General features: G+C 45.1%; 36 protein-coding genes (1 of these 36 running past the window's edge). 2 read left to right on the forward strand and 34 right to left on the reverse strand.

Features of this window, described 5'->3' with window-relative positions; all coding sequences use genetic code 11:
* From EGI32_RS04620 to EGI32_RS04640, 5 genes are all read right to left on the reverse strand, one after another.
* Positions 1–896: the 5' portion of an FAD-binding oxidoreductase gene (locus tag EGI32_RS04620; RefSeq protein ID WP_255154201.1), read on the reverse strand. The gene continues 526 nt to the left of window position 1, outside the view; only the first 896 of its 1,422 coding nucleotides appear in the window; the start codon lies at positions 894–896; its stop codon lies off the left edge, out of view.
* 95 nt (positions 897–991) lie between these two features.
* Positions 992–2,008, reverse strand: a complete 1,017-nt coding sequence (locus EGI32_RS04625; protein ID WP_255154202.1) for a PorP/SprF family type IX secretion system membrane protein — start codon at positions 2,006–2,008, stop codon at positions 992–994.
* A 22-nt stretch (positions 2,009–2,030) separates the two neighbouring features.
* Entirely contained in the window at positions 2,031–5,675 is a 3,645-nt protein-coding gene (locus tag EGI32_RS04630; RefSeq protein ID WP_255154203.1) for a PKD domain-containing protein, read from the reverse strand.
* 101 nt (positions 5,676–5,776) lie between these two features.
* Positions 5,777–7,888: an ATP-dependent DNA helicase RecG gene (recG, locus tag EGI32_RS04635; RefSeq protein WP_255154204.1), complete on the reverse strand. Its 2,112-nt coding sequence runs from the start codon at positions 7,886–7,888 to the stop codon at positions 5,777–5,779.
* Positions 7,889–7,974: 86 nt separating this feature from the next.
* A complete protein-coding gene (locus EGI32_RS04640; protein ID WP_255154205.1) occupies positions 7,975–9,195 on the reverse strand; it encodes a DEAD/DEAH box helicase in 1,221 nt (406 codons plus the stop codon).
* Between the two features lie 388 nt (positions 9,196–9,583).
* Between EGI32_RS04640 and EGI32_RS04645 the strand changes: the two genes are divergently transcribed.
* Entirely contained in the window at positions 9,584–10,414 is an 831-nt protein-coding gene (locus EGI32_RS04645) for a S1 RNA-binding domain-containing protein (RefSeq protein ID WP_255154206.1), read from the forward strand.
* Positions 10,415–10,564: 150 nt separating this feature from the next.
* Here EGI32_RS04645 and EGI32_RS04650 read toward each other — a convergent pair whose 3' ends face one another.
* Positions 10,565–12,256, reverse strand: a complete 1,692-nt coding sequence (locus EGI32_RS04650; protein ID WP_255154207.1) for a murein L,D-transpeptidase — start codon at positions 12,254–12,256, stop codon at positions 10,565–10,567.
* 318 nt (positions 12,257–12,574) lie between these two features.
* Here EGI32_RS04650 and EGI32_RS04655 point away from each other — a divergent pair, with 318 nt between their 5' ends.
* Positions 12,575–14,689 carry an Ig-like domain-containing protein gene (locus EGI32_RS04655; RefSeq protein ID WP_255154208.1) on the forward strand — a complete coding sequence of 705 codons (2,115 nt, stop codon included), beginning with the start codon at positions 12,575–12,577 and terminating at the stop codon, positions 14,687–14,689.
* Between the two features lie 117 nt (positions 14,690–14,806).
* On the opposite strand, the gene mnmE is transcribed toward EGI32_RS04655, so the two are convergent.
* From mnmE to EGI32_RS04795, 28 genes are all read right to left on the reverse strand, one after another.
* The gene (gene mnmE, locus EGI32_RS04660; protein WP_255154209.1) at positions 14,807–16,183 is read right to left on the reverse strand and encodes a tRNA uridine-5-carboxymethylaminomethyl(34) synthesis GTPase MnmE; all 1,377 of its coding nucleotides are present in this window, start codon (positions 16,181–16,183) and stop codon (positions 14,807–14,809) included.
* Between the two features lie 38 nt (positions 16,184–16,221).
* Positions 16,222–16,740, reverse strand: coding sequence for a biopolymer transporter ExbD (locus tag EGI32_RS04665; RefSeq protein WP_255154210.1), 519 nt, complete (start codon positions 16,738–16,740; stop codon positions 16,222–16,224).
* Between the two features lie 91 nt (positions 16,741–16,831).
* Positions 16,832–17,665, reverse strand: coding sequence for an energy transducer TonB (locus tag EGI32_RS04670; RefSeq protein ID WP_255154211.1), 834 nt, complete (start codon positions 17,663–17,665; stop codon positions 16,832–16,834).
* Between the two features lie 51 nt (positions 17,666–17,716).
* Positions 17,717–18,265 carry a biopolymer transporter ExbD gene (locus EGI32_RS04675; RefSeq protein WP_255154212.1) on the reverse strand — a complete coding sequence of 183 codons (549 nt, stop codon included), beginning with the start codon at positions 18,263–18,265 and terminating at the stop codon, positions 17,717–17,719.
* Positions 18,266–18,292: 27 nt separating this feature from the next.
* Positions 18,293–18,955: a biopolymer transporter ExbD gene (locus tag EGI32_RS04680; protein ID WP_255154213.1), complete on the reverse strand. Its 663-nt coding sequence runs from the start codon at positions 18,953–18,955 to the stop codon at positions 18,293–18,295.
* Between the two features lie 58 nt (positions 18,956–19,013).
* Positions 19,014–19,871, reverse strand: a complete 858-nt coding sequence (locus tag EGI32_RS04685) for a MotA/TolQ/ExbB proton channel family protein (RefSeq protein ID WP_255154214.1) — start codon at positions 19,869–19,871, stop codon at positions 19,014–19,016.
* A 231-nt stretch (positions 19,872–20,102) separates the two neighbouring features.
* The gene (locus EGI32_RS04690; RefSeq protein WP_255154215.1) at positions 20,103–21,383 is read right to left on the reverse strand and encodes an ABC transporter permease; all 1,281 of its coding nucleotides are present in this window, start codon (positions 21,381–21,383) and stop codon (positions 20,103–20,105) included.
* 70 nt (positions 21,384–21,453) lie between these two features.
* Positions 21,454–22,851, reverse strand: coding sequence for an NADH-quinone oxidoreductase subunit N (locus EGI32_RS04695; RefSeq protein WP_255154216.1), 1,398 nt, complete (start codon positions 22,849–22,851; stop codon positions 21,454–21,456).
* Between the two features lie 56 nt (positions 22,852–22,907).
* On the reverse strand, positions 22,908–24,401 hold the full coding sequence (locus EGI32_RS04700; RefSeq protein ID WP_255154217.1) for a NuoM family protein: 1,494 nt from the start codon (positions 24,399–24,401) through the stop codon (positions 22,908–22,910).
* The gene (gene nuoL / locus EGI32_RS04705) at positions 24,402–26,327 is read right to left on the reverse strand and encodes an NADH-quinone oxidoreductase subunit L (RefSeq protein ID WP_255154218.1); all 1,926 of its coding nucleotides are present in this window, start codon (positions 26,325–26,327) and stop codon (positions 24,402–24,404) included. It abuts the gene before it with no gap.
* 67 nt (positions 26,328–26,394) lie between these two features.
* Positions 26,395–26,727 (reverse strand): NADH-quinone oxidoreductase subunit NuoK, encoded by a 333-nt coding sequence (gene nuoK / locus EGI32_RS04710; RefSeq protein WP_255154219.1) that lies wholly within the window; start codon positions 26,725–26,727, stop codon positions 26,395–26,397.
* Between the two features lie 3 nt (positions 26,728–26,730).
* On the reverse strand, positions 26,731–27,324 hold the full coding sequence (locus EGI32_RS04715) for a hypothetical protein (RefSeq protein ID WP_255154220.1): 594 nt from the start codon (positions 27,322–27,324) through the stop codon (positions 26,731–26,733).
* 9 nt (positions 27,325–27,333) lie between these two features.
* Complete coding sequence (locus EGI32_RS04720) at positions 27,334–27,828, reverse strand: NADH-quinone oxidoreductase subunit J (RefSeq protein WP_255154221.1); 495 nt, start codon at positions 27,826–27,828, stop codon at positions 27,334–27,336.
* Between the two features lie 15 nt (positions 27,829–27,843).
* The gene (nuoI, locus tag EGI32_RS04725; protein ID WP_255154222.1) at positions 27,844–28,398 is read right to left on the reverse strand and encodes an NADH-quinone oxidoreductase subunit NuoI; all 555 of its coding nucleotides are present in this window, start codon (positions 28,396–28,398) and stop codon (positions 27,844–27,846) included.
* 35 nt (positions 28,399–28,433) lie between these two features.
* Entirely contained in the window at positions 28,434–29,492 is a 1,059-nt protein-coding gene (gene nuoH / locus EGI32_RS04730; protein ID WP_255154223.1) for an NADH-quinone oxidoreductase subunit NuoH, read from the reverse strand.
* 41 nt (positions 29,493–29,533) lie between these two features.
* A complete protein-coding gene (locus tag EGI32_RS04735; protein ID WP_255154224.1) occupies positions 29,534–30,685 on the reverse strand; it encodes a 2Fe-2S iron-sulfur cluster-binding protein in 1,152 nt (383 codons plus the stop codon).
* A gap of 84 nt (positions 30,686–30,769) precedes the next feature.
* Positions 30,770–32,125: an NADH-quinone oxidoreductase subunit NuoF gene (nuoF, locus tag EGI32_RS04740; protein WP_255154225.1), complete on the reverse strand. Its 1,356-nt coding sequence runs from the start codon at positions 32,123–32,125 to the stop codon at positions 30,770–30,772.
* 23 nt (positions 32,126–32,148) lie between these two features.
* The gene (locus EGI32_RS04745; RefSeq protein WP_255154226.1) at positions 32,149–32,604 is read right to left on the reverse strand and encodes a copper resistance protein NlpE N-terminal domain-containing protein; all 456 of its coding nucleotides are present in this window, start codon (positions 32,602–32,604) and stop codon (positions 32,149–32,151) included.
* Positions 32,605–32,615: 11 nt separating this feature from the next.
* Complete coding sequence (locus tag EGI32_RS04750; protein WP_255154227.1) at positions 32,616–33,056, reverse strand: nuclear transport factor 2 family protein; 441 nt, start codon at positions 33,054–33,056, stop codon at positions 32,616–32,618.
* A complete protein-coding gene (gene nuoE, locus EGI32_RS04755) occupies positions 33,056–33,550 on the reverse strand; it encodes an NAD(P)H-dependent oxidoreductase subunit E (RefSeq protein WP_255154228.1) in 495 nt (164 codons plus the stop codon). Before nuoE ends, EGI32_RS04750 begins: the two co-directional genes overlap by 1 nt.
* A 33-nt stretch (positions 33,551–33,583) precedes the next feature.
* Positions 33,584–34,822 (reverse strand): NADH-quinone oxidoreductase subunit D, encoded by a 1,239-nt coding sequence (locus EGI32_RS04760; protein WP_255154229.1) that lies wholly within the window; start codon positions 34,820–34,822, stop codon positions 33,584–33,586.
* Positions 34,823–34,968: 146 nt separating this feature from the next.
* Positions 34,969–35,565 (reverse strand): NADH-quinone oxidoreductase subunit C, encoded by a 597-nt coding sequence (locus tag EGI32_RS04765; protein ID WP_255154230.1) that lies wholly within the window; start codon positions 35,563–35,565, stop codon positions 34,969–34,971.
* 61 nt (positions 35,566–35,626) lie between these two features.
* Positions 35,627–36,190, reverse strand: a complete 564-nt coding sequence (locus EGI32_RS04770; protein WP_255154231.1) for an NADH-quinone oxidoreductase subunit B — start codon at positions 36,188–36,190, stop codon at positions 35,627–35,629.
* 82 nt (positions 36,191–36,272) lie between these two features.
* Positions 36,273–36,668, reverse strand: a complete 396-nt coding sequence (locus EGI32_RS04775; protein ID WP_255154232.1) for an NADH-quinone oxidoreductase subunit A — start codon at positions 36,666–36,668, stop codon at positions 36,273–36,275.
* 142 nt (positions 36,669–36,810) lie between these two features.
* Positions 36,811–38,511 carry a hypothetical protein gene (locus tag EGI32_RS04780; protein WP_255154233.1) on the reverse strand — a complete coding sequence of 567 codons (1,701 nt, stop codon included), beginning with the start codon at positions 38,509–38,511 and terminating at the stop codon, positions 36,811–36,813.
* A 63-nt stretch (positions 38,512–38,574) separates the two neighbouring features.
* Positions 38,575–39,519, reverse strand: a complete 945-nt coding sequence (locus tag EGI32_RS04785) for a PstS family phosphate ABC transporter substrate-binding protein (RefSeq protein ID WP_255154234.1) — start codon at positions 39,517–39,519, stop codon at positions 38,575–38,577.
* The gene (locus EGI32_RS04790) at positions 39,516–39,776 is read right to left on the reverse strand and encodes a hypothetical protein (RefSeq protein ID WP_255154235.1); all 261 of its coding nucleotides are present in this window, start codon (positions 39,774–39,776) and stop codon (positions 39,516–39,518) included. Before EGI32_RS04790 ends, EGI32_RS04785 begins: the two co-directional genes overlap by 4 nt.
* Before the next feature lie 44 nt (positions 39,777–39,820).
* On the reverse strand, positions 39,821–40,666 hold the full coding sequence (locus EGI32_RS04795) for an energy transducer TonB (protein WP_255154236.1): 846 nt from the start codon (positions 40,664–40,666) through the stop codon (positions 39,821–39,823).
* Positions 40,667–40,762 lie beyond the last annotated feature (96 nt).

Raw genomic sequence — 40,762 nt, forward strand, 5'->3', positions numbered from 1 at the left:
GTGTCCAGGTGATTGCCATCCACTTCAATGATCAGGTGAGCAGCCACGCCATCATCCACCGGTACCACGCTGCTGTCTACAAATTCGCTCACTATCTTCAAGGCATCAATTTCCACCAGTTCCAGCGCACTGGGCGTAAAGCCTGCACGGAAGATCGCACTCACGGCCGCACCCGCTTTTTCAAGATCATTGAAAGGTACGAGCATCAGCAGATCAAACTTAGGGTGCGGTAGTAATTTTAGCACTATTTTAGTAACTAACCCCAGCGTGCCTTCGCTGCCCACTACCAGTTGTGTGAGATTATACCCGGTTGAATTCTTCAATACATTGGCGCCTGTCCAGATGATATCGCCGGAAGGCAATACTACCTGCAGGTTGAGCACATAATCCTTTACCACGCCATATTTCACCGCTTTAGGGCCACCGCTGTTTTCGGCGATGTTGCCGCCGATAAAACAACTTCCCCTGCTGCTCGGATCGGGTGGGTAAAACAAGCCTTTTTCTTTCACGGCATTTTGCAGTACTTCAGTTATCACACCGGGCTCGGTAGTCACCTGCAGGTTGCGTTCATCGATCTCGATGATGGAATTCATTCTTTCGAAGGAAACCAATACACCACCAAGATGAGGCAATGCACCACCACTCAGGCCTGGACCGGCTCCACGCGGGGTAACAGGTATCCTGTGTTCATTACAGATCTTCATCACGCTGCTGAGTTCTTCGGCAGTACGTGGTTTGATTACGATGTCGGGGAGAAAATGAAGGTTCTCTGTTTCGTCATGCGCATAATTATTGAGGCTTTCTTCGTCGGTAAAAACGTATTGTTCGCCCAATATCTGCCTGAAAGAAGAGAGGTGTGCCAGGAAGTCCGCAGTATCTTTTGTAGTCAAAGCCATGAAAAATATTTGCGCAAAAATCGTAAAAAAAGCTGAACGCCGACCACTTTATTGTAAAGCAGTTTTTTTCAGGTCTTTCAATAAAGTGGCAGGCATTAAAATTTCGGACAAAGCGATTGCCTGTCTACGTTAGTTGGGTAAAACCCTTTTTTGATCAGGCTGAATTCGCTCGCGCCTCTCGAATTATTGTAATTTTTAAGGGAAGAGGTGGTTACATCATAACTGAATGTAAATTTCAGCGTGCCTAGTTCCAATCCTACCACCGGGATCACGGCATCCTGGTAGCGATAGTACAAACCTGCTATCAGTTGCTTTTCGCCGAATTCCGAAAGATTGTAATTGGCATTCATACCACCGGTAAGTTCCCGGGAGCCGGCCTGTGTAGTGAAATATACATTGGGGTTGATGATCACCCTCTCATGTACTTTGAGGATCGCGTTCACAAAGCCGATATGCCTCATCGGGATGATGCCATCGGATGTCTGGTCGTTGAAAAAAGTCTCCCTTGGTTTATTTACATGATGGATGGAATACCCGGCATTAATGTATACATTTTCCTGCGGGAAATAAGCATAGTTCATGCCCACCTGCATATCAAAATAACTGACGCTGGTATTTTGCAATATGACAGAACTAGGTATCTGAGCATCGAAGAATTTACCGTCGAACTGATCAGGAAATTTCAAGGCGCTCTGATCGATCCTTTTTTGCGCCCAGCCAAGATTGAAACCGGCGCTCAGCAGGCTGCTGTTTCCCAGCAACTGGTGATAAGCTACAGAACCGTATACTTTCGTTGAACGCAAGGCCCCGCTGCCGGCCACATCGCTCAATATCATTCCACCTACACCTACCCAGCCATTTTCGAGGCGTTCTTTAAAAAGTTGGGCATCGCCGAAGGCACTCATCGTTTTGTATGGTTCCGCCATGATATTGCTCCATTGATTGCGGTAATGCACACCTATCCTGTAGTCCGCATCCGGAATGAAACCGGTGTTGGCAGGATTGGTGGTGAGCGGCGAATTGAAGAACTGCGAAAAATGCAGATCCTGCGCAAACGCTCCCGCAACCAGCAACAATAAGGTATTTAATAATATGATCTTTTTTATCCTCATTAATTTTTACTCCCCTGTTTATTTATCTCAATAAAGTAATATCGCCTGTTTTTCTTGTCTTTTTCCCATCACTGAATTCGGCATCGAGTGTATAGGTATATACATCCAGCGGTTGGAGTTTGCCTTTGTAAGTGCCATCCCAGCCGTTGTCTTTGTTAGTGCTTTCAAATAATACCTGCCCCCATCGGTTGTATACCCTCCAGATCATTCTGGTGATGCCAAATCCACGGACCTTCACTATTCCGTTTTCGCCAAACCTTCCGGGGGTAAATGCGTTAGGCACATCCAGCAACGGCAACACGATCACGCGTACCCGCAACGGGAACGTATCCGTACAGCCCGCCTGGTTGTAAGCGATCAGTTCGGCATCATAAGTGCCGGTGGCATTGTACTCGTGTTTGGGTTCAAACACGGTAGAACTTTGTCCATCGCCGAAATTCCATAACCAGCGGATGGCGCCCTGCGAAGACTGGTTGCCGAATTGCACCGGCACGTTTTCCTGTGGCGGATTAGGCGACCAGGTAGCTTGCGCAATCGGTTTTGGTAAAACGTTGATGGTAAAATAGGCCGATGTATCCCTGAGGTTACAGGTATTGAGATCGGTAGCGATCAGCCTTACCCGGTAAGTGCCTGGTGTGGTAAAAGTGTAAGTAGGATTTTCTGCTGTAGAGAAGATCGTACCATTATCAAATTGCCATTGCCAGGTTACCCCCGCTTCAGAGTTGTTGTCGAAAGAAGCCGTGTACGGTGCACAACCAAGCGCGTCGGTAGCAAAAATGGCTTTTACAAATGCATCGATCCTGATCGTTCTCTCCACCGTATCGGGGGCGTTACAGAACGTTTCGTCTATCAGGAACAACTGTACTTTGTACTCCCCTGCTTGTGCGTAGGTATGCACCCGCGGAGGATTGTAACCGACCGTGTCCCTGGGCGAACCATCGCCATAATCCCATACGAATGTGCGTGGGCCAAATGCCGGGAACAGCGGAGTACTGGTATTGGTATACTGCATGGTCAGGCTTTGGCAGGGGGGAAGTTTTACACTGGCGAAACTCAGGTTCACCTCGTTGTTACCTGCTTTAATATTGATGTAAACTGTATCCCTCACGTTACACGTGCTGCTGTCTTCTGCTATCAACATTACCCGGTATGTACCTGCAACGGTGTATTGGTGCGAAGAAGTATTTTGTGGTTTATAAGTCGTATCCCTTTTTGATCCATCCCCATAATCCCAGATGTATTTTTTTGCGAGCAAAAGGCTATCCCTGAAATTTACCGTAAATGGTATACAGGCCACCGTATCATTGGCTACACCGTTGATGGAGGTTTTGATGCTGGCACTTACGCCCGCAAAGTTCATCGCGATTTTTACCGCCGCCTGGTTACAGGCCCTGCTTGAGTTTCGTGGGCCCCATACTCCTGCCGTGATGGGGAATACCCCTCCAGAACAATTGGCGCAGATAGCCTGGTAGATCACACCATTCTCATCAAACCGGCTGGTTCCTCCATCCACATGATCACCGGTTCCCCCGTTTTGTCCGAACACAGAAGCGAACAGGCAACTTTGCGCATTTTTTTCCAATACGAAAAAATAAAAATCGCTTCCGTCGGGGGCAAATCTTCCAGCGAGTGGATTTACTTCAGGAAGGTTGAATGTATTACCTGTGGAATAACGCTGGCTATTATTGATCCCCCCTCCCCAACCGGATACATATACATTTTCGCAACGGTCTACCAGGAAGGCAATAGGTGAAATGTTCGGATCATTGGAAGCTGTACCAAAAACAGTAGAATATACGTAGGCCGAAAAATCGGGTTGAAGTTTAGAGATGAACTGTTTGGAGCCTGCGTTGCTGTAATTCGCATTCAGCACCTGCCAGGTACCAGTGGTGGTTCCCATTACATAAGGGAAACCGCTCCGGTCGAATTTTAATCCATAAACAAGATCAATTTGTGGTGTGCCGAGATAAGTTGTTTTAAGCAAAGCCGAACCGTCGCTTCTTAACTGGGTTACAAACCCATCGGCTATACCCCCCTGAAAAGTGGATTGAATAACTCCTGCAGTATTACCCGGAAGATTGGAACTAGCCGTACCTCCTGCGATGTAGAGGTTGCCGGTAACCGGGCTGATACTTGCTACGAAGCAGGCATCATCTTCATTTCCGCCAAAATATGTACTGAAAAGCGGGGTAGACAAAGTAGGGTTGAATTTAAGGATCACCCCATCCTGCTTGCCCCCGAGGGATGTTTGTATGGTAGAATTCCTTACAGGAAAATCGGTCGATTGTGTAGAGGATGCGAGATAAATATTATTACTTCCGTCGATGATCACTTCGCTGCGGGCATCGTCGCCATAATTTCTGCGCAGGCTTTTTGCCCCATCGACATCATCGTATTTAGGATTGATATTTACCCCGTCATTGGCGGTACCGCCTACCCTTACTGAGCCAATCAAAGCAGTACCGGCCGCATTGAGCTTGGTGATGACGATATCCTGTTCGCCACAATCGCCTAAAAAATTATTGGCCGGAAAAACAGGATAGCTTGTACCACCTGTTTTTGGGGAATTGGTTCTTCCTGCAATGATGAGATTACCCTGGGCATCGCTGATCATGCTATGGGGTTGTTCATTTCCAGCTCCGCCGATGTAAGTAGCATATAACCGGTTGGTACCATTGGCCGACAACTTCATGATGGCCATATCGTACCCGCCTGAAAGCCTGTTTTCATCTACCCCGCCATTCCAGGTAATATCATATGCCCCTGCAGAAACGGGATAGCCAACACCAAATACAACGCCCCCTGCAAAAAAACTTCCATCGGGGCCCGGTGTTGCCGTATATCCCCAATTGTCGGCCGTGCTTCCCGTAAAAGTGGAGAACACGATCGTAGGATCGATGATCAGTGTTTTGGTAAGATCGTAATTTTTAACCTGGAAACTCACCACATTATCCCTTACCATGTATTTGCAATCCACTTCCTGCCGCTTGTCAGTAGAAGGCTGGTACGAATAGGGAAATAATTCCTTCACGTCGCCGAAAGGTGTGGTAATGATCAGTTCCTTGTCTTTGACGCTGATGCTTTTTGGCCCGTCGTACTGCATCGCGATGGCATTTACATTCCCCCCGGGATAAACGATGAAATCGTATTTCATTTTTCCGCCGCTGGTGTAATACCGTACGTCGATGTTGGGATAAATATTCTTGTAGGTCACTTCCTGGTAGATCTTGCAATCCGAAGCCCAATTGGACCTGTCGCCTATAAAATAATTATTGTAGGAATTCAATGCTTTTTCCGCCACTCGTGGCGCATTCTCCGAACCACCGAGGAATTTTACTTTGTAGGCGAAAGAATGAAGGATGAAAGGTTTGTTAACGGCAGGTTCTTTACTTTTTGCAGCCGCACCTGCAGTGGAATCATTGCCGTGGCTATGCCCATGCATCCGCCCGGATAAAGCATCAAGGTCCTCCGTCTTGTGGAGCAATACGGTAAAGCCTTTTTTCTCCAGGTAAAATGAACCGGCGTTGAAATCGCCGCGATAGTTCACGGCAGCGTTCCATTGTCCTTTATTTTGTACGAATTCGATTTGGGCTGATGCACACACAGGCAGTAGAAGCGGTGCTCCGGTCAGCATCAGGCAGGAAAATATTTTAGTAAAAAATCTCAAGTATTTTTATTTACAATTTAATTATAATAAACGTAATTTTCTAAGCTTTCGCCGGGTAAAAATGAATGTTTGTATTTGCTTTAACGTATTAGGTAATTTATTTACGCAATCTTGCTCCATTTAGTCTTGGCTTTATGCTGGTGGAGAAAGTTTTTTACCGGCAAATTTTCAGCCAAACTGATATCGGGGTCTTTTTCCAGCAATGCTTCTACGGTTTCCCTGGCTGCTTCCAGCATCTGTTTGTCGTTTACGAGGCTGGCCAGCCTGAAATTCAAGGCCCCGCTCTGCCGTGTACCTTCAATTTCGCCGGGGCCGCGGAGTTCAAGGTCTTTTTCGGCTATGTCGAAGCCGTCGTTGGTAGCCACCATTATCTTCAGCCTTTCCCGGGCATCGTTGGATACTTTACGCCCGGTAAGCAGGATGCAATAACTTTTATCGGCGCCACGCCCAACCCTGCCCCTTAGCTGGTGCAGCTGCGAAAGCCCGAATTTTTCCGCACTCTCGATCACCATCACCGAGGCATTGGGCACATTTACACCCACTTCTATCACTGTGGTACTAACCATAATCTGAGTATCACCCGTTACAAAACGCTGCATGTTAGTCTCTTTTTGTTCTATCGGTTGTTTGCCATGCACCATGCTGATCCAGTATTTCGGTTCGGGAAAAAATGATTTCACTTCTTCAAAGCCTTTCATCAGGTTTTCGTAATCCAGCTTGCTGCTTTCTTCTATGAGCGGGTATATGATGTAAGCCTGCCGGCCTTTCGCCACTTCTTCCTTAATAAAATCCATCACCTGCGGCCGTGCTGTTTCATTTCGGTGTATCGTATTGATAGGTTGCCTGCCGGGCGGCAATTCGTCCATCACACTGTAGTCAAGATCCCCGTAAGCAGTAAGCGCCAGTGTTCGCGGAATGGGGGTGGCCGTCATCACCAGCACATGCGGCGGGATGTCGTTCTTTTTCCATAATTGCGCCCGTTGTGCTACACCGAATTTATGTTGTTCATCCACCACCGCAAATCCAAGATTTTGAAACGCTACTTTATCTTCTATAACGGCATGGGTGCCAATAAGTATCTGTACCTCGCCATCGGCTACCTGCTGCAGGATGGCTTTGCGGGCTTTGCCTTTGGTGGAGCCCGTGAGTATCTTCACATTTACCGGAAGTTCCTGCAATGCGGAAGAGATACTTTGGTAATGCTGCTGCGCCAGTATCTCTGTTGGCGCCATCAGTACACTCTGGAAGCCATTATCGGCCGCTATCAGCATACTCAGCAGGGCTACCATCGTTTTGCCACTGCCTACATCGCCCTGCAACAGGCGGTTCATCTGCCGCCCGCTGCCCGCATCTTTCCTGATCTCCTTTAGCACCCTTTTTTGTGCATTGGTAAGTTCAAAAGAAAGATAGTCTTTGTAAAAACTGTTGAACAACGGCCCTACTTTATCGAATACCACTCCGCGACTGAAACGGTGCCGCTGGATGCGGACAAGGTTCATGCGGAGCTGCGCAAAAAAGAGTTCCTCAAATTTCAATCGCCGCAATGCGTGCTGGTAATGTTTTTCGGAAGCAGGAAGATGTATCTGGGAAAAAGCCTGGTAACGGGAAACCAGCTTATATTTTTCCAATATTTCTTTCGGAAGATTTTCAGGGAGGTCTTTTTCCTGTATCCGTTGAAAAAGTTCTTTTACCAATTTACCGAAAGCATTCCCCGAAAGGGATTTCGCTTTCAGTTTTTCTGTGGTGGGATATACGGGCTCCAGGTGTTGCTTGCCGGATGAATTTTCTTTGGTGTAATTTTCTATATCGGGATGCGCCACCTGTGGCGTTCCCATGAAAAAGCTGAGTTTGCCAAACACCAGATATTGCTGACCTGGCTGCAATATTTTTTGCACCCAATTGATTCCCTGGAACCATACTAGTTCTATCACCCCGCTCTGATCTTTCAGTTTTCCCACCAACCTTCTGCCGCGGTTCTCACCCATCAGTTCCAGGCTCAGAAGTTTTCCGCCAACATAGGCGTATTCCGCCGAAGGCGATAAGGAACCGATCTGGTCTACATTGGTGCGGTCGATATGCCTGAACGGATAATGTTCCAGCAGGTCTTTAAAAGTGTGGATGTTGAGTTCTTTGCGAAGCAGGTCGCCTTTTTGGGCTGAGATACCGGTGAGGTATTCGATGGGAGTTGATAGTATGGTGGCTTCGCTCGTCAATGTTTAAAAGGTTCAAAGGGTTCAAAATGTTCAAAATGTTGTTGAACCTCCTGAACATTTTGAACCGATTGAACCTATGCAACTCATTATTTGTTTCGGGTGCCTTTATGCTGGAAGCTGCGCTTCTTACCTCCCGATGATCTCTTTTCAAATACGGGGTTGTAAGCCGGCTGCTCGCCGAATATTTCGGGCAAAGGCATCTTGGGCACTTCTTTTTCCAGTAATTTTTCTATCGATAAAAATTTGCGTTGTTCTTTTACACTCACCAACGTGAAGGCAGTACCGTCGGCTTCGGCCCTCGCGGTACGCCCGATGCGGTGTACATAATCTTCACCATCGTGCGGCACATCAAAGTTGATCACCAGCTCGATGTTGTCGATATCTATGCCACGGCTGAGGATATCCGTAGCTACCAGCACCGGTAATCTTCCGCTGCGGTATTGCATGAGGATGTCTTCGCGGCTTTCCTGCTCCAGGTCGCTGTGTATCTCCCCGGCTTTGATGCCTGCTTTTTTGAGGTCGCGGGTAAGCTGTTTTACATTCAGCTTGCTGCTGCAGAATATCACCACTTTCTTCAGGTGGTTCTCTTTCAGCAGGTGAATGATGAGCGGATTTTTTTGTGCATCGTATACCATGTAAGCCTGCTGGATGATCTTTTCAGGCGGTTTGCTGATGGAGATGTTTATTTCCGCCGGATTGGTAAGGATGGTGCGTGCCAGCTGCCTGATCTTTGGCGGCATGGTGGCGGAGAAAAGCAGGTTCTGCCTTTTTTCCGGCAGGTGTTTTATGATGAACATGATGTCATCAAAAAAGCCCATGTCGAGCATCCTGTCGGCCTCATCCAGTACAAGGTATTTGAGCTGGTTAAGCTTTACATAGCCCATTTTGATATGCGCCATCATTTTACCGGGCGTACACACCACTATGTCGGCACCCATGCTCAACGCTTTTTTTTCCTGAACAAAAGCATTTCCATCGCCTCCGCCAAACACGGCAATCGAACTGATGGAAGTAAAATAGGATAACCCTTCCAGATGCTGTGCTATCTGTATAGCCAGCTCGCGGGTGGGCACTATCACCAGGGATGTGATGCCATCGCCGCTTTGCGGAGCCGTAATGATTTTGTTGATCAGTGGTAACAGGAAAGCGGCCGTTTTACCGGTTCCTGTCTGCGCCGAAGCGATAATATCCCTCCCTTCCAAAATGAGTGGAATTACCTGTGCCTGTACGGGGGTGGCTTCATCGTAATTGGAAGCATCGATGCCATCCAGTAATCTATCGTCAAATCCGAATTCTGTAAACTTCAAAATATATACTGTATTTAATTATGTTATAAAGATAACCAATATAGTTAGAATGCCGGTTAAAAGCAGGCATAGGGCCGGTATATACGAAAGAAATTAGCGTATTTCGTAAAAATTCGGGTACTTTGGCGAAATGGTCAGGCATCTTCCTGATAAGACGCTTTGGAAGTATTGCAGCAGACGTGTGACAATTTAAATTCAGCTTAATACGTCTGACACAAATCGTGTCGGATGGATTTTAATTTTCCTGGTTGACACAGATCGTGTCGGATCGATTTTATTTTTTTTGGTTGACACAAATTGTGTCAGCCTGAATTTTATCTTATCGGCTGACACAAAGGATAAAGAGCAGAAGATAGCTATACCTCCTGGTACAAATAAAAAAAAGATTATGATTAAAGTCGGAGAATATAATTTATTGAAAGTATTACGCGAAGTGGATTTCGGGGTATACCTCGACGATGGCGGGGAAGGCATATTGTTACCTAAGAGGTTTGTGCCTGCCAATACGAAACCCGGCGATGAAATAAAAGTATTCATCTACCACGACAGCGAGGGCAGGCTGATCGCCACTACACAACAACCTCTCGGCGTTTTGGGAGATATTGTAAAACTAAGGGCAGTTACCGTTACCCCGCAGGGGGCTTTTCTCGATTTCGGGTTGATGAAAGATCTTTTCGTTCCAAAATCCCAGCAACTGGTGGGCATGCGGCCAAATGGTGAATACCTGGTGAAGATCTATCTTGATGAGCAGACAGGAAGGATTGCCGCTACCGAGCGGATCGAGCAGGACCTGGGCAATGATCAGCTGACGGTAAAAGAACTGGATGTGGTAGACCTCATCGTTTTTCGCCGTACCGATATCGGCTACCTGATGATCATCAATAACCAACATACCGGGGTATTACATTTCAACGAGATCTACCGCACCATTGGCGAAGGCGATAAATTCAAAGGGTTCATCAAAAAGATCTACCCTGCAGATAACAAGATCGATGTTGCTGCCGGCAAGCCGGGATATGCACGCGTGGAAGACGAAACAGAAAAGATCATCCGGTTGTTAAAAGAAAATAATGGTTTTCTACCTTACCACGATAAATCCGATCCGGAAGCGATCTATGAATTTTTCGGCATGAGCAAAAAGACCTTCAAGATGACCACGGGAAATCTGTACAGGCAGAAGAAGATAACATTTGAAGACGGGGGCATAAGACTAAGCTGAGGGCAGACGACCGATGAACGACCACCGACCACAGACGATAGATCACAGACATTTCTTCAGGATTCCGCTCTGTAAATATTTTCAAACTTTATCCGGTTGGCCTCGTCAGACATAGGGCTCGTCGGTCGTCGCTCGTCAGTCGTCTGCTTTCTATTTCTTAAACATTTTTGCTGTGAGGTCTTTATCGTGCCCGTAAATATCATCTGCAAAATGCAGCAGCCCTTCATCATCTACCCAGGCGGTGTAATAGGTGATGAGTACCGGTACCGCAGGTTTTATCCTCACATACTTTTCCTTGTTGAGATGCATGGCTGAGTCGATCTTTCCGGCATTCCAGGAGGTATCGGATTGCAGCAGGTAATTCGCCATTTTCGCCGGTTCGCTCAGGCGGATGCAACCATGGCTATATGCACGTTTGTCGTTCTTGAACAATCCTTTTGAAGGGGTATCGTGAAAATAAATATCGTAGCTGTTAGGAAAAAGGAACTTCACCCTTCCCAATGAATTATTGCCGCCGGGTTTTTGCCTTACACGGGGGATACCATTGCCCCAGCTACCCACCACTTCCATATTTTGCCTGGCTAAATAAGCATTGCCGCTGCGGGCTATACCGGGCGCAATTTCTTTTTTAGAAATGCTGTAAGGCACATTCCAGTACGGACTGAATACAACAGTGTTGAGGTTGCCGGTAAACATGGTTGTTTTGCTCCCCTGCTTCCCTACCACCACTACCATGTCGAATACTTTTGTCTTGCCATCTTTTACATGCAGAATGAATTCGGGAATATTAACGGTGATGAGTTTCCCTTCGGGTTCGCTCACCAGCCATTGTGTACGACTCAGGTTGATGAGGATCTGCGATATCCTTTTTTCCACCGGCACGTTCAGGTCTTTGATCTGGTTGTCGGTAAGTTTACCGGTAGGCTTGTAACCATGCCGTACCTGGAATTTCCTGACAGCAGAATCAAGCTCTTCGTTGAAAAATTCCGTACTGTCGTTTACCGCGAGATCGCCGGTTATGAACAAATGCTCTTTCAGTATGGCTATCTGTTTTGACGTATCGGCCGAAGCAAATTCTTTGGCATTGACAGATAGTTTCGGCCAGCCGCCGTTCTTTTGTATTTCCACATATTTTACAAGTTGCTCTTTTAATTTTTTGTAGGAAGGGTTTACTCCTTCGTAATATTTTTTATCCTGGTTCTCTGCATCCAGCAGGTTGCTTACAAGCGAATCCGGATGTTGTTTTCTTACAGGAATGAAACTTTCGAGTTCTTTGCGTTCCACAAAACCTTTATCATAATTCAGTAGCGCGAACATGATATAATGATGCGTCATCTTCAATTCGGTATTTAGCAGTACCGGATCCCTGGAAGTCCATCTGGTAGCCGTATCATCATCTGCCACGTAATTATCCATCCGCTTTTGCAACACACTATCGATAAGGCTTTTGCCATTGGCATAAGTGGTGAGGTAACTGTGCATGTTCCAGAAGCCGCGTGCCTGCTCGGTTGGGCCATCCTTGGAAAACCAGGAAAACTGGTAGTTACGGGCATTGTAAAAACTGATCATCCTGGAGCCCACTGAAGCGTCGATCTTATTATCCACCAGGTACTTTACCAGCGAACTGCTGTCGAAAAATATACGGCTGTAAGAATTGGTGGTATCGATGCTGTAATCCCTTGGTGTGATATTGGCTTCAGCTTTAAATTCTTCAGGATGAAACTCCTCGAATTTTTCTTCTATAGCCACAACTTCAGGAACTTCCTTGTCCTTTTTTTTATTGGTACAGGAAAAGAATGTGATAGAAGTAAGAATAATAAGTGTAAAAATTTTCAATTTCATACCGGGGTGTTTCGGGTAAATTTTATGCAAATTACTTATTATGCAGAAGTATTGTAAGAAATGCTTCGTTAATATTACCGGCCACTAAAATAAACGGCCAGGCTATTTTGCGAAGATCATTCTGATCAGGAAAGTGAAAGCGCTATGCACAATCCCGTAAAATCTTTTAGTTGATAAATGATAAATTTTATTGACTACTAACATACTTCAGACCCAGAGCCGGAGATAAAAATCGAAGTTGACACTTTATTTACAGTATAATCAATATGAAATTTGTATTTTGCGCCCGCAAAATTTCCTTAAAACAAAAAATCATCCATGAAAAAAATTTATGCTTTACTCTTCCTCTCGTTAGGGTATCACCTGGCTTTTTCGCAATGTACGCCGGCCACGGTAAGAGGAACCTCCACCATCAATACCCCTAACTATCCTTTGAACACGGCCTTTAACACCAGCACAACGTCTACGGGTGTTATCAACAACCTTAGTAGCGGAATGTTCAGTTTTACAGGCGCTGTAGCCGGAACTGCTGTCTGGTCAGGGGGTGTTCAGGTCCAAAACGATGCTACAGTAGGTAACTACATCTATGTACAGCCTACCAGTACCGACAATGCCACTTCGGCAAATGCAGCTACTTACACTATACAGTTTGCGGAGCCTGTTACTAACTTCAGCCTTCGTTGTGCAGGCCTCAACAACCTCGATCAGGTGATCATCAACGCATTCAATGGCGCTACACCCGTTACCATTTCTGCCGCTAACTTCAGCGATAACGTAGCCGATCCCGGTAACACGGGAGTAATAGTTATCTCCAATGGAAATACACTTACCGGTAATAATACCGCAGGGGGCACTTCTGTAAACACCAACAGGATAACGCTTACTATCCCTGGCCAGATAACAAGGATCGTGATGACCAGTGGAAAGTCTGATAATTCTAACAGTACTGTGACCCTGGGCTTCACTTCTGTTTCGTACACAAGGTGCGTAAAAGTACCACCAGATCTGAATGCCACTTTTGTAAACACAGCAGTTACGGGCAATGTTGGAACAAACGATATCAAACCTACGGGCACTACATATGGAACAGCGACTGCAAAACCAGGTAATCCCGGCCCTGCAGTTCCTACCATCAATTCAGATGGCACTTACAGCTTTACTTCGGCAGTAGCCGGTGTCTTCAGGTTTACAGTGCCTATGTGCCCTGGCAGCGTAGTTGTACCAGATTGCGCTTTGGTAGACCTGATAATTACGGTAAGCGAGCCTGCTCTCATTACAAATAATCCTTTTGCCAACACCGATATGGCCACCACACCTATCAATACCGCTGTGACGTTGAACACACTGGCCAATGATAAAGCGGGCAACAACTCAACCGTTGTTTTAAATCCGGCTTCGGTAACGGTAACGGTGGCGCCATTGCATGGCACCACAAGTGTAAATACCACCACCGGGCAAATAACCTTTACACCTACTACAGGTTATACAGGTTATGATACTTTAACTTACCAGGTATGTGACCTGTCCACTCCAACGCCAAAATGCGCTACGGCCAGGCAGATCATCACCATCATCCCAGCAGGTACTGCTAACTCTACAGTGGCTGCGGATGATTACAACAGTACCCCATTAAATACGGCGGTGTCGGGCAATGTAAAAAACAATGATTCTGACCCTGAAAGCAATGTGCAGACTGTAACCGCACAAAACACGACCATTACAGGAAAAGGCACACTTTCTCTTGCTACAACTGGGGCTTATACCTTTACCCCTGTAACCGGCTTCAGCGGCCCGGTAAATTTCCCTTACCAGACGTGTGATAATGGCAGCCCATCAGTTTGTACAAATGCAACATTGTATATCCTGGTCTTCCCGTCAAATATATTACCGCTGAACCTCGTTTCTTTTACCGCGGTTCCTGAAGGTGGCAATACCAAACTTGCATGGATCAGCGAAAACCAGGTAAATGTCAACAGGTTTGAAATTCAGCGCTCTTCTGATAATTCCTCTTCTTTTTCGACCATCGGTAATGTTCCTGCAAATAACAGCCCATCGGGCCGATATGCTTATACCGATGTGAATGCAAGGAATTTTATGGAAAAGGGTTATTACCGTTTGAAAATAATTGACAATGACGGGGTGTTCAAATACAGCCCTGTAGTGTTTGTTAACTTCGGAAATACCACGGTAACCACCATTCGCCCCGCATTGGTAAGGGGTGGTGAAATAGTAACGGTCTACACAGGGTCTGCAAGAAGCCAGGGAACATATACTGGCGTGTTGTACAACCAGGCCGGGCAGTTATTGGAAAAATGGACTGCTCCATCCAATGGCTACAAACAGATTGAAACGGGCAAACTTTCAAAGGGTGTGTATATTGTCCGCATTATCCAGGACACGTTTACCAGCTCTGAGAAATTTGTAGTGCAATAAGACAAGCTTGTTTCCATAAACTAAAAGAGGTAAGATCGATGATCTTACCTCTTTTAGTTTATGGATGTAGTTACTTAAATGCAGCGAATAAAAAATTAAGATTATGCCGCAGGGTAATCATTTTCCGATACAAAACTTGCTGAAGATAAAATCGAGCTTATCCTCATTGGTGATCTCACCGGTTATTTCTCCCAGGTAGTAAAGGCAGCTTCTTATTTCCAGCGCCAGCAGATCGCCTGAAAGCTGCTGATCGAGCCCGTTGATGATATCGGTAAGCGTTATTTTTACTTTTTGCAATGCTTCATAATGCCTGATATTGGTCACCATACTACTGTCTTCTTCCAACGTACCCTGAACGGTGGTATCGTACAAAGCATTGGTCAGCTGATCGATGTTGATCTTGTTCTTTGCGGAAATGTGATAGATCGTTTCGCCGGACAATGTAAGTGGTGAAATGATATCAAGATCGGATTTATTAGCCACCAGCAGATAGTTAATACCGGCCTCTTTAAAAGCATTTACCTGCTGCTGAATCATTTCGCTGGTTTCTTCATTCACATCAAAAATGTACAGCACCACATCAGCGCTTTTCATTTTTTCCAGGCTTTTTTCTATACCAATATTTTCTATGACATCGTTGCTGTGCGAACGGATGCCAGCCGTATCGATCAGCCTGAAAAGGATGCCTCTGATATTCAGCACTTCTTCTATCGTATCGCGGGTAGTACCGGCGATCTCGCTTACGATGGCCCTGTTGTCATTGAGCAAAGTATTCAGCAGTGTCGATTTTCCGGCATTGGGTTTACCGATGATGGCTACGCTGATGCCATTCTTTATCACATTGCCCAATTGGAACGAATCGATCAAACGGGTTGTTGTTGTATCGATATGCCGGATCAATTCATAGAATTTTGTCCTGTCGGCAAACTCTACATCTTCTGTTGCGAAGTCGAGTTCGAGTTCTATCAATGCCGCAAACTGTATCAATTGGTCCCGCATTTCTTTCAGCTGCCCCGAGAATCCGCCACGGATATTGTTCAAGGCATTTTTTTGAGAAGCTTTCGTGTTCGATGCGATCAGGTCGGCTACGGCTTCCGCCTGTGTGAGATCCATTCTTCCGTTCAAAAAAGAACGCTGGGTAAATTCACCGGGTCGGGCAAGCCTTGCCCCTTCTTCGATGCAGGCGCTCAGGATCTGTTGCTGTATGAATATGCTTCCATGGCAGCTGATCTCGATGATATCTTCGCCGGTATAACTTTTGGGGCCTTTGAATACAGCCACCACCACTTCATCGATCGCTTTCCCTTTTAATGAAAGAATGCCCACATGGAGCGTATGTGTTTTTTGTCCTGATATTTTTTTTGAAGGAAATAAGCGGTCGATGATGGAGAAGCTATCCACACCGCTTAATCGTATGGTAGCAATGGCCCCTATTCCTGGCGCTGTCGCAATCGCTGCAATCGTATCGCCCCATCCCGAAAGTTTGTTGATCATGCTGCAAAGATACTAAGGCTCTGCCGCATCTGTATAAGCTACTGAAGCGCTTCTTTATCCTTAGGCTTAAGTTCAGCCATATAATATCGTTTTACGGAACTGATGGCAGATTCGTCGATCACATTCACGAGGTTCTTCATGGAAGCCCCGTCGGATGCTTTGATGATCAGCATCATCCTGTCCTGGCCAAGCGCTTTTTTTACGGCTGCTTTTTTTCGAACGATAATACTCCGGATACCTTCCGCAGTGTAATCGGTCTGTTTGTATACGGCATTCTCATCCAGTCCTTCATAGTAAAGTATCTTGTTGTTATCTCCCAGCACGACGGTGAGGGCGCAGGTCTCACATATCTTATCCACTCCACCCTCATGTTGGTCATTTGGCATTACGATCTTCATCGCTTTAGGTTCTGCCATAGTGGTGGTGAATACAAAAAATGTGACGAGTAAAAAACCGAGATCAACCATTGGGGTAAGATCGACGCGGGTACTTTTTTTGATCATCCTTTTCACGCCGCCTTTTTGTTTACTGCTGCTGTTAGTGGTAATTTCTGCCATAGTATATTTTTTTATAAAGATGTTTACGGCAGTTTATTCCATAAAAAAACCTCCCGTTAAATCGGGAGGTTTTATGATTGATTTTTATTTCTTATTCTTCCGCTACCACGAAAGTGATAGGCTGACGGCGGTAAGCGTTTACGTTACGGCCATTCTGTAAAGCGGGTGTCCATTTCGGCCCTTTCTTGATAATCTTCACAGCTTCTTCTTCCATTCCGTAACCGAATTTGGTTTCAGGTGTTACATCGCTGATGGTACCATCTCTACTTACGATGAAACGAACGATCACCTGGTAAGTTCCCGGAGGGGCGCCATTGTCTACGGGGGCGTTTGCATTCAGGTTGTTACGGATGTAACGTGTCCAGGCTGCAGATCCACCAGGGAATTCGGCTTCTACCTCTACTTTATTAAAGATCTTGTTTTCGTCGTCATTTGTTTTTGGCACTTCCACTACCTGTGTACCTTTATCTTCCACAGGAGCCTGAACGATCTGAACCTTGTTATCAGATTCCACAGTTTTTGTACTGATGGTCTGATCTTCTTTGATCTCTTCGATCTTTTCTTCAGGTTTCACTTCTTCATCCTTTACGATCTTAGGCGGTGTAAACTGTACCTGGTTAATCTCTGGTGGTGGCGGTGGTGTTGGTGGTGGTGGTGGCGGCGGTGGTGGTGGTGGTGCTTCGTCCTTAACCTGCGCCAACTCAGTATCTTTTACGTCGAAGACGTCTTTGTCTGAGGTTTTGGTAAGCTGGCTGTAAACGATAGACCCGATGAACACCAGTAGCAGGATTGCTCCTGTTACGATCAGCGATTTTACCATACGTTTATTGTATGTCTTCCGCAGATCGTAAGCGCCGTAGTCTTTGTTCTTACCCTCGAAGATGATATCGAGGATGTCAGCGTTTAAAATTTTATTTGCTTCCATTATTAAATGTCGTTTGTTATTAGATTCAAAATACTTCCGGAGTCCACAAACCTATTTTATACCATTTGCTTCCTCAGTCTTTTTGATTAATTCCTTTTCCGTCGGTGTCATTACAACTTCCGCGTAATGTCCTGCTTTCACACCCGAAATGGTCATTTCATCGAGGATGTTGATTGCATTTTTAAACGTAGAGGAATCATCCGATTTGATGATATACATCAGATCGTCCAATGGTGTTGATTTCTTCTTCTCAACGATCAGGTTACGGATGTTTTTGAAATCGGTACTTTTGAATTGATCGCTGATTGTAGCGGCTTCCAATTGCCCGTAATAGTAATAAACCTGGTCAGACTTTCCAAGAAGGATTGTCATAGCGCCGGAATTTTTTACTTTCTTTTCCTTTTCCTTATCATCTTTTGGCTCATTCATGTTCATTGCTGTACTCTGAGCCATTGTTGTTGTAAATACGAAGAAGGTAACCAACAGGAATCCGAGATCCACCATCGGGGTAAGATCTACCCTGGTGGATAGTTTCTTTCCTTTTTTCACGCCCGGCCCTTTCTTATGGCCGCCGCCGGACGAGGTATCTAATTCTGCCATGTCGCTTTCTTTTTAGTAATTTAAAAATTATTTTTCGCCTGAACCGCCGTTTTTGTTGTCATTGTACAGTTCGGAGCCTACAGGTACTGCCTGCCCGTTTGTTACAATCCTGAACTTATAGATCTCATTCTTTTTGAATGCTTCCTTGATGTTCCTGAAAGTCGGGTATTTGGCTTCGTTATCCCCTTTTACCAGCAACATTTTCTGAAGAACCGTCTGGTCCCCACCTGCATACACATTGGTGATGCTGCGGACCCAATCGATCATCTGGTTGTTGGCGGTATCGGTAGGGATACCAGGCAAAGCGCTGGCTGCCGGAGGCACTGCCGCATCCAGGTAAGATTTAACCTGGTTAAAAGGAACGCCGATGAATTGTTCTTTGTTCCATTTAGCTAATTCTGCCGGAGTAAGACCGAGGGCTTTCGTATCATTGATATTCTTTAAAATATCTGCTTTTTTAGTATCGTCACCCAGCATCAGGAAAGTTCTTCCATCTGCGGTAAGTGTGATCACTATTGATTTATCAGGTACCGCGGTAGCCGACACAGAGTTCGGTGGAGTAACCGCGAGCACTTCCGGTGGTTTTTGCTTTGTTGCCAAAATGAAGAACGACAACAACAGAAAGGCCACATCACACATCGCAGTCATATCTACGATGGTACTCTTTCGTGGTATTTTAACTTTTGGCATTTCTTTTTGTTTTAAAAATGATGTTACTTAGATACGATCTCTTGATATTTCCATACAATTATTTGTACAGGGAAGCAAAAGACTGTGTTAAAGTAAACCCACTTTCATCGATACCGTAAGTGATGCCATCGATCTTGGTTGTGAACATGTTGTAGAAAATGATCGCAAAGGCAGATGTACCGATACCCAATGCAGTATTATACAACGCTTCAGAGATACCCTGAGACAGTTTACCTGCTGCTGCGCCACCGCCGCTATCTTCACCCAATGCAGAGAACGAACGGATCATACCCAATACCGTTCCGAACAGACCTAACAGGGTTGCGATAGAAGCGATAGTTGATAAGAAAACCAGGTTCTTTTCCAGCATAGGAAGTTCGAGAGCTGTTGCTTCTTCCACTTCTTTCTGAATAGCCAGTACTTTCTGTTCTGTATTCAATTCGTTGTTGTTGATCATTTCTTTGTAGCGGTGCAGACCTGCTTTCATAACGTTACCAACAGAACCTTTTTGTTTGTCGCATTCTGCAAGGGCAGCATCAACATTTTTATTGGCAAGGTGATATTGTACTTTGCGAACGAAATCCGCATTGTTACCAGTACCGTTTGCTTTTGCGATTGTAAGGAACCTTTCAACGATGAAAGTGATAGCTGTTAAGAAAGTACCAATCAATACCGGTACCACAATACCTCCCAGGTACATATTGTAAATAGCATTTTTAGGCCCTTCACGTTCTGGCCAGAAACCTTCTCCGTGTGCCACTTTAAAATTAGATGCACTACCTAGTAAAAACCTCCAGATAACATACCCGATTAGAATACAAACTACAGGGGCTATCCATGAAATAGAATTACCTGATTTTTTCGCCTGAACTGAGGTCACTGGTTTAACTGTTGCAGTTGGTTTTGTCTCTGCCATAAAATTCGAATTTTTAGAAAGTGAAGATTTTAATTACTTTTTAAATAAATTAATTACACAATGCTATGAAAAAATAAAATACAAATACTGATTTTCTTAAGGTATTTCGGACGGAACGCACAAGTTAATAAAATAATCCAATTCAAAAAGCGCGCTGAAATTAAATTTTTATTTTTTAATATGATTGTGGAAAATGCCGGAGCGCTGCATCAGCCTTGCGGAGCCTGCATCTTACTCGTACCGGAGTGCGACTATCGGATCAAGGTTGGATGCTTTGTATGCAGGGTAAAGTCCTGCTGCTAAGCCTACTAATGAGCAAACAATTATCGCGATAGCCACCCATCCCCAGGGCACTACAAAACCGGTATGCAATAAGAGTGCCACCAGGTTACCGATGAGTATGCCGGCAATGATTCCCGCTATGGCTCCCATCAGGCTTATAAGGAGGGATTCAAACAGAAACTGGGAACGGATGTCCTTCTTCGTACCGCCCAGCGCTTTGGTAAGACCAATCTCTTTAGTACGTTCATTAACAGCTACGAGCATGATATTCATGAGCCCGATGGCTGCTCCGATGAGTGTGATAAATGCGATGCCCAATGTGCCACTTTCCAGGAACCCGAGGTTGGTTAAAAAAGCTTCGGCGATACTGTCACTTTTGTCGATGAAAAAGTTATCATCATCCGCAACAGACAACTTGCGGATGGGGCGGAAAATCCCCTTTGCTTCGCCGGTAGCCACATCCATCAACTTCAGGTCAGACACCATAACGGCGATATTATAGTTCGCATTCTGCGAAGATTGCATCCTTCGGATATTATTATAGGTAGTGATCACGACCCTGCTGGTATTAAAAAATGCACTGGAACTTTTTTCTTCCAGCACCGCTATCACCCGATAGGGAATATGGTTGACGTTTACAATGGCATCGATCGCTTTTGAAGGATTGACCGGAAATAATTTTTCGGCAACAGCGCTACCGAGCATACAAACATTCCTGCCGGTCTCTACTTCCGAAGCGGTAAAGTTGCGGCCGTATGCAAGCTTATAACCGTTTATCTCCAGGTAATTATCATCACCGCCGAACGTATTTACATCGGGGTTGGTCTTGGTTATATTGGTATTAACCACTATGGAAGCAGGGCCACGCAATGAGATACCAACCTTGGAAGAGGGAAAACTGAATCTTTCTTTGAACAACCTTGCTTCGTCGTAGCTGATAGGGATACCGGTATTGGAAGTTTTATTTTGCTGTGCAGATTTTTTGGTCTTCTGGCTGCTGCCACCGCCGCCGCCGAAACGGATATTACGATCGCGATAGCGGATACCAAACGAATTGGCCCCCATGGTGGAAAAGCTGGACGTAAGGCTATTACTCGCTGCCTTGATGGCGGTGATGATAAGAATAAGGGCGAATATGCCCAACGCCATGATGATGACCGTAATGGCAGTGCGAAGCCGGTTGCTTCTAACATTTTTCCACGAAAGTGCTAAGGAATTCTTGTATGTCATCGCTCGAATATTATATTAAAGATAATACCATACAGAAGAACGACACAATAGTTTTTATGAACGGCAGTAGTTAGTGGTGTGCCCAGCCTATCAATATCTCCGGATAGATACCAAGAATCAGGATCAGGATAGCAGTGATGGCCAGCAATATCTTAAATGAACCACTCACTCTTTCTGCATCTATTACCGGTTCCGCAGACGAAGGTTCTTTAAAATAGATCGCCTGTATCACCCTGAAATAATAATAAGCACTGATGGCAGCGAAAATTACCGCCACAATCACAACCCAGAATTTATGGCCGTTCTCAACAGCTGCCGTAAGCATGAAAAATTTACTGGTGAACCCTGCGGTAAGCGGGATACCTGTCAGAGACAACAGACAGATCGTTGCTACCAGTCCCAGCAATGGCTGCTGCTTTGCCAGGCCATTAAAACCTTCGATGGTGTAATCGTTCATTTTGATGAGTATGGCAAATATGCCGATGGTGGCAAGGCTATAGGCAGCTGAGTATAATATGATACCATCATCGGCTGTCTGGTTGAGGGCAAAAAGTGCGAGCAGCATGAAACCTGCCTGGGCGATGCTGGAATAAGCCAGCATACGTTTTACGCTTTGCTGGAATACTGCCGTAACATTACCGATGAGCATGGTAGCGACGGTGATGAATACGATCAGGTTTTGCCATTGCCCCTGTACAGGTCCAAATGATGTCTTGAACAAACGGATGAAAGCGAAAAAACCTGCAGCCTTCACGATAGTACTCATGAAAGATGTGAATACGGTGGGCGCGCCATCGTACACATCCGGCGTCCAGAAATGAAAAGGCGCTGCAGAAACTTTAAATGATAGTGCAATGATGAGCAGAACCACACCAACGGTGATCATCACGGGCATTTTACCTACACCCAGATGGATCTGATCGATGTAGAATGACGCATTGGTATTTCCTCCATAAATAAAAGCGATCCCCATCAGTAATATGCCTGTAGAAAAAGCGCCCATCAAAAAGTATTTCAAGGATGCTTCATTACTTTTCAAATTTCGTTTATCCGCTCCCGTTAGTACATATAATGGTATGGACATGATCTCAATACCAAGGAACAATAATAATAAGGTGTTGTAAGTAGAAGAAAGTGACACGCCGCAAAGCACGAAGAAGATCAACGCAAAATATTCAGACACGTGCTCTCCTACTCTTTCCACATCACGCCCGCTGAGCATAAAGAAAAGAAGGGTTGCTGCAAATATCACTTCCAGGAAAGTAAGGTTCATGCTTGTGATAGCAAGCATGTTCATTCCGTTGATGTTGAAGATAGGGGTGCCGTTGTAAAGTTCGATGCCGTTGAGCAGGAACAACAATGCAGCGCCGGTAATGGCAAGATATTTAGGCAGCGTTTTGCTTTGTACAAAAGCGCCGGTAAACATCATCAGTACCCCCCAGATTGCAGAAAATATAATTGCGTTCATAATTGACTTCTAAAAATTTTATTCACAAGGCAGTACCACATACCACCGTTACTATCTTATTGATTTATCGTAAGCAATACCTTTACAGCATGTTTTGTAAGATCGATCATCGGCTGAGGGTATACACCCATCATGAAAATACAAACCACTATTACTGAAAGGATCACTTTCTCATGTAAAGCGATGTCCTTGATCGATTCTGTAAGAGGTTTTGTTTCTCCATAAAAAACCTTTTGGATCATGTTGAGCGTGTACACCGCGGCAAGTATGATGCTTATACCGGCAATCGCAGCATACCAATGGTTGTACTGCCATACGCCTGCAAACATCATAAACTCTCCTACAAATGCATTGGTAAGCGGTAGTGCGATATTTGCCAGCGCGATGATCACCAGTAAAATGGTCAGTACCGGTGCTTTGTGCGCCACACCACCAAGTTTGGATATTTCTTTTACCCCTGTTTTTTTCTCCAGCTGATCTACAACGATCCACAAACCAATGATATTGATACCATGGTTGAACATCTGCAACAAAACCCCTTGAACACTTATTGCATTCATGGCGAAAATAGCCGCACACATGAGTCCGATGTGAGCGATGGAGGAATATGCCACCAGTTTTTTCAGGTTATCCTGCACGATGGCGATGCAACTTGCATAAATGATCCCGATGATGGAAAGTATCATGATCAGGTGTGCATATTCTTTGGTTGCAGCGGGGAAGATCGGTATCAACCAGCGCAACACGCCGAAAAGCCCCATCTTTACCATGATACCACTGAGCACCATTGTAACCGATGTTGGAGATTGATCGTATGCATCCGGCTGCCAGGTATGAAAAGGGAAGATAGGCATCTTAATAGCGAATGCTACAAAGAACAACCAGAATACCCAGGCCTGATCGGAGACCGCCAGCTTAGCCTGATAAAAAGCATTTATTGAGAAAGAATGTGCAGAAGTGGTTCCGTCTTCAAATACTCTTCCGGGAGTATGCAGGTAAACGTAAATGATTCCAATGAGCATCAGCAACGATCCCGCGAATGTGTATACGAAGAATTTAAAAGTAGCCTGAATCCTCTTTTCGCCCCCCCATTTGCTTGAGAGGAAATACACCGGGATCAAAGCAAGCTCCCAATAGAAGTAAAACACCAATGCATCCATAGCGCAGAACACGCCCATCAGGCCAGCCTGGGTGAGCAACATCAGTCCATAAAAAGATGCGCTGTTCTTATAATCATTTTTATAAGTAGCTACAAAGATCAAAGGGAAACCGATGGCTGTAAGCAGCGTGAGCATACGGCCGGTAGCATCGAGGCCAACCAGGTAGGTGCTGCCGATATATTTCAGCCAGATATAACTAACGGTATTGTATTTCGCGAATTTTTCATCCGCATAACAAAGGCTTGCCAGGGAAATACATAACGTAACAATGGATGCAAACAACGCAACATTTTTTGCAGCGTTATTCTTACCAAGAAAAAAACAGATCACTCCTGCCAGCATTGGCACCAGTATCAGTAATTCAGGAAAAGTAGTATAAGTACCCAGCATTTATATATTTTTTACAAAAAATTGTATGATAAATAAAACCAACATTCCAATGACCATCAGCAGTACGTAAGCCCCTACCTGTCCGCTCTGAATCCAGCGTAGCTGCCGGCCTCCGTAGTTAACGGCTTTGCCTACTCCGTTCACCAACCCGTCGATCCCTTTCTTCTCAATCACATTATTGAAGAAAGCGCTTAAAGATCTCAATGGCTTTACAATTACCGCATCGTATAATTCATCCACGTACCACTTATTTTCCAGCACTTTTGCAAGACCTGTTGAAGCGGTTTCCGTTTTCTGATATTTGCTGAACTTATTAATTGCATAAGATAATGCAACCAGCGCAAGTAATACCGATGTGCCCATCAGGATATATTCTGTATTATGGCTCAATGCTTCATGTGCATGATGAGAACTTACATAAGCGTTGGTCTGTGCAAATACCGGTGCGAGAAATTCTGCCAGTTTATGCCCACCATGTACGAATACTTCGGGGATACCAACAAAACCGCCGAACACAGCGAGTATCGCCAATACGATCAATGGGAATGTGATAGCAGCGGGGCTTTCGTGCAGATGATGCTCCTGCTCATGCGTACCGCGGAATTTTCCGAGGAATGTCATGCCGTATAAACGGAACATGTAGAACGCAGTCATCATTGCGCCCGCTACACCGATGACCCAAAATACCGGGCTCGCTTCAAAAGCGGCAGCCAGTATTTCATCCTTACTGAAGAAACCAGAGAATGGAGGAATACCTGCGATAGCGATACATCCCAACAGGAAAGTCAGGTGTGTAATGCGCATGTGTTTTTTCAAACCACCCATGTTGCGCATATCCTGTTCGCCACCCATAGCATGAATGACACTACCTGCACCGAGGAATAATAATGCTTTGAAGAAAGCATGTGTCATCACATGGAACACTGCGCCGGTGTAAGCTCCAACGCCCAGGCCGAGGAACATATAACCCAACTGGCTCACTGTTGAATAAGCGAGTACTTTTTTGATATCATTTTGTTTCAATGCGATAGTAGCAGCGAGAATAGCAGTTGACAACCCAACAATCGCAACCACACATTGTGTAACGGGCGCCATCGAATAAAGGATGCTGCTGCGGGCAATCATGTAGATACCTGCAGTAACCATGGTAGCGGCATGTATGAGTGCACTCACCGGCGTAGGACCGGCCATTGCATCGGGCAACCAGGTATATAAAGGTATCTGTGCACTTTTACCGGTTGCGCCTACAAAGAACAATAAAGTAATGCCGGTGATATCGGTTGTGGATAATTTAGCGAGGCTGGTTGCGGAAAATACTTCATCATAACTTACCGTACCTATTTTACTGATGAGCCAGAAAACGGCCAGCAGGAAACCAAGGTCACCGATACGGTTCATGATGAATGCTTTTTTTGCAGCATTGGTGTAATCATTATTCTTAAACCAGAAACCGATGAGCAGGTAAGAGCAAAGCCCTACGCCTTCCCAGCCGATGAACATGATGATATAGTTTCCACCCATCACCAGCAATAACATGGAGAATACGAACAGGTTGAGGTAAGCAAAATATTTTGCAAAATCCTTCGATGGTTCTTCGTGCATGTAGGAAGTGGAATATACATGAATGAGGAAACCAACACCCGTGATGATAAGGAGGAACAAAGAGGATAACTGATCGATCTTAAAATCGAAGCCGATGCGCAATGCATCAATATTGATCAGGTTGAAATAATGGGCCAGGTGTGTATTTCCACTTTTGACCTGGAGAAAAGCAAAAATACTTAATGCGAAAGATGCCAGGATCACAGCACTGCCCACAAAGCCGGCAACGGATTTGGAAAGGGAATTCCTGAAAAGTCCGTTGATAAGAAAACCGATCAGCGGCAAAATTGGTATCAACCAGACTATATGTAAAACGTTGTTCATAATTATGTGTTGACCACGGACAACTGACAACCGACCAACTGCCGGATCTTGTCATGTTGAAGCGTTGTTAGTTCTTTAAGCGATTTAAAAAATTGACATCAATCGAATGCGTATTGCGGTACATCATTACAATGATCGCCAGTCCCACACTTACTTCTGCGGCGGCCACTATCATGATGAAGAACACGAATATCTGTGCATCACTGGCGTAAGTCAATGACGCTTTCGCGGCAGGGCTTACAGCGTGCATCTTTGAGAATGCTACCAATAACAGGTTCACTGCATTCAGCATCAGCTCCACACACATGAAAACGATGATGGCATTGCGGCGCACCAATACCCCGATGATACCGGTGGTAAACAAGGTGAGCGATAATGCGATGTATGCTTTTATATCCATAATTTACAGTTTCACATATAGGCCTAGTCCCAGTGTTTCTGAAGCCGGCCTGATCGATAAAATATCTTTTACTTTATTTCTTACAACTCCGTTGAATATGTCTACCGCTTTATAAGAAGCGGCTTTGGTCAATACTTTTGTGAGCACCCCGGTAGCCACGCCCGCCAATGCAGGGTACAGCATTTTCTTTACCGTGGCATCATCAAATTTTTCAGAATTGCTGAAACCTTTGATGGCTCCTACTACGGCAACTATGGTTCCCGCACTTGATAATATTTTATACACCACCAAACCTGTCTTGTAGGTTTTGTACATACCCATGATCTTATCAATTCCTTTGGTATCCAGAATTTCGCCAAGTATGCTTACTCCTTTCAATTTTTCACCCAGCAGACCAACGGTATTGATCTGGTAATTACCAAGGCTGAATACCGGGCTGAACCCTTTTTTTACTTTCAACAATTTTGTCTTTCCTAATATAGAGCTAAGATCAAGATCCTTCAGGTCTTCCAGTTTTACCTGGGCAAAACTTTGCGTAGCAAAAGAACTGGCAAAAAAGATCATAAGGATCGCGATGAAAATCTTCCTTCTATTCATAATGACTGATTAATTTCTTTTACCAATGATCACTGCGCCAACCATTGCACTCAGGAACAGCACACTGCTGATCTCGAACGGCAATACATAATTCTGGAATAGCGTCATACCAAGTTTTCCGATCAATCCGCTTTCTCCTACTTTCATCTGCACGGGCTGAGCCACAGGTGTTCTCATCAGGAAAGTAAGCAGGATCAGCAGCAGGCTTCCGCCTGATATCACGCCGATAAATTGTAACCGGTAATTTTTTACGGGTTCCGTCTCCGCGTTCAGGTTCATCAGCATCACCACGAATAAAAAGAGTACCATGATGGCACCTGCGTATACGATGATGTTCACCACCGCCAGGAACTGTGCGTTCAGCAAAATATAATGCCCTGAGATCGCAAAGAAAACCACGATCAGCCACAGGATGCTTTTTACAGGATTCTTGCTTGCCAGCATCATCACTGCGCTTCCGATGGCCATTAGGGAAAGTAAAATAAATATGATCTGAGTATTCATCCTTTATTGTTGGTCTTATGCGTTAGTGGTTGGTTTTGCCCTGTTGCCCAATGCTTTTTTATATGCTTCCGGATCTTCCTTAGGGTTCGGGATCAGTAATTCGCTTTTATTGTATACGAATTGCTTGCGCTGGTAATCTGCCGGAGCAAAAGATTCGCTCAGGTAGATGGCGTCTTTCGGACAAGCCTCTTCGCACAATCCGCAGAAGATACAGCGCAACATGTTGATCTCGTATTTCGCAGCATATTTTTCTTCACGGTATAAATGTTCTTCGCCTGGTTGCCTTTCTGCCGCTTCCATGGTAATGGCTTCAGCAGGGCAAGCAACGGCGCACAATCCGCATGCCGTACAATTTTCGCGTCCTTCTTCATCGCGGTTCAATATCTGCATTCCCCTGAAAACAGGGCTGAACGGACGTTTTTTCTCGGGGTAATTGATGGTAGGCTTCTTCTTGAAGATATGGCTGAACGTGATGAACATCCCTTTCAGGATCGCGGGAAGGTACATCTTCTCCATAAAGCTCAATGGCTTCCGGTCTACTTCTTTTACCCTGTTTGTTAGTGCCTGCATATTATTAAAGTTTGCAAAAATATCTATTTGCGCTTTTACTTATTAAAGAAATATAAGATCACTCCACCTGTTACCAGCATATTGAACAATGCCAGCGGTATCAATATCCTCCACCCCAGGTGCATCAGCTGATCGTAACGGAATCTCGGGATCGTCCAGCGTACCCACATGAACAGGAAGATGAAACAAACCGCTTTGAACATGAGTGCCGCAATTCCTATCAATGCGAGCCAGTTGCCCCAGTCGGCGTGTGCCGCTTCATCGAAGAAAGGAACATCGTATCCGCCGAAGAACAGGGTAGACATCACCACGCTGCTGATGAACATATTGATATATTCGGAGAAAAGATAGAAACCAAGTTTCATTGAAGAGTATTCTGTATGGTAACCACCGATCAGTTCATTTTCCGCTTCCGGAAGATCGAATGGTGTACGGTTACATTCTGCAAATGAACAAATGAGGAAAATGAGAAAGCCCAGTGGCTGCAAAACAACATTCCAGTAGCCGTTTTGTTGTTGTACGACCATTTCTTTCAGGCTAAGCGTTCCCGTTATCATCAATAAAGCAATGAGTGAAATACCCATTGCCAATTCATAGCTGATGATCTGTGATGCCGCACGCAAACCACCGAGCAAAGAGAATTTATTATTACTTGCCCAGCTTCCGATCATGATACCATACACACCAAGACTGAGTACGCCGAAGATGTAGAGAATACCGATGTTGATATCGGCGATCTGTAAAGAAATATCACGATTGAAAAAATGTACTTTATCTCCCCATGGAATAACGGCGCTTGTCATGATAGCAGTAAGCATCGCCAGTCCGGGGCCAAGTACGAATAAAGCTTTGGAAGAAAAATTCGGAATGATCTCTTCCTTAAAAAACAATTTCATACCATCAGCCAGCGGCTGTAATATCCCGAAAGGCCCGGCCCTGTTGGGCCCCCGCCGGTCCTGCAAAATGGCCGCTACTTTTCTTTCGGCAAATGTGGTGTACATCGCGATGCCGAGAGAAGCCATTACTACTACCAATATCAACACGAATTTTTCGAGTATCATTGGAAGGTCAATAAGTAAAAAAGTTGTTGTCATTATATTTTTTGCTACAAATAATTAAACGTTGATTCTGCGGATCAGTTTTTCGATTCCAGTCCGGGCTCCGGGTCCTTTTTGAAATCCCCGGAATGAGCCGGCCTTTGTAAGTCGCTCAGATCAATATCAGGATTATTCACTCCGCTCACATTGTGAATATCCATCAGCAATTTCGGCGCTCTTCCACCCATTACTTTGCTCACGGTTTCTCCAGGCACATCCAATACTTTGTATTTATTGGCCCCGATCACAGAATGCCTGCTGATGTTGGTCACCCCTTCGATCGTCCAGTCTTTGGTTTCTTTTTTATCAAAACGGCAGGTATTGCAGATCCAGCCTACTTTACCATCATAACTCTGCACTTCGCCCCATTCGTCTTTGCGTGCAGTAACCCTGAACACTTCATCACCACGCAGCCAAAGAGTGGCTTTGCCACAGCATTTCGGGTTTTCACAATTGCGATGAGCGTCTACAGGCTTGGTAAACCATACCCTGTTTTTGAAGCGGAAAGTCTTATCGGTCAAAGCGCCTACCGGGCAAACATCGATCATGTTGCCGCTGAAATCATTATCGATCGCTTTGGAAATATAAGTAGAGATAGCCGCGTGATCACCACGGTCAACGATACCGTGAACACGTTTGTCGGTGATCTGGTCTGCCACATACGTACAACGGTAGCAGAGGATGCAACGTGTCATGTGCAGCTGGATATAAGGCCCGATATCTTCACGGGCGAATGTGCGGCGGGAAAACTGGTAACGGGTGCCGGCTTTACCATGATCATATCCAAGATCCTGCAAATGGCACTCACCTGCCTGATCGCAGATCGGGCAATCCAACGGATGATTCAATAAAAGAAATTCTACCACACCTGCCCTTGCATCCGGCACTTTTTCACTGGTCATGTTCTTTACGATCATGCCATCCATCACGTTGGTGCGGCAGCTGGCTACCAGCTTTGGCATCGGCCTTGGGTCCGCTGTAGAGCCTGCGGCAACTTCCACCAGACAGGTACGGCATTTACCACCGCTACCTTCGAGCTTGCTGTAATAACACATTGCCGGGGGCGTAACATCACCACCTATTTGCCTTGCAGCATTAAGGATGGATGTACCAGGCTTTACATCGATGGTTATGTTATCGATGGTGACTTTAAATGTTGCAGGCGGCGCTGCTTTTACTTCTTCAGCCATAATATTTTTTCTTAATCACTAAGACACGAAGGCGCGAAGAATAAACTTAGTATTGCCTTGTATATTAGTGCCTTTGTAGTTGTTTTAAGCGGTTACCGGCACATGTAGTTCATCTGCGTAATGACGTAACCCATAATTCTCTTTCTGGCTTAATTCAGGATTATTCACATGCCATTCAAATTCATCCCTGAAATGCCTGATAGCTGCAGCAACCGGCCATGCAGCCGCATCTCCGAGCGGACAAATGGTATTTCCTTCGATCCTGCGCTGAATATCCCACAGCAGGTCGATATCACTCATCTTGCCTTTCCCTTCTTCGATGCTCTTCAATATTTTTTCCATCCAGCCTGTTCCTTCGCGGCACGGGCTGCATTGTCCACAGCTTTCGTGGCGATAGAAACGTGCCAGTGTGTAAGTATGTTTTACCACGCACTGATCTTCATCCAACACGATGAAACCACCAGACCCCATCATGGTGCCGGTTGCAAAACCGCCATCACTCAGGCTTTCGTAGTTCATCAATCTTTTTTCGCCCTTGGCGGTTGTCAGCAAAAGGTTCGCTGGCAGGATCGGAACGGATGATCCGCCGGGAATGCAGGCTTTCAACCTTTTGCCGTTAGGGATACCGCCGCAATATTCATCGCTGAAGATGAACTCTTCAACAGAAATGGTCATGTCGATTTCGTAAATACCAGGTTTATTGATATTGCCACAGGCAGAGATCAATTTTGTCCCGGTACTTTTTCCAACACCGATCTTCGCATATTCTTCGCCACCCATATTCAGGATGGGAACTACTGCTGCCAGTGTTTCCACATTGTTCACCACGGTCGGCCTTGCCCACACGCCCTGTATAGCAGGAAATGGAGGTTTGATGCGTGGATTACCACGTTTGCCTTCGAGGCTTTCGATCAACGCGGTTTCTTCGCCACAGATATAAGCTCCCGCTCCGCGATGTACATACATTTCGCAATCGAAACCGGAGCCCTGGATATTTTTTCCGAGAAAACCATTTTTCCTTGCTTCCGCAATGGCTTCTTCCAGGATGTCGGACACCCAATCATATTCACCACGGATGTAGATATAACTTGTATTGCTTCCTAACGCGAACGATGACACGATCATTCCTTCGATCAGCAAGTGCGGAATGAATTCCATCAGGTAACGATCTTTGAATGTACCGGGCTCGCTTTCATCAGCATTGCACACCAGGTGACGAGGAACGCCTTCCGGTTTTGCAATGAAGCTCCATTTCATCCCGGTAGGGAAACCTGCACCTCCACGGCCACGGAGACCGCTTTTTTTCACTTCTTCCACGATATCCGCCGGCTGCATCTTCAGGGCTTTCTCCACGCTGCGGTAACCGCCTTCGCGACGATAAACTTCAAAGCCGCGAATGCCCGGAACATGTGCCTTATCTAATAATAATTTTATACTCATCGATCTCTTCTTATGATGTGATCTTACTTTTCTTTTGTCAATGTGATTACCACTTCTGATTTTGGATCTTTATTTACCTGTATAAGTTCATTTTCTTTTACCAGGTAATCAGCAGGTTCGTTTTTGGCATTGCCCAGTGTAATAGTACCCGGTGTGGTGAAGGTGAATTTGCCACTTAATTTAACCGTCCTTGCTTTATCGCCATGATATTTTGCAGTATACATGTACGTGCTGTCGCTGTGCAACATGATCTCATAACTGTCATAACCTTCCGGGTAAGAAGTTTTGTAGGTTCCTGTGAGGTTAGCTGGTTTAGCTGCAGTCGTGGTATCTACTGCCGCTGCAATCACATTTGAATCTGAAGCTGACTTCATGGTGGTTACTGAATCTTTATTCGTACTCTCACTTTTGGTAGCTGACTCGCCGCATGAACTCATACATAATACAACACCGGCAATAATTACTGTCATTAATTTCATAATAGATCAATTTAGTTTTGTTTTATAATGGTTGCTTTCCTGCGGCTCATTTTCAATGCCCCGCCTTCTTTGAACCAAACGGTTGTTACGGTAAAATCAAGCGCCGATTCAGTTCCGTTCGCTTTTTTTTCTATCGCCCTGAATGGTTTGTTCACAAAAATTGAATCGCCGATGGTTTCAACTTTGTAAGGTGATGGCTCTGTCGATATCACATAAACAGATTTATTTTTCACAATCCCGCTGATCGCCTGTTCCCTTGTCTGCACCTGCCCATGCGAATGTTCGTAATGCACTTTTGAAGCAAATAATTTCTCCAACGTTGCGCTGTCCTTTGTGCCAAAAACGGTGGCTTCCAAAAGCTTTGCGTTCGCCAATGCGGTACGTTCGTTCTTCGATTGGCCCATGGTGTATACGCTCAATCCCAGAAATGCTATGATCAGTATTGCTTTCATCAGTTTGCTTTAGTTCTGCATTCGTCAATAATCGCATCCACTTTTTCTTTGGTAAGATGCTCACGATAGGTTTTGCCCATCTGCATCATCGGGGCATAACCGCAGGCGCCGAGGCACTCCACCGTTTTCAATGTAAACAAACCATCGGCAGTGGTTTCACCCACTTTGATGTTGAGTTTCTGCTTGATATAATCGATGATGTCGTCGCTGCCGTTCAACATGCAAGGACCCGTCTGGCATACCTCAAACATATATTTGCCAACAGGCTTGAGGTTGTACATGCTGTAAAAACTCGCCACTTCATATACTTCAATCGGTTCGATGCTCAGCAGGCCCGCCACATAATCCATCACCGGCACATCCAGCCATCCGCCAAATTCGGTCTGTGCCAGATGCAATACCGGCAGCAAAGCGCTCTTCTGTTTCCCTTCGGGATAACGGCTGATGATCTCGTTGACCTTATTTAATTTCTCCTGTGAAAATTGAACATCCATATTGGTAATTCTTAATTCGTAATTCGTAATTGATTATGCATCTAACTCTCCTGCTATCAGGTTCAGGCTACTCATTGTTATCACCGCGTCACTCAGCATTCCACCCTGTATCAACTCGGGATATGCCTGGTAATAAATGAAACAAGGCCTGCGGAAATGCAGCCTGTACGGCGTTCTTCCCCCATCGCTGATGAGGTAAAAACCTAATTCGCCATTGGCGCCTTCTACAGAATTATACACTTCACCCACCGGCATTTCGGCTTCACCCATGATGATCTTGAAATGATAGATCAGCGCTTCCATCTTCGTATACACATCTTTCTTTTCCGGAAGATAATATGCCGGAACATCGGCATGGTATATCTCGGCTTCGGCCCCCTTGAATTCTTTCACTTTCGCGTAAGCCTGTTTAATGATGCTAAGGCTCTGCCACATTTCTTCATTGCGCACCAGGAACCGATCGTAACAATCGCCGGTTTTTCCGACAGGTATGGTAAAGTCGAAATCTTCGTAGCTACTGTAAGGTGAGTGTACACGCACATCGTAATCCACGCCGGCAGCGCGAAGGTTAGGCCCTGTAAAGCCATAATTCATCGCCCTTTCGGCAGATATAGGACCACAACCGATCGTGCGTTCCATGAATATCCTGTTGCGGGTAAATAGTTTTTCAAATTCTCTCAGCTGTGCAGGATAACCTGTTTTTTCATCCAGGAACTTATCCAGTTTTTCCCAGGCTACTGCGGTAAAATTTCTTTCGAAACCGCCGATACGGCCAATATTGGTAGTAAGGCGTGAACCACAGATCTCTTCATAAATTTCGTAAATCAGCTCACGGAACTGCATGAGGTAAAGGAAGCCGGAATAAGCGCCGCTATCCACCCCTACGATCGAGTTGCAGATAAGATGGTCGCTGATGCGGGCAAGTTCCATGATGATGATGCGCATGTAATCCACGCGTTTCGGCGTTTTCACTCCCAGTAATTTTTCGCAGGTGAGGTGCCACCCCATATTGTTGATGGGAGACGAACAATAATTCAACCTGTCTGTAAGCGGGGTGATCTGGTACAATGGCCTGCGTTCGGCAATCTTCTCAAAAGCCCTGTGGATATACCCCACAGTGGAAGTAGCCTTCATGATCCTTTCACCATCCAGTTCCAGGATATTCTGAAATACGCCATGCGTTGCCGGGTGTGTGGGCCCGAGGTTAAGCGTAGTGGTCTGCTTTTCCAGTGAACCTTCCGGTAATAAGATATGATCGTGTTGTACTGACATTAAATTTATTTTTTCAACGCTTATTAATAAGCCTTTTTTTTATGCACGATTGAATTGCCCGATCATCACCATGCAGAAAAGTATTACTAAAATGACTGCCGTACAGATCAGGATTGTTTGTATCCATTTCCAGGCAGCCCGTTTCATTAAATTTCTTCTTCTCTTTCGGTTTCCGTTTTCTGATCTTCCGCAATGGTTGCTTCACCGGCTACTTTCTCTGTTCCGAAGCCCTGCATACCGCCACGGCCAAACATTTCATCATCCTTATCGATCCTGGTCTGATCTTCCAGCGGAAATTCTTTCCTCATCGGGAAGTAATCCATTTCATCCACGTTCAGCACGCGAATGAGATTGGGATGGCCGACAAAATTCACTCCGTAAAAATCGTAGGTTTCCCTTTCCATGAAATTAGCCGACTGGTACAATGCCGTAGCGCTGAATACATCCGGCGTTTTGATATCTGTAAATACTTTGAAACGTATACGAATATTGTCTGTGAGGTTGTGCAAATGATAAACTACGGCCAGTTCGGCGCCTTTGCTGTCAGGATAGTGAACAGCCTGCAAATCTGTAAGGAACCTGAATTTCAGGGCATCATCATCAAAAAGGAATTGTAATATCTTGAGGTTTTGATCTTTTGGGGCCGTAAAAGTAAGCATCCCGTAAGGTTCGCTCCAATCAGTCAATTGGTCGCCAAATTTCTCTGTTAATTTTTGCTGTACTGTTTCGTTGTTTAACGACATAGTTTGTATAAGTCAAAAGTTATAAGTCGTATTCTGTTGCAAAACCTGCCGGCTGTTGCTATTACTGTATTCCGTAACTGCCCAGCAGGTCTTTGTACCGATCGCTGTGCCTTCTGCGCAGGCTTTCGTTGTGTACCAGTTCCTGAATTTTCATGAAGCCATCGAGGATCGCTTCCGGCCTCGGAGGGCAACCCGGTACATAAACATCCACCGGTACTACCTGGTCGATACCCTGCAAAACAGAATAGGTATCAAATATCCCACCGCTGCTGGCACAGGCGCCTACTGCCATCACCCAGCGTGGTTCGGCCATCTGCAGGTAAACCTGCTTTACGATAGGCCCCATTTTTTTTGCGATGGTTCCCATAACCATCAGCAGATCGCACTGGCGGGGGGAGAAACCAACCCTTTCGGAGCCGAAACGGGCAAGATCGTAGTGGCTGGCCATGGTTGCCATGAACTCAATACCGCAGCAGCTGGTAGCGAATGGCAAAGGCCAGATGGAATTTTTACGGGCAAGGCCAACTACTTTTTCGAAATTGGTAGCCATGAAACCCTCTCCCATATACCCTTCAGGTATACCTTCAAATTTTATTGTATTATTATATTGTACCGGACGTGCCATAATTCAGATTTGATAACGTTTTTGACCGGAAACCGGCCTTCAATTTTTCTCTCAACAGCTGCAAAGGGTCAACCAAAAATTACTATTCTTCCCACTTTAACGCTCCTTTCTTGAATATATATATGAAACCTGCCAAAAAAGAGCTGACAAATAAAACTACTGCAAGGAACCCTTCCCATTTCAACGCCCTGAAATTGATAGCGTAAGGATAGAAAAAGATCACTTCCACGTCGAATAATACAAAGAGGATTGCTACCAGGAAATATTTGATGGCGATGGGCTGGCGGGCATTGCCTTTGATTTCGATACCACTCTCGAAGTTCTGGAGTTTATCGGCTGTTTTTCTTTTTGGCCCCAACAAATCCGACCCGAAGATCATCAGCGTAAGCAGCCCGATGGCAAACAGTATCTGTATAACTATCGGAAAGTAATTTTCTGCGCTATTCTGGGCTTGTACCTGTAGAAAGAAAAAATCCATAGTGCGATGTGTATGATTTACGCAAAAATAAGATAGCGAACCCAATATACAATAGCCATTGTAATATTTTAGTCATATAAAAAGTCCCGCAATGGATTGCGGGACTTTCATATTATAAAATTGTTATTTATCAACGATATACTTACCTGTTTGTCTTTGCAGGCGTCCTCGGAGGAGTAGGCGTTCTTGGAGGAGCAGCCGGCCTTCTTGGAGCATTCGGATCATTTTTGCTGATGAATTCCTTATTGGAGATCATGTTCGCATCTGTAGGATCAAGCGTTAACGCTTTGTCAACATAAGTAAGAGCTGTTGCCTGGTCTTTTTTGGCATTGTAATAATAACCAACAAAGAACTTATAGGCATTCATCAGCCTTGTTTTAGCATTAGGCTTCGTAGGATCAGCTTCGCCTATTTCCACTACTTTCTGGTAGAAAGGTACTGCCAGGCCTTGTGCACCTGTAGAATCAATCAATGCTGCCGCATTACCCAACATATAATAACCAAGAATATCAGCAGGATATTTCTCTGTATATAGTGTGAAATACCTGTTGGATGAATCCGGTAAATTAGCGCTGTAATAAGCATATCCGGCATTAAACAGATCTACGTTGGTATAATTTTTCTTGTACTCAATTACTTTCCCGTACCATTTTGCAGCTTCGGCTGTATTTTTTTGAGCTTCATATGCCTGTGCAAGTGATTTCGCATACGCCGCTTTGTTGGCCGGTAATGTATCAAGAGTGATCGCTTTTTCTGTCAACTCCGCAACTTTTGCTTCATTGCCCGGAAATTTCAACAACAGGCTGGCATAGGCTGAATAATCACCACCTTCTACTTTTGCCGGATCCTGACGTTTGAAATATTCTTCAAAGGCTGCTTTCGCGTTGATGGAATCTTTCAACCTGTTATATGCGAAAGATTTGATCTTGTAAAGGTTTACGTAAGGATTTGCTCCTTCCGCGGTGATACATTCGTCAGCTTTTTTAACCGCTTCGGCAAACAATGCCTGGGCATACAACATTGAAGCCCTGTAAGAACATGCTTTGGGGTCATCGTCGGAATTAGCGAGATATTTTTCCAGGTATTCCGCACTTTTGGCCACATTGGTTTCGTAGTAATAAGCGAATAATGTGTTGTATACCGGGGCATATTTAGGATCGGTAGTGATAGCTTTATTATAATATTCCATGTAAAGCGGCTCCTGTCCTACACCCTGGGTCTGGTATACACGTCCTGAACGGTATATAGCCCTGGCATACCTGGGATCGATGGCCAATGCGGCGTTATAAGACTGGATCGCATTTCCGCCATCAGCGAACTTGCGGTAAGCATCACCAAGGTTGGCCAAAACTTCAGGATCCTTGAATTTTTTGATCTGGGTAGCTTGTTTCAATTTCTCGATCGCATAAGCAGCATCACCATTTTTACTGTCGGGATTACCATTGGCAAAACCCACGGCATTCAATACCGGGATGCTCTGGCCTTTGCTCATGTTCACAGCCATTTCAAAATGCTGGCGTGCTTCGGCAGTTTTGCCTTCCAGCAATTCCACGTGGCCGATCCCTGCATACAGCAGTGCACTATTGGTCATGGTAGAAAGTTTTTGCTGATATAACGCTTTTGCGCCAGCCACATCCTCAAGACCGATCTCTGCCTGGCCCAGCCAATAAATAGCTTCTTCATCATTAGGGTTTGCGGTAACTAATTTCTGAAAAACGTCTTTTGCACTCTTGAACCTTTCGTAATACATAAATTTCTTTCCTTCATCAAGACTTTGAGCCATTATAGTATTAGCAAAAAGTAAAGCTGCAAGGAAAAAAATACCCGTTTTAAATTTCTTCATGTGTGTGATTTTGTTGATAGACTTTTGCAATGTAAAAAAAACTTATAATAAACTGTTAATGCTTCACCTGTCCTTGGGAATCTTTTCATTAACTTTTACGTTTCGAACATCAAAATCCATGATCGGACCTAGGTATGCCCGCCTGAAAATCAACTGCCCTCTTTCGTATCTTAAAAAAGCTGTGAAGCCCGATCCAAGTCCTTTATAATTCTCTTTTATCACGTAATACAAACCACGTACCAAAGGGTACCTGTGTGTCAGGATGCTTTGCTGCATTGGTTTTACGTAAGGTGTATCTTTACATACATCACATTGCACATAGGCGATCTTTACTTTTTTCAGCATTTCCACCTGTTGCGGGATTTCGGGGTTGCCGATCCAGTTTATGCCTACCAGGCCTATCGCGTTTTCGTGCGTGGCCACATACTCAATCACGTCTTCGCTATTTTTTGCCGCCTTCACTACTGATGTGTCAAAAGTGCCGCTTTTCAGTACAGAATCGGTTATGAACCGTACCGTGCTGGTAGCTTTGAGCCCATCAAAAACCATCGTCTGCTGCCTGTTAATCCTGCCCCTGAGCTGTTCCTGCAAGCGTTTCATGGTAAATAAGGTATCATTGCTGGCCGCATTTACCAATATCGCCACGGCATCCGAAGCAATGGCGCTCGAACCGGGTATGTAATTCAGAGAGTCGATCAGGAACCTGTCTTCACGCGGGGTAAGCCTCCGCGTAACGATCACCAGCCTATTGGAAGTATCATAAAACAGATCCCTGAAACAATCCGCTTCGGGTTTGTAATGCGCAATGATCTTTGTTCCGGGATTAGAGGTCTCGTACATGGCGATCTGCTCGTCTATCACCGGCCTGAACGATTCATCCACACTGATGTTGATCGTACCGCTTGCAGGTGTATCATCGGCATGCGTGATCTCTTTATCCTCTTTACAGGATGCTATGAATATAGTGATGAACGCTGCCGCAATCCCCCACTCTGTCAGCTTTTTCATCGTTCCCTTAAATAGTTTTTTTTGTACCCCCTGTATATCCTGAAACCTCCGTACAGCAAACAGATACCGCCAAAGACTTTCAGCCATACCCCATCAAAACGATCCACCAGGCCACCATTGAAGTATTCATTGAAAAGCATATAAACGCCCATCCCGATCCATAATAACCCCATTCCATAATCCATGATGCTCCGCATCCTCAGGTAGCCTTTGTGGCGTTCGCTCATCGGGTCTTTTTCAAATTCTTCTAATGCCATACACTTTTTTTGAATCAGCAATTTACTAATAAATATTTATGTGATTACTGCAGGCTTGTAAACTGCACTGGAATTACATAATAAACGGACACATTTTGGCCGCTGGCTTTCCCCGGGATCCAGTCCGGCATTTTTTTCAATACCCTTATCACCTCATTATTAAAGGCTTTGCCGCCGTCCTGGGTAGTCTCAAACCCTTTAAGCCTGCCGTCATATCCTACCACAAATTTAACTTTTACCGATACGCTCTGGCCTTCTTCCAGGTCTTCCGGGTTCTGCAGGTTCTTTTCAAGAAACTTACGCAGTGCCGGGATCCCGCCAGGAAATTCAGGCATGATATCAGCAGTGGGCCTAGGTGTTTCCTTATCTACAACCATCACTGTTTCTTTTCCTTCACCACCACCATCGCCGGGCTTTGGCGTGCTTGGTACGCCTACGGTCTGTTTTGTTCCGGCATTGGGATCCCTATTGGTTACATCACTGATGACAGCGCTGTCGAGGCTGGATATTTTGTCCACGTGCTTTTCATCTTTTGTGATTACTACGTTGTCCGTGAACTGTTCAGACCTTACCGGCTGAATATCTTTCGGTTTGGGCTGATCCACTTTCGGTTGTTCGGGTTTCTTAGGTTCCAACGGCTTGTCATGGGGCTCATCCCTGGCCAATGTCAACACGGTAGTTTCCATATCCACAGGCTTGCCGTTGTTCATATTACCCTTGGGCAAAAAAGTAAGTGCTGTCACGGCCAGAGCCATTGCCATGGTAACGCCGATCGCTTTATATAAACGTTCGTGGTAAAACTTGCGCAATGCATATGCACCGTAGGTCTTATTACGATTTTCGAATATGATATCAAGTACATCCGCTTTCAGAATGTATTCAGAGTTCATGATAATAGGTTTTAAAAATTAAAGAATGAATTTCAAAACCCGGCGCCTGGTTGATGGATTAGATGCAATGGCTGAAAGAATCCATAAATGGGACCC

The sequence above is a fragment of the Ferruginibacter sp. HRS2-29 genome (genome assembly GCF_024343615.1).
Taxonomy (GTDB): Bacteria; Bacteroidota; Bacteroidia; order Chitinophagales; family Chitinophagaceae; genus Ferruginibacter.

Bases quoted from the DNA above. Each gene is read 5' to 3' on its own strand.
- EGI32_RS04625 (WP_255154202.1), bottom strand. From the start codon at position 2,008: ATGAGGATAAAAAAGATCATATTATTAAATACCTTATTGTTGCTGGTT.
- EGI32_RS04645 (WP_255154206.1), top strand. From the start codon at position 9,584: ATGATTAAAGTCGGAGAATATAATTTATTGAAAGTATTACGCGAAGTG.
- EGI32_RS04650 (WP_255154207.1), bottom strand. From the start codon at position 12,256: ATGAAATTGAAAATTTTTACACTTATTATTCTTACTTCTATCACATTC.
- EGI32_RS04655 (WP_255154208.1), top strand. From the start codon at position 12,575: ATGAAAAAAATTTATGCTTTACTCTTCCTCTCGTTAGGGTATCACCTG.
- mnmE (WP_255154209.1), bottom strand. From the start codon at position 16,183: ATGATCAACAAACTTTCGGGATGGGGCGATACGATTGCAGCGATTGCG.
- EGI32_RS04665 (WP_255154210.1), bottom strand. From the start codon at position 16,740: ATGGCAGAAATTACCACTAACAGCAGCAGTAAACAAAAAGGCGGCGTG.
- EGI32_RS04670 (WP_255154211.1), bottom strand. From the start codon at position 17,665: ATGGAAGCAAATAAAATTTTAAACGCTGACATCCTCGATATCATCTTC.
- EGI32_RS04675 (WP_255154212.1), bottom strand. From the start codon at position 18,265: ATGGCAGAATTAGATACCTCGTCCGGCGGCGGCCATAAGAAAGGGCCG.
- EGI32_RS04680 (WP_255154213.1), bottom strand. From the start codon at position 18,955: ATGCCAAAAGTTAAAATACCACGAAAGAGTACCATCGTAGATATGACT.
- EGI32_RS04685 (WP_255154214.1), bottom strand. From the start codon at position 19,871: ATGGCAGAGACAAAACCAACTGCAACAGTTAAACCAGTGACCTCAGTT.
- EGI32_RS04690 (WP_255154215.1), bottom strand. From the start codon at position 21,383: ATGACATACAAGAATTCCTTAGCACTTTCGTGGAAAAATGTTAGAAGC.
- EGI32_RS04695 (WP_255154216.1), bottom strand. From the start codon at position 22,851: ATGAACGCAATTATATTTTCTGCAATCTGGGGGGTACTGATGATGTTT.
- EGI32_RS04700 (WP_255154217.1), bottom strand. From the start codon at position 24,401: ATGCTGGGTACTTATACTACTTTTCCTGAATTACTGATACTGGTGCCA.
- nuoL (WP_255154218.1), bottom strand. From the start codon at position 26,327: ATGAACAACGTTTTACATATAGTCTGGTTGATACCAATTTTGCCGCTG.
- nuoK (WP_255154219.1), bottom strand. From the start codon at position 26,727: ATGGATATAAAAGCATACATCGCATTATCGCTCACCTTGTTTACCACC.
- EGI32_RS04715 (WP_255154220.1), bottom strand. From the start codon at position 27,324: ATGAATAGAAGGAAGATTTTCATCGCGATCCTTATGATCTTTTTTGCC.
- EGI32_RS04720 (WP_255154221.1), bottom strand. From the start codon at position 27,828: ATGAATACTCAGATCATATTTATTTTACTTTCCCTAATGGCCATCGGA.
- nuoI (WP_255154222.1), bottom strand. From the start codon at position 28,398: ATGCAGGCACTAACAAACAGGGTAAAAGAAGTAGACCGGAAGCCATTG.
- nuoH (WP_255154223.1), bottom strand. From the start codon at position 29,492: ATGACAACAACTTTTTTACTTATTGACCTTCCAATGATACTCGAAAAA.
- EGI32_RS04735 (WP_255154224.1), bottom strand. From the start codon at position 30,685: ATGGCTGAAGAAGTAAAAGCAGCGCCGCCTGCAACATTTAAAGTCACC.
- nuoF (WP_255154225.1), bottom strand. From the start codon at position 32,125: ATGAGTATAAAATTATTATTAGATAAGGCACATGTTCCGGGCATTCGC.
- EGI32_RS04745 (WP_255154226.1), bottom strand. From the start codon at position 32,604: ATGAAATTAATGACAGTAATTATTGCCGGTGTTGTATTATGTATGAGT.
- EGI32_RS04750 (WP_255154227.1), bottom strand. From the start codon at position 33,056: ATGAAAGCAATACTGATCATAGCATTTCTGGGATTGAGCGTATACACC.
- nuoE (WP_255154228.1), bottom strand. From the start codon at position 33,550: ATGGATGTTCAATTTTCACAGGAGAAATTAAATAAGGTCAACGAGATC.
- EGI32_RS04760 (WP_255154229.1), bottom strand. From the start codon at position 34,822: ATGTCAGTACAACACGATCATATCTTATTACCGGAAGGTTCACTGGAA.
- EGI32_RS04765 (WP_255154230.1), bottom strand. From the start codon at position 35,565: ATGTCGTTAAACAACGAAACAGTACAGCAAAAATTAACAGAGAAATTT.
- EGI32_RS04770 (WP_255154231.1), bottom strand. From the start codon at position 36,190: ATGGCACGTCCGGTACAATATAATAATACAATAAAATTTGAAGGTATA.
- EGI32_RS04775 (WP_255154232.1), bottom strand. From the start codon at position 36,668: ATGGATTTTTTCTTTCTACAGGTACAAGCCCAGAATAGCGCAGAAAAT.
- EGI32_RS04780 (WP_255154233.1), bottom strand. From the start codon at position 38,511: ATGAAGAAATTTAAAACGGGTATTTTTTTCCTTGCAGCTTTACTTTTT.
- EGI32_RS04785 (WP_255154234.1), bottom strand. From the start codon at position 39,519: ATGAAAAAGCTGACAGAGTGGGGGATTGCGGCAGCGTTCATCACTATA.
- EGI32_RS04790 (WP_255154235.1), bottom strand. From the start codon at position 39,776: ATGGCATTAGAAGAATTTGAAAAAGACCCGATGAGCGAACGCCACAAA.
- EGI32_RS04795 (WP_255154236.1), bottom strand. From the start codon at position 40,666: ATGAACTCTGAATACATTCTGAAAGCGGATGTACTTGATATCATATTC.